Source organism: Streptomyces sp. Ag109_G2-15, assembly GCF_900215565.1.
GTDB classification, from domain to species: domain Bacteria; phylum Actinomycetota; class Actinomycetes; order Streptomycetales; family Streptomycetaceae; genus Streptomyces; species Streptomyces diastatochromogenes.
The window spans coordinates 2,581,373-2,637,702 of record NZ_OCNI01000001.1 but is presented as its reverse complement, the minus strand read 5'-3'; the positions used below and the strand labels follow the sequence as shown (position 1 = coordinate 2,637,702).

Genomic DNA, 56,330 nt, shown 5'->3' with positions numbered 1-56,330 from the left:
ACGGCTCAGTCGTCTGTGCCCGATCCGCCCCCGCCCTCCCCGTGGACGACATCGTCCTGCTCGGCAGCCCCGGCACAGCCGCGGACACCGTCGCAGCCCTGCACACCCCCGCCCGAGTCTGGGCGGCCCGCGGCAGCAAGGACTGGGTGGCCCACGTACCCCACATCCGCGCCGGCCTGCTCCTCGCCACCGTCGGCTTCGGCACCGACCCCGTCTCCCATGCCTTCGGTGCCCGGGTCTTCGACGCGGCCGACGCCGACCACAGCGGCTACTTCACCCCGGGCTCGGTCTCCCTCGCCAACCTGGCCCGCATCACCCTCGGCGAGACCTCGGAGGTGACCCGTGGCTGAGCCGACCCTGCGCGCTCCGCGCCGCGCGCTGCACGCGATCCGTCAGGGCGCCCACCGCGTGGACGCCGCCACCCCCGCCTCCCGGGACCGCGCGGTCGACGCCCTGCGCGCCTTCGCGATCCTCGGTGTGGTCCTCGGCCACTGGCTGGTCACGGCACTGGTCGCGCAGGACGGCGGCCTGCACACGGCGAGCCCGCTGCAGCGCATGCCGTGGCTGGCCCCGATCTCCTGGATCTTCCAGACCCTGGCGGTGTTCTTCCTGGTGGGCGGCCACGTGGCGACCCGCAGCCTGGCCTCGGCACAGGCCCGCGGCACGACGTACCCGCACTGGCTCCGCGCCCGCCTCACCCGCCTCCTCCGCCCGGTAGCGGCCCTACTGGCCCTCTGGACGGTGGCCGCAGTGACCCTCCTCCTCACCGGCGCCCCTCTCGCCACCATCCACACCCTCCTCAAACTCGCCCTGTCCCCCCTGTGGTTCCTCCTGGTCTTCGCGGCCCTGACGGCCGCGACCCCCCTCCTCACCCGCCTCAACCCCCTCTGGCCGCTGGCCGTCGTCCTGCACGTGGACGTCCTGCGCTTCGGCCTGCACATGGGCCCGTCCTGGCTCGGCTGGGTGAACCTGGCGGCGGGCTGGCTGGTCCCGTACACCCTGGGCGCGGCCTGGACCCGAGGCGAACTGGACACCCGCCGAGCAGCCTGGGTCCTGCTCATAGCCGGTACGACGGCGACGGCGGCCCTGATCATCTGGGCGGGCTACCCGGCCTCCATGGTCGGAGTCCCCGGCACGACCATCTCCAACCTCAACCCCCCAACCCTGGCGGCCGTGACGTTCGGACTGGCCCAGTGCGGCCTGGCGCTGCTCCTCAGAGACCGCCTGCGCCGAGCAATGACCCGCCCCCTCGCCTGGTCGGCGACAACCCTGACCAACCTCTCGGCGATGACGATCTTCCTCTGGCACCAGACGGCCCTGATGGCCACGACGGCAACCGCCCTCCTGGCCGGCCGCCTCCCCGGCCTGCACACCCATCCCGACTCCCTGACCTGGGTAGCGGCCCGCCTCGCCTACCTCCCCCTCTTCGCCCTGACCCTGACCCTCTTCTGGCTGGCCTTCCGCCACCACGAACAGGGCCCCCGCCGCCCCCGCAACCGCCCGTCCCGCCTGGTCCACCACCATTCCCCCCAAGCGAAGACCCCACACAATGCCTAAAGTTGCCCAAGTGACACCCGCGGCCGCCGACGACGCGCACGCCCCACAGGGCCCACCCGAACCCAACGACGAAAGCCGCACACCCCACCCACCCCCCGCACCCGCCGACGGCGAATCCGCCCCACAAGGGCCACCCGCACCCGACCACGAAAGCGGTACGGGTGGTGCGCGTGGGAACCCAGACCCGGCCGAAGGCCGGGTGCCCCACAACGCACCCACACCCGAAAACACACCCGAACACACACCCCGCAAAACCCGCCTCCGCACCTGGCTGGGAGAAACCCCCTCCCCCCACTCACCCCCGTTCTCCAAATACCGCTGGCTCCGCCTCCTCACCTACCTCCTCACCGCCTACACGGCCCTCGGCATCGCCCTGGCCGGAAGCGACGAACTCCACACCTCCTACGGCCTCACCACAGCCGTAGCCCTCCTCATCGGCGCCCTCCAGGCCACCGCCATCGTCCTCGCCCTCTGGCGCCCCACCCCCGCCTGGACCCTGTCCCTGGCCGCCGCCGCCCTCACCGCCCTCCTGGCCCGCCCCCACCTGGGGACGGTCTCCACCCCCGGCCCCGACTGGCCCTGGACCACGCCCACGCTGCTCGCCCACATGGCCGTGCTCCTCCTCCTGGCCCTGCGCGTCCGCATACGTCTCACCCTCGCCGCCCTGGCCGTGACGACCCTGACGACCTACGTCCTGCAAGGCGTGATCGGCGCCCAGCGCTACTCCTCGACCGGCGTCATAGCGGTAGCCCTCTTCGCCGTCACCGTCCTCGTCGGCACCGCCCTGCGCGGCCGCAGCGAGGCCCGCACCCAGCTGATCGAGCAGACGACGATCACCGCGGAGGAACGCGCCCGCCGCACCCTGCTGGAGGAGCGCAGCCGTATCGCCCGCGAGCTGCACGACGTGGTCGCCCACCACATGTCGGTGATCTCCATCCAGGCCCAGGTCGCCCCCCACCTGGTGGAGAACCCCCCGGAGGAGCTGAAGGAGAACCTCGCCGGGATCCGCAACAACGCCCTGGAGGCCCTCACCGAACTACGCCGCGTCCTAGGCGTCCTGCGCTCAGAGTCCCCCGACAACCCCGGCCACCCCGACGCGACCGAGGGCCCGCAGCCGAACCTCGCCCGCCTGGACGCCCTGATCGAGAACACCAGGGCGGCCGGCCTGGACGTCGTCACCCGCTTCCGCGGCGAGTCCCGCACCTACCCGCCGGGTGTGGAGCTGTCGGCGTACAGGATCGTCCAGGAGGCGCTGAGCAACGCCCTGCGGCACGCCCCGGGTTCAAGCGTCCGGGTGGAGGTCAGCCATCAGTCCGACGGCATATTGCTGTGCGTGACCAATTCCCGTCCCCGCCACCCGGTCCAGCCCTCCCCGGGCTCCGGCCACGGCCTGCTGGGCATGCGGGAGCGCGCGGCGATGCTCGGCGGGCACCTCAGCGCGATCCCGAACCTGCACGGCGGCTTCACTGTGACGGCGTTCCTCCCCAAGACGGGCACCCCACGTCAGCCCCGGCCCCTTCGTCCGGACTTTCCCCGCCCCGACATCCACTTCCCGCCCCTGCCCGACGACGACCCGCACCACCCCCAGCCCCCGACAGGAGAAAAGACCCCATGACGAGCGGCGCCGGCACCATCCGCGTACTCATCGCCGACGACCAGGAGATGGTCCGGCAGGGCTTCACCGTGCTGCTCAACACCAAGCCCGACATCGAGGTGATCGGACAGGCGGTGCACGGCCGCGACGCGATCGCCAAGGCCGCCGAACTGACCCCGGACGTGGTCCTGATGGACATCCGGATGCCCGAGCTCGGCGGCATCGAGGCGACCCGCCGCATCACCGCCGACCAACCGGGCACCAAGGTCCTGGTCCTCACCACCTTCGACCTGGACGAGCACGTGTACGACGCGCTGCGCGCCGGAGCCTCCGGGTTCCTGCTCAAGGACGCCTCCGCCGACCAGCTCGCCGATGCGGTGAGAGTGGTGGCGGCCGGGGACGCGCTGCTCGCCCCGGGCATCACCCGCCGTCTGATCGCCGAGTTCTCCCGTATGGACGGCCCTCCCCGGGCCCCGCTCAAACAGCGTGTGGGCGAGCTGACGGAGCGCGAGACGGAGGTGCTCGCACTGATCGCGCAGGGCCTGACGAACGCCGAGATCGCCGAGCACCTGGTCGTCGCCGAGCAGACCGTGAAGACCCACGTGGGCCGCATCCTGGTGAAGCTGGGCCTGCGCGACCGCACCCAGGCGGCGATCTTCGCCTACGAGTCCGGCCTGGTCCGCCCCGGCGCCCACTGACCCCGTCCCGCCCGGCCCCCTGGGTCCGGCACCCTGAGGACTGCCCCACCCCTGAGGACTGCCCCACCCCTGGGTACTGTCCCGCCCCCTACCTGTAGTACCTGAGAAGGATCCCCAAGGACCCCCCTCCGAGGGGACGACCGCTACCCCGCCCGGGCCCTACCGTTTTCCATGTGACCGAGACGACGCACACGCAGCCGACACCGCAGGGCGGAGCCGCGAGGCCGCGCAGCCCCGAGTTCCGGCTCGCCGCGGATGCCCTGCGCGGGCTGCGGCAGGACCTGTTCCACGACGCCTTCGCCTACCGCCCGCTGCCCCGCAGGGACGCCGACGGCCGGCTCGCCCGCCGTGGCGGCCGGCTGAAGGAGTACGCGGACTGGACACCGCACGCGGTCGTGGGCGCCCTCGGCACGCTGGCGGCGCTCCTCGCCGTGGGAGGGACGGACGACTCCGGACTGCTGCCGCTGCTGTGCGGGCTGCTGGCCCTGGGGCCGGTCCTGCTGACCCTGGCTCGTCCGGTGGGAGCGTTCTGGTTCTCCCTTGCCGCGACCACGGTCACCGCCGTCATGACCGGCGGCAACTGGGGCGACTGGCCGTGGGCGCCGGGCAGCTTCCTGTCCCACCTGGTGGTGCTCACGGTCGTCGCGCTGCGCACCCGCCCGCGCACGGCGGCCTGGATGTGGGTGCTGACCGGGGCCTACGGCTTCGTCGCCGAGAGCGCCTTCGGCTGGAGCCACTACGACACCAACGTCGGCCCGATGCTGATCCTCTCCGCGCTGATCCTGCTGGTCGTCACCGTCCGGCAGATACGCAGGGAGGCCCAGCAGGAGGTGACCGCCCAGCAGACGGTGACCGCGGTGGAGCGTTCGCGGCGCACGCTGCTGGAGGAGCGCACGACCATCGCCCGCGAGCTGCACGACGTGGTCGCCCACCACATGTCGGTGGTCGCCATCCAGGCGGAGGCCGCGCCCTACCGGGTGGAGAACCCCCCGCCGGAGCTGGAGAAGGCGTTCGCCACCATCCGGGAGAACGCGGTGGCGGCCCTGACCGAGCTGCGCCGGGTCCTGGGAGTGGTCCGCGCGGAGGACTACGAGGCGCCGGACGCCCCGCAGCCCACCCTCGCCGACCTGGACGGGCTGCTGGCCAATGTGCGGGAGGCCGGGCTCGAGGTGGAGAAGGCGGTGACCGGCGCGGTGCGCGAACTGCCGCAGGGCGTGGAGCTGTCGGCGTACCGGATCGTGCAGGAGGCGCTGAGCAACACGCTGCGGCACGCTCCGGAGGCGGGCGCGCGGGTCGAGATCGGGTATGTGCTCGGTGGCCTGGGCCTGCGCATAGTCAACGGCCCGCCGCCGGCCTCGGCCCTGCTGAAGCCCTCGCCGGGCGCCGGGCACGGCATCACGGGGATGCGGGAGCGGGTCTCGATGCTGAACGGGGAGATGACGACGGGCCCGACGGCCGACGGAGGGTACGAGGTGACGGTGTTCCTGCCGGTGCCGGCGGCCGACGCCGCGATCGAGGGTGAGGCATGACGATCCGCGTACTGATCGCGGACGACCAGATGATGGTGCGCGAGGGCTTCTCGGTCCTGCTGAACGCGATGCCGGACATCGAGGTCGTCGGCGAGGCCGTCAACGGCCGCCAGGCGGTCGAGCGGGTGCGGGAGCTGGCGCCGGACGTGGTGCTGATGGACATCCGTATGCCGGAGCTGAACGGCATCGAGGCGACGAGGGAGATCGTCGCGGCGGACGACACGGCGAAGGTGCTGGTGCTGACCACGTTCGACCTGGACGAGTACGTGTACCAGGCGCTGCGCGCGGGAGCCTCAGGCTTCCTCCTGAAGGACGCCTCGGCCCGCCAACTGGCCGACGGGGTACGGGTGGTGGCCTCCGGTGAGGCGCTGCTCGCCCCCTCGGTCACCAGGCGGCTGATCACGGAGTTCTCCCGGCTGTCGGAGGCTCCGCGCATGATGCCCTCGGCGCAGGCGGCGTACGGGGAGCTGACGGAGCGGGAGACGGAGGTGCTGGTCCTGATCGCGCAGGGCCTGTCGAACGCGGAGATCGCCGAGCGGCTGGTGGTGGCGGAGTCGACGATCAAGACCCATGTGAGCCGGATCCTGGTGAAGCTGGGGCTCAGGGACCGTACCCAGGCGGCGGTGTTCGCGTACGAGGCGCGGCTGGTGACACCTGGGTAGGCGGGCGACGGCGGCGCCGAGCAGCACTGTCTCGACGTCAGGAACGGTGAGGTCAACGCCGCGGCCCAGGTGGTCGGGGACTGCCACGGCCTGGCCTGCCCAACCCGGCGTGAGCCGCTGAGACACCCCTGGTCAGGAGGGGGATCGTCGGTCTAACGTCCGTGCATGGCAGCCTTCGATCCCTGGGACCCGTACTTCCTGGCCGACCCGTACCCCGCGTACGCCGAGCTGCGCGCCAAGGGCCGGGTGCACTACTACGAGCCCACGAATCAGTGGCTGGTCCCGCGGCACGCCGACGTCTCGGCGCTGCTGCGGGACCGGCGCCTCGGCCGCACGTACCAGCACCGGTTCACGCACGAGGACTTCGGGCGTACCGCACCCCCGGCGGCGCACGAGCCGTTCCACACGCTCAACGACCACGGGATGCTCGACCTGGAGCCGCCGGACCACACCCGGATCCGTCGGCTGGTGTCGAAGGCGTTCACACCGCGTACGGTCGAGCAGCTCAAGCCGTACGTGGCGAAGCTCGCCGGCGAGCTGGTGGACCGGCTGGTCGCGGCGGGCGGGGGCGATCTGCTCACGGACGTGGCCGAGCCGCTCCCGGTCGCCGTCATCGCCGAGATGCTGGGCATCCCGGAGTCCGACCGGGCCCCGCTGCGGCCCTGGTCGGCGGACATCTGCGGGATGTACGAGCTGAACCCGTCGGAGGAGACGGCAGCGCGGGCCGTCCGCGCATCGGTCGAGTTCTCGGACTACCTCCGCGAACTGATCGCCGAGCGCCGCAAGGAGCCGGGCGACGACCTGATCTCCGGGCTCATCGCCGCCCACGACGAGGGCGACCGGCTGACCGAGCAGGAGATGATCTCCACGGCCGTGCTGCTGCTGAACGCCGGCCACGAGGCCACCGTCAACGCCACGGTCAACGGCTGGTACGCCCTGTTCCGCAACCCGCCCCAGCTGGCGGCCCTCCGCGCCGACCACTCCCTCGTCCCCTCGGCCATCGAGGAGCTGATGCGCTACGACACCCCGCTCCAGCTCTTCGAACGCTGGGTGCTGGACGAGATCGAGATCGACGGCACGACGATCCCCAGGGGCGCGGAGGTAGCCATGCTCTTCGGCTCCGCCAACCACGACCCGGAGGTCTTCCAGAACCCCGAGAGGCTCGACCTCACCCGCAAGGACAACCCCCACATCTCGTTCAGCGCGGGCATCCACTACTGCATCGGAGCGCCGCTGGCTCGTATTGAACTGGCGGCGTCCATGACGGCATTGCTGGACAAGGCCCCCACATTGAGCCTGGCGGAGGAGCCGGAGAGGAAGCCGAACTTTGTGATCCGGGGGTTGGAGGGGCTGAGCACTGAGGTGAGGTGATCACCCGTTTGGATGATCACTGAACGATTCCGGGTGGTCGTCACCGGCGGCTCGCCAAGCTGGTGCCTGCCTGCGAAGGGAGGCACCATGACGGTTATGGCAGAGCGCGCGTCATCTCAGTTGTCGGTGGACATGTTCGAGCGGATCGCCGAATTCGCCGCTCGTGAGGACGAGACCGTCAGTTTCGAGTTCATCGATGGACGGATCGGAGTCAAGAAGGTGACGAACGGCAACCACGACGAGATCACGATGTGGTTGGTCTTCCAGTGCAAGCATGCGCGGCCTGAACTCACCCTCTATCCGGACCGCGGGCTGAAGGTCGGGGCGTATCGCAACGGTCGTGCCAAGCCTGACGGCGTGCTCGCGCCGGCGGGTCACTACACGGGAAAGGGCAACTGGGCGGACCCTGACGGCGCGCTGATGGCGGTCGAGATTACGTCGTACGACTCAGACACCCACAACCGCGATCGAGTGGAGAAGCCCCGGGCGTACGCCGAGGCGGGTATCCCCGTCTACGTGCTGATCGACCGTGAGAATCTTTCGATCCTCGTGCACAGCAACCCGGACCTGGAGGTCGGGTACCGAGACATCCACGTGGCCATGCTCGGTGACAAGGTCACCCTCCCTGACCCCGTCGGCATCGAACTCGACACCGAGGAACTGAAGCAGTACGTGGACTGAGGAGCACCCTCACGTCGGCAGGTTCCGCCTGCGCAGCCCCGCCAGCCCGCCGGCCACCAGCAGCACCGCAAGGGGAGGAAATCAGCCCGTTCACCGCGAGCCAGACCGGGATCAGCACCCGGTCGCGACGCAGTGAGAAACGCAGCAGCACTCCCGTGCCCGTGAACGTCGTCATCGCGCCGCCGCCTCGTCGTGATCCTGGTAGTGGCGCAGGAACAGCTCCTCCAGCGTCGGCGGGGTCGAGGTCAGGGAGCGTACGCCCGACTCGCTCAACTGGTGGAGGACCGCGTCCAGTTGGTCCGTGTCCACCTGGAGGCGGACCCGGTGGCCCTGCACGTCCAGGTCGTGGACGCCGGGCAGGTGCGCCAACCCGTTGGGCGGGCCCGCGAGTTCGGCGCTCACGCTCGTCCTCGTCAGGTGGCGCAGGTCGGCGAGCGAGCCGGTCTCCACGGTCCGGCCCTTGCGGATGATGCTGACCCGGTCGCAGAGTTCCTCGACCTCGCTGAGGATGTGCGAGGAGAGCAGGATCGTGCGGCCCCGCTCCCGCTCCTCCGCCACGCAGCGCCGGAAGACCTCCTCCATCAGCGGGTCCAGGCCCGACGTCGGCTCGTCCAGGATCAGCAGGTCCACGTCCGAGGCGAAGGCGGCGACCAGGGCGACCTTCTGCCGGTTGCCCTTGGAGTAGGTGCGGCCCTTCCTGGCGGGGTCCAGTTCGAGGCGGTCGATCAGGTCCGCGCGGCGCCCCGCGTTCAACCCGCCGCGCAGACGGCCGTAGAGGTCGATGACCTCGCCTCCCGACAGGTTCCGCCACAGCGTCACGTCGCCGGGGACGTAGGCGATCCGGCGGTGTGCCTCCACCGCGTCCGTCCACGGGTCGCGGCCCAGCACCTGTGCCGCGCCCGAGTCCGCGCGCAGCAGGCCGAGCAGGACACGGATGGTGGTCGACTTGCCGGCGCCGTTGGGGCCGAGGAAGCCGTGGACCTCGCCGGTCTCGACGTCGAGGTCGAGGCCGTCGAGCGCGTGGGTACGGCCGAAGGACTTGCGGAGTCCGGAGACCGTGATGGCCTTGGTCATGTTCGGGGATGCCGCGCATGCCCTCCCGGGTCTTCGGCGCGCTGCTCGCCTCCGACACCGGCGCCCTGACCTCGGCCGAGCTGGGCGACCAGCTGAGGATCAGCCCCGCGGCCGTCTCCGGTGCCGTGCGCTACCTCGCCCAGGTGCACATGGTGTCCCGCGAGCGGGAGCCGGGCTCCCGCCGGGAGCGGTACCGGGTGCACAGCGACCAGTGGTACGAGGCGCTCACCAACCGCGAGGCGATCATCAAGCGCTGGGAGAACGCCCTCAGAGACGGCGTGGCCAGCCTGGGCGCCGACACACCGGCCGGGCGCAGGCTGGCCGAGACGCTCGCCTTCTTCGAGTTCATCGAGCGGGACGTCGCGGAGATGATGGAACGCTGGCGGGCGTACCGCGAGGAGAGGTTCGGCTAACGTTCCTTCGTCTCCTCCAGCACCGTCCGCCCCAGCAGCGCGTACCGCTCCGGCGAGCGTCGCTTGAGGTACTGCGCGTAGCCGATGCCGCCCGCCGCGATCAGTGCGACCAGCCACGGCGTCGCCTTCAGGACCAGTGAGCCGGACTCCGAGCCGGCCGCCACGCCCATGTTGGACACCAGCAGCACGACCACCGCGAGCATCGCGATGCCGCCGATCAGCGGGGCGGCGGAGGTCCGGAACCAGTGCCGGCTCTCGGGGTGGTTCCTGCGGAAGTAGACCAGCACCGCGAACGAGCACACGGCCTGGACGACGAGGATCGCCATGGTGCCGAGGATGGCGAGCAGGACGTACGTGCCGTTGTACGGGTCCTTGCCCGCGGCCCAGAACGCGCCCACCAGCAGCCCGCTCACCACCGTCTGCACCAGGCCCGCGATGTGCGGGGAGCCGTGCCGGGGGTGGGTGCGGCCGACGGTGTTCTTCAGGGACGGCAGGACGCCCTCGCGGCCCAGGGCGTACATGTAGCGGGCGGCGCAGTTGTGGAAGGCCATGCCGCAGGCCAGCGAGCCGGTGATCATCAGCCACTGCATGACGTCGACCGCCCAGTGGCCGACGTAGCGCTCGGTGGGGTTGAAGAAGAGGCCCATCGGGTCCTTGGTCGCCACCTGCACGGCGCTGTTCACGCCGGTGCCCGAGATGGCCATCCAGGAGACGAAGACGTAGAAGACGCCGACGCCCAGGACGCTGATCATCGTCGCCTTGGGGATGATCTTCTTCGGGTCGCGGGACTCCTCGCCGTACATCGCCGTCGACTCGAAGCCGACCCAGGACCAGAAGGCGAAGAAGAGCCCGAGCCCGGCGGACGTGCCTTTGAAGGCGTTGACGGGGTTGACCGGCGCGAAGGTGAAGCCGTGCGGTCCGCCGCCGTGGAAGGCGACCGAGACGGCCATCGCGGCCAGCACGGTCACCTCGGTCGCCAGCAGCACCACCAGCAGCTTCTCGGCGACGCTCACCCCGAACCAGGTGCCGGTGGCGTTGATCGCCAGCATCAGGATCGCGAAGGCCCACCACGGGATGTCGAGCCCCGTCTGGTCCTTGAGGGTGGTGGTGGCGAAGGTGGAGAAGATCCCGATCAGCGCGGGCTCGAAGACGACGTACGCGAAGGTCGCGAGCAGTCCCGAGGCGAGGCCGACGGTGCGGCCGAGGCCGTAGGAGATGAAGCCGTAGAAGGCGCCGGTGGACGTGATGTGCTTCGCCATCGACGTGAAACCCACGGAAAAGATTGCCAGGACGACCATTGCCACGAGATAGCTTGCGGGCGCCCCGATGCCGTTCCCCGAGGACACCATGAAGGGCACGTTGCCGGTCATCGCGGTGATCGGCGCGGCCGTGGCGACGGCCATGAACACCACGCCGAGCAAGCCGACGGCGTTGGGTTTCAGCCGATGAACCGTGCCGTCGTCGTCCGTCTTCGCCGCCGGGGCGACGCCCTCGTCCACTGCCATCGGGTGGCCCCTTCCTGACCGTCACGCGCGGACGCAACCGCGCCTTGATGGAGCAGGATGGTGGAGGGTGAACCGGTCCCTCAAGGGGTCGGCACGGTTAAATATTTGTCACCAGACCTTTAGAGGCCTGTCGGCTCAGGCGTGGGCGGGCAGCGTCAGCGCCCAGGCCGCCTCGCGTACGGTCCACGTCCGGCGTCGTACGGGCCCCGAGACCTGCGCGTCGGCCCGGTAGCGGAAGTCCGACCCGATCACCGTCACCGTGCGGCCACGGGCCAGCAGCGGGGTCGCCTCGGCGCCCAGCGACAGCGGCCGGACCTCCACGTCGGCGATCCCGCAGGAGCCGGGCGTCACCGACACGGCCTCCACCGGCTGGTCCAGGTCGACCACCGTCGCCCCGTCGACCTCCACCCGGAGCCGGGCGGGGCCCGGGGCCGGTACGGCCGAGAGGCGGGCCGGGCGGGGGGCCAGGGTGCGCACCAGGGAGCGGTACGTCGTCCGCAGCCAGGGACGCCCCGAGGCGGCGCCCACCGGCTCGACGGCGGCCGCCGCCCGCACCGGGGCCGACGGGATGCCCAGCGTGCCCAGGACCACCCCGTCGCTGTCGTCCACGAGCAGGTCCAGGCGCCGCTCCGCCCCGTCCAGCACGGCCCGCGCGGCCGCCACCGCACCGGCGGGCACGCCGAGGGACTCCGCCAGGGCCGCACCACCGACCGGCACCACCGACAGCGCACATCCGGCCAGCTCGCGGTGGCGGTGCAGCAGGGTCACCGCGCGGACCAGCGCCCGGTCGTCGCCGACCACGACCGGGCGCCGGGACCCTCGCCGGCCGAGCGCCCGGGCGAATTCCTCGGGGCTGTCCGGCAGACACACCTTGGTGGTCGCACCCGCGCTGAGCACGTCTTTCGCGATCCGGACGGACTCCCCGTCCGTCTGCGGGGCCGCCGGATCGATGATCACCAGCAGCTGATCGGACGTCGCGAAAGTCGCCACCTCGGTCCTGCCTCGCTTCCTCGGGTAGCATCTTTGTGCAAGAGCCCCTTGCGCTATTGCGCCAGGGGCTTCGTCTATTCCGGGGCATCCGGTCCGACGGTTGTGCGACCAAAGGCGGTCGCGGTGGTACGCGGCGGTGAACCTTACGCCCCTGCCCCCGACCTTGGACATGCCCCGCCCGGAAGGGGTGTACGCGCGTGCCCGCACTTGTGCTGCTCGGTGCTCAGTGGGGTGACGAAGGCAAGGGGAAGGCCACCGACCTGCTCGGTGGCTCGGTGGACTATGTAGTGCGCTACCAGGGCGGCAACAACGCCGGCCACACGGTGGTAGTGGGCGACCAGAAGTATGCACTCCACCTTCTCCCTTCCGGAATCCTCTCTCCCGGTTGTACGCCGGTCATCGGCAACGGTGTCGTCGTCGACCCGTCGGTCCTGCTCTCCGAGCTGAGCGGTCTGAACGAGCGTGGCGTCGACACGTCCAAGCTCCTGATCAGCGGTAACGCGCACATCATCACGCCGTACAACGTGACCGTCGACAAGGTGACGGAACGCTTCCTCGGCAAGCGCAAGATCGGTACGACCGGCCGCGGCATCGGCCCGACCTACGCGGACAAGATCAACCGCGTCGGCATCCGGGTCCAGGACCTGTACGACGAGTCGATCCTTCTGCAGAAGGTCGAAGCCGCCCTCGACGTCAAGAACCAGCTCCTGACCAAGCTGTACAACCGGCGCGCGATCGCCGCCGACCAGGTCGTCGAGGAGTTGCTGGGCTACGCCGAGCAGATCAAGCCGTACGTCACCGACACCGTGCTGGTCCTCAACCAGGCGCTGGAGGACGACAAGGTCGTGCTGTTCGAGGGCGGTCAGGGCACCCTGCTCGACATCGACCACGGCACGTACCCCTTCGTCACCTCCTCGAACCCGACTGCGGGCGGTGCCTGCACCGGCGCCGGCGTGGGCCCGACGAAGATCAGCCGCGTGATCGGCATCCTCAAGGCCTACACGACCCGTGTCGGCGCCGGCCCGTTCCCGACCGAACTCTTCGACGAGGACGGCGAGGCGCTGCGCCGGATCGGCGGCGAGCGGGGTGTCACCACCGGCCGTGACCGGCGCTGCGGCTGGTTCGACGCGGTCATCGCCCGCTACGCGACCCGCGTGAACGGCCTGACCGACTTCTTCCTCACCAAGCTGGACGTGCTCACCGGCTGGGAGCAGATCCCGGTCTGCGTGGCGTACGAGATCGATGGCAAGCGCGTCGAGGAGCTGCCGTACTCGCAGTCCGACTTCCACCACGCGAAGCCGGTCTACGAGACCCTGCCGGGCTGGTCCGAGGACATCACCAAGGCGAAGTCCTTCTCCGACCTGCCGAAGAACGCCCAGAACTACGTCAAGGCGCTGGAGGAGATGTCCGGCGCCCCGATCTCCGCGATCGGCGTGGGCCCGGGCCGGGACGAGACCATCGAGATCAACTCGTTCCTGTAGGCAACCGCATGGCCTGTGGCCCCCGTCGGACGCTGTCCGGCGGGGGCCATGTTTTGGGCATTCAGGTCACATTTCGTGATTTCTCCGTGACGCACGGTACGGCTCTCTTCGCACGCGACATCCAGTCGCAGCGAAAGAGAACTACCAGTGCTTCAACAACGGTGGCAATCACCCCAAGGCAAGAAACAAGCAGACCACCGAAACCCCGCAGATCACCTCTGGCGTGTTCCCCGTGCGCAACGGTCAGACCACCGGGAGCCTGACCCTGAGCCCGCCCGGACCGGGTAGCTTCAGCTGCCCGTCGGGACAGACGCGGTTCCTGCAGAGCGTGAAGTACGAGAACACCATCGTCACCGATCAGGGCGGTGCCTCGTTGCTCGCTACACCCGAACCGATCTCGGCCACCCTCCACATCCCGGTCTGACCGGCTGCGACACCAGAACCGCCAGCCGATCCGCCCCCAGGCGTGATCGGCGGGCGGTCCTGCGTTCCGCGCGGTGCAATCGGAGTATGAGCAACCACCGGACGGTGCGGTGCCGGGGGCCGTACGGGGGTGAGGGGGCGCAGTCCGTCGGTACGGGCTGCTCCGACCCCGCCGTGTTCGAGGTCGCCCGGTACGACCTGCCGTCGCTGCCGGTGTGCCCGATCCATCTCGGGCCCTCGCTGCTGGTGGCGAGCAGGGTGCTGTGGCCGCCGGAGATCCGGCTCATCGGCCGCCCCTGACACGTGCGTCACCCGTACGGCGGGCCCGGCGTGTGGCCGGTTGCTGCGGCTGGAAGCCTAGGATCCGGCACTGGAGCAGGGGAAATGTCCGCCTTGTCGGGTTGAAGATTGATCCCCTCCATGACCGAAGGAGCCGGGATGTCGCACCGCGTCGGCAGGACCCACTGGCGACGCTTCGCGGCGGTCCTGGTGCCCGGCGTCGCGGCCTGCGCAACCCTCGGCATCGTCATGGGAGAGGGGGCACTGGCGGCGTCGTTCCTCATTTCCGGCAAGAGGTTCCAGGTCACCGCGGACACGCTGACCTCTCGCGGACTCAGCAGCTACGGCATGGTGGACGTGACCAAGCGGGGCGAGCTGGTGCCGGTCCAGGTCGTCGGATCCCGGCGCGCGACGATCAGCGGGCTGTGCCAGTCCGTACTGATCGACGTCCCGGTGCTGGGCCCGCAGACTCTGAAGATCACCGGCGGGAACGAACGCCCGGTCCAGGCGTCGAACCTGTTCCTCGACACGACGTCCCAGTCGGCCGGGGAGGCGGATTTCCGGAACTTCGACATGGGTATCGCGCAAGGCGAGATCACCAAGGGACCGGTCAATCCGGGCGACAGGGACTCGCGCTTCTTCGACCCCAGCGGCTTCGGGCAGCAGGCCACGTCGGTCACCCTGACCGACGTCCACGTGACCGCGGTCGCGCTCACCGCCGGTACGTTCAACGTCCCCGGCCTGCGCGTGCGGATCGAGCAGGGCCGCCACGAATGCTCCTGACCCCTGGGCGGGGCGAAACCGCCGAACGCCCCCGTATCCGCGCGGCAGCGGCGCACGCACGCCGCAGGTTCCGCGCCTGGCGTGGTGAACGCCCCTTCTGGGCCGGGCTCTTCACCCTGGCGGCGGGGCTGCCCATCCTGTACTGGCCGTACGTGAACCTGGACATCGGCGCCATTCCGCTGGCCATGTCGACCACCCCCGGTGCCGGGTCCCTGGTCATCGGAGTCCTGCTCATCACCCTGGGGCTCAGCCTCTGGTACCAACCCCACCTTCGCCTGTTCTCCGGGATCGCCACCCTCCTGCTCGCCCTCGCCTCCTTGCCCGTCGCGAACCTCGGTGGCCTCTTTTTCGGCGTGTTCACCGGCCTGATCGGCGGCTCCCTGGCCTGTTCCTGGATTCCGCCCGCCGCCGACGAACCGCCGGCAGCGGAGCCGAACCACGCGTCCACGGCTGTTCCGGCAGGAGACGACCGAGGCGGCAACTGACCCATCCTTGACCTGGACATGGCCTGTTCCTGGTTCCCGCCACTGGCGGGCGCGAGCACGATCTACGCGGGTAGCCCCCGCACGGTACGCCCCTCTGCTCGCGTCAACCCCAGCCTCTCGGGAGCCTGTCATGCCCGCCCAGCCGCTCAACCGCCGTACCTTCCTGCAGAAGTCGGCCGTCACCGGCGCCGCCGTCGCCGCCGCGGGTGCGGTCGGCACCGGCACCGCCGAGGCCGCGGAAGCCGGTCACCAGCCCGAAAAGACGCCCCGCACCTGGTCGTTCTCCATCCTGGGCACCACCGACCTGCACAGCCACGTCTTCGACTGGGACTACTACAAGGACGCCGCCTACACCGACAAGGCGGGCAACTCCGTGGGCGTGGCCCGGGTGGCCACCCTCATCAAGCAGCAGCGCGAGGCGAAGGGCGAGCACCGCGTGCTGCTCGTCGACGCCGGCGACATCATCCAGGGGACCTCGCTCGCCTACTACTTCGCGCGCGTCGACCCGATCACGGGCACCGACGGCAAGCGCGGCCCCAAGCACCCGATGGCCGTCGCCATGAACGCCATGCGGTACGACGCGGCCGCCCTCGGCAACCACGAGTTCAACTACGGCATCGACACGCTGCGCAAGTTCGAGAGCCAGTGTCACTTCCCGCTGCTCGGCGCCAACGCCCTGGACGCGAAGACCCTTCGGCCCGCCTTCCAGCCCTACACCGTGAAGCGGATCTGTGTGCCGGGCGCCCCGGACATCAAGGTCGGCATCCTGGGCCTCACCAACCCCGGTATCGCGCTGTGGGACAAGGACAACGTCAGCGGGAAGATGGTCTTCCCCGGCCTGGTCGAGCAGGCGAAGAAGTACGTGCCCCGGCTGCGCGCGCTCGGCTGTGACGTCGTCTTCCTGACCGACCACTCGGGCCTCGACGGCTCCTCCTCCTACGGCGACGAACTCCCCTACGTGGAGAACGCCTCCAACCTCGTCGCCCAGCAGGTGCCCGGCATCGACGCGATCCTCGTCGGCCACACCCACGTCGAGGTCCCGTCGTACACGGTGAAGAACGAGGAGACCGGCGAGGACGTCCTGCTCTCCGAGCCGTACTGCTGGGGCTACCGCCTGAGCGTCTTCGACTTCGAGCTGGAACTGCACCACGGCCAGTGGAAGGTCACGAGCAAGACGGCGCAGACCCTCAACCCCAACACGGTGGACGAGGACCCGGAGATCAAGAAGCTCCTGGAGGCCGACCACGAGCTGGTCGTGAAGTACGTCAACACGGCGGTCGGCACCTGCACCGCGGACCTCTCGGCGGCCGAGTCCTGCTGGAAGGACGTGCCGATCATGGACTTCATCCACAAGGTGCAGATGGACAGCGTGAAGGCGGGACTTTCGACGGCGGACGCGGCGCTCCCGCTCATCTCCGTCGCCGCGCCCTTCAGCCGCACGGCCGACATCCCCCAGGGCAGCGTGACCATCAAGGACATCGCCGGGCTCTACATCTACGACAACACCCTGTACGGCAAGAAGCTGACGGGTGCCCAGCTCAAGGAGTACCTGGAGTACGGGGCGAAGTACTACTACCAGGTCCCGGCCGGCACGAAGGTGGACACGGCCACGCTCACGAACGCCAACAAGTTCTGGGACTACATGTACGACACGGCGGCGGGCGTCGACTACGAGATCGACATCGCGCAGGCGGAGGGTTCGCGCATCAAGAACCTGAGCTACAACGGCGCCCCGGTCGCCGACGACCAGGTCTTCGTCGTGGCGGTCAACAACTACCGGGCGAACGGCGGTTCCGGTTACCCGCACATCGCCTCGGCGCCGATCGCCTACAGCTCCACCAACGAGATACGTCAGCTGATGATCGACTACGTGACGGCGAAGAAGACGCTCGACCCGGCGGACTTCGCGGTCACCAACTGGAAGCTGACGCAGGCCGGAACTCCGGTGTTCTGAGATGAACGTTTGATCGCTGGTCGGCGTCGTAGTGGTGTTCCGTGCTGAAGACGTTCACCGCACACCACGAAGGAGACCGATCCAGTGACCCGGATCCGAACTGCCGTCATCGGTCTGGCCGTTGGAACCCTCGCCCTCTCCGCCTGTGGTGGTGAGGGGCCGGCCGAGGGGGACCGCGGCCAGACCGCCGCCGAGTGGGTCGCCTGTTCCACGACGATGGTCATCGGCGATGTGGCCTCGGTCAGCCCGTCCACCCGGCACAAGGGGCACATCTCGGTGACGGTCGAGGCCACGGAATGGCTCAAACCGGCCCAGGGGGACCGCCGGATCACCCTCGACGTCGTCGACCCGGGCGTGACGGACGCGCAGCGGAAGGTGCAGCCCGGGCAGCATCTGCTCATCGCCGTCCCCGAGCGCGCGAGTCTGGAGCCGGGGGTCTACCAGGGCGACCAGCTGCAGCTGGAGCGGCGCCGGATCAAGAAGGCCCTGAAGGCTGCCGAGACCACCAAGTGCCCTTCCCCGTGGGCAAGTTCGGGTTCAGGTTCCTGATGTTCCGCATGTGAATGTTGCTTGCGTCGGTTGATCGCCCGATGACCTAATGGGCATGCACCTGGCAACTTTCAACGGGGGAAACATTGACGCGTGCCACTCTTCGCCATGCCGGTCGGGCAGCCGGCGTGATCGCCTTTGCCGTAGGAGCCCTGTTCGCCACGGCTCCGTCCAGCCCCGCCGACGACGCCGACGCCGAAGCGGCGCGGGCCGTCGACAACATGATCCCGACCAGCCACTACGACGTGCCGTGTCGCAAGGGCATTCTCTGCCAGACCGACAACGCCACCCTCACGTACTACATGGACTCCGGCGGCAGCAACGCGCTGGAGTCCGACGACAAGGCCACCGTCAGGGACGTGCTGAACAGCCAGTACGCGCCCACCGACCTGTCGGTCAGCTACGACTCGACGCCCTCCTGGTCCGGTGACGCCGAGACGGACATCTACTACAGCGAGGGAACCGTCTCCGGCAGTGACAACGGCTTCACCTACTGCGAGAACCCCGCCTCGGGCGTCTACAAGTGCGACCAGCAGTACGTGAAGATCGAGCCGGGCCACTGGTCCTCCGGTCTGGTCTGCCACGAGACCGGGCACGCCGTCGGCTTCGTCCACGGTGAGGACGCCTCTCCCGTCGTGGGCATGCAGGACTCCCGCCTGGGCTGCATGAAGAAGTCCGTCGGCTCGGAAGGGCTCGGCAGCAACCAGGTGCGCAACATCAACAACACGTACTGACGGGGGCCCAGGATGAAGAGAAGGACAGGTATCGCCGTCGGTACGACCGCCGCGCTCGCCGTGACCGCGTTGTCCGTGGTCGCCGCGACGTACGGCGGGTCCGCCGACCATGACCAGGCCAAGGACCAGGCCAAGGACCAGGGGGTCATCCTCGCCGAGGGGAACGACCGCTACCCGTCCAGGACCGCCCAGGACTGGGTGACGTACGCCGACCACGCCGTCGTCGTCACCGCCCTCGACGACCAGGCGGTCGAGCCGGACACCAGCGACCCCGACAACCCCGAGGGCGGCTCCGGCCCGATCATGCGGAAGGTCACGCTACGGGTCGACAAGGTCCTCTGGTCCAAGGACAAGCCCGCGCACGCGGCGCCCTCCACCTTCGAGTGGGACGCCTTCGGGTGGCACCAGACCGAGGACGGCCAGCGCGTGGAGATGTCCGGGGCGCACGAGCCCCGCATCGAGCCCGGCCACACCTATGTCATGGCCCTCCAGTGGCAGGCGCCCCGCTGCCCGGCCGGAGACGAACCGATCCCCGGCGAGTGGCGAGGCCTGGGGGGCGAGTCCACGATCCCCTACGACCACGAGGTGCTGGGGCAGGGCGAGTTCGAGGGCGAGACCCAGAGCGGGGCCTCCGCCGAGGAGTCCGCCCTCCCCTCGGCCGACCCCAACTATGCGCTCCGCGACGAGCTGGCGGGCGAGAAGGCGGACGCGCTGGCCGCCAAGCTCAGTCAGGCGACGCCGGGTACGCCCGAGTCGGCGGAGCCTGCCGCCGACCCCTGCGAGTGACCTAGGAACGCGGTCCAGGCTGTGGGGGAGACCGACAGCCTGGGCCCGTCGGGGTTCTTGGAGTCCCGGATGTGGATGGTGTGGGGGCAGGGGGCTATTTCGATGCAATCGCCGCCACTGTCGTTGCTGTAGCTCGACTTGAACCACCGCAGGGTGCTCGTCATGTCCGCTCTTCTCCTGCCAGCTTCTGGATAAGGCTTAGCGAGTCGTCCCGGCTCAGAGCCTGTGTGCGGATCTTCGCATACCGGTGCGTGAGGTGAGCGACCTTTGCGGGATCGCTGACCAGCACGCTCTCGTCTTCGATCTCCATGTAGACCACGTGGTGATGTTCCTTCGTCACCACCAGCACCATGTCGCCTCGCGTGCCCGCGTGTCCGCCTCTCAACCCGCGTTCCATGGGCATCACTTGGATGCTGACGTTGTCCCGCTCCGCGTCCTCCGCGAGCGAGCGCAGCTGGTCCTGCAGCACTTCCCAGCCGCCGATCGGCCGACGAAGCGCTGACTCGTCCAGGATCAGCTCGATCATGGGCGTGGGATCCGTACGGTCCAGCAACGCCCGGCGAGCAATACGCGCCTCGACCAGCTCCTCCACCTTGGCGTCAGGGAGCTTGGGAAACCCGCCACCGATGAGTGCGCGGGCGTATTCCGGGGTTTGAAAGCGGCCGTCGATCACGTACGTCTGGTACGACGACAACGAGACCGCCTCCCGCTCCATCAGCGCGAAGTTCTTGAACTGCGGCGGGTACTTGTCGAGAAGGATGAACTTCCGTGCCTTCTCGAAGATCCCCAGTCCGCCCCCGATTTCCTTCTCCAACGCCACCAGCATCTTGTCGCTGGCGGGCTGCGCACAAGTCTCCATCGCGCTGATTGCGGACGCCGTGTAGCCGATCCGCTTGCCCAACTCCTCCTGAGTCAGGCCGTGCTGCTCACGCAGTGCTTTCGCCAAAGCGGCAACGAGAAGTGCCGTGCCGCCTGCCTCCACCTTGTTCTCCGCCCGCGCCATGCGGTCACCCCCGGACTCAACCGAACTCAACCGGTCATCGGCACTCCGCGTCGACTCTCGACCGTTGCGAAGGGTCGACAGAGAGTTATGGAAGAAGGTAGCGCCCGCCACTGACACTGGCCCCATGAATACGCAAAGTGACCCCACCCTTGAATGGATTCCCGCCACCGGCATCCAACTCCGCAAGGCAGGGGTCCAATTCGACGCGGTGCGGCTCGACGGGGACCACGGGCGCGAGGTCGCCGACAGGCTGGCTCGGATGACCGGCGGCGATCCGGGACCGGTGGTGGAGTCCGGCAGCGGGCGGCGCTGTGTCTACTTCCTCGTCGCGGCCGGAAGTACCGCCCGCCACAGCTGGCCGGAAGACGTCACCCGGCTGACGAGCGGCCCGTACCGGATCAGCTTCATCCCGATCCCCGCCCTCGAAGGCCAGACGTGGCCCCTCACCTGGCGCTATCCGCCCACCGCCCCCGACCGCCTCGTACACACCCTGCTGCTGCGCACCGCGCTCCGGGCGGATGCCCAACCCTGACCGCTCTGCGGCAAGCCGACGATGATCCGGGGCGACCGGCTGGTATTCCTGGCCTCTGCGTATTTGATCTTTCCAAGGGGGACAGAGGCTCGTGGAAGCATGGGCTCAGGCGTTGGGCGGACTGTACGAGAGACCGGGCGACGCCCGGACCGATCAGGGGGAGCAGCCCGGGGGAACGGTAAGGGAGTTGGGTTCCGTCCGGCTGTTTGCCGTAAGAGGGCCCGCCGCAGAGGTGCGGGGGGACGGGCGAGTGGCCGGCTGGCACCTCGTGCTGGTGCAGGACGGGGAACTGGAGCTGGAGCAGGCAGGGCGGATCGCGCGGATCGAAGCGGGCGGGTTCGTGCTGCTCGACTCGGGGCGGCCGTTCCGCATACGGCTGGCCGGGGCGTCGAACACGGTGCTCGCGACGCGTCTGGCGGGTCGCCCGCAGCCGCATGACGGTCTCGTGGCACGGGAGTTGGGCCGTCGGCCCGGGCCGGCCCAGCTCGTGGCGGGGTTTCTCGCCGGTCTGGCGGCGGACACCGCCCCGTACCGGCCCGGTGACGAACTGCGGCTCGGTGCCGTGGTGTCCGACCTGGTCGCGCTCCTCCTCGACGAGGGGCTCGGTGACTCGGCACTGCTTCCGCGCATCCAGGCGTACATCGTGCAGCGCCTGGGAGAGGAAGGGCTCACGCCGGACCGGGTCGCCGCGGCGCACCACATCTCCACCCGCTATCTGCACCGGCTCTTCCAGCGTCAGGGACTCACCGTCGCGTCATGGATCAAGGGCCAGCGGCTGGAGCGGTGCCGGCGCGACCTGGCCGATCCGGGGCTGCGTCACCTGCCCGTCCATGTGGTCGCGGCGCGGTGGGGGTTCGCGCAGGCGGCCGATTTCAGCCGGGCGTTCCGTGCCGCCTACGGGACCACGCCGACGCGTTTTCGCGCGGGTGTTTCCGGGGTGTGGGGACGCCACCTGCCAAGAAACTGTGCGCGCAGTGCCAACGACGTGCGCGTACCGGCACAGCAGACTCATGGACATGACGAGGTACGGCGGATCGTGCCTGTCTCTGCACATTAGGGGGAACTCCATGCCTGAGAACGGAGCGCAGCTCGCTGCTGCGGCCGGCGCCAAGCCCGTCGAACCACGCGGCGGCGCCGGAATCTTCGACGTCGACCCGGACCAGTCCGGCGTGAGCCAGGACCCGAACGTCATCGTCAAGGGCGACATCGACGCTCTCCCCGAGAACGGGGAGGCGTGACATGGGGTCTGTAGACGGAATGCTCGCGCAGATGCGCAGCCTGCTGGGCACCGCGGAGTACCCGCCCGGCTCGAACCACAACAAGATCACCGAGTGGTACGGCATGAATGACGCCTGGTGCGACATGACGGTCAGCTACGCCGCCGCCCACTCGGACAACCTGGCCGCGATCGGCGGCAAGTTCGCGTACACCGTCGCCCACGCGCAGTCGTTCCAGTCGCGGGGCCTGTGGCACTACGGGACCGGCGGCATACGCTCGGGCGACGTCGTCTTCTTCGACTGGAGCGGCAGCCAGTCCATCGGCGCCATCGACCACGTCGGTGTCGTCGAGGCGGTGCACTCCGATGGCACCATCACCACCATCGAGGGCAACACCAGCGACCAGTGCATGCGGCGGCTGCGCAACTCCAGCACCATCGTCGGCTACGGCCGCCCCAGCTACGGCGACGCCAGCCCGCTGCCCGCCTCGGACGGCATCCTGCGCAAGGGTTCCACGGGCGACGCGGTCAAGACGCTCCAGCAGAACCTGAACACGGTCATGGGGTCCGGGCTGGACGTCGACGGCGACTTCGGGCCGGCCACCGACACGGCGGTGCGTGCCTTCCAGGCGAAGTACGGCCTCACGGTCGACGGTGAGTACGGGCCGGCCTCGGCGGCGGCGATGGAGGCCGCGCTCAAGGGCGGCACCAAGCCGCAGCCGCCCACCCCGCGTCCGCCGTCCGGCGGCCAGCTGGAGGTCGACGGAGACTTCGGGCCCGCGACCTGTTCCGCGCTGCAGCGCGCGCTCAACCAGCACGGCGCGAAGCTGTCCGTGGACGGTGGCTTCGGGCCGCAGACGAAGAAGGCGCTCCAGAGCTACCTGGGGGTGACCGCGGACGGCGTGGTCGGCCCGAACACGGTCCGAGCCCTGCAGAAGAAGGTCGGCTCTGGCGTCGACGGCCAGTGGGGTCCCGACACCACCCGGCATCTGCAGCAGGCGCTCAACGCGGGCACCTTCTGATCGTCGGCTGCTGATCGTCGGCGTCGTCAGCTGAACACGATCATCGACCCCTGTGCCAGGGACCGCGTCGCCGCCGCGTGCAGGCCGAGCCACACGTGGCGCTCGCGGGCGAAGGGGCTGGGGTCGTAGGGCGCCGGTACCGCGGGCTCCTCCAACTCGGTGGGGCCCGACGGCGGTGCCGGCGCCGTCGGCGGGTTGGCCGGGTCGATGCCGATCGTCGGGGCAACGAGTTCCAGCTCCCTGAGCAGGGCCTGGGAGGAGCCCAACGGGCCGCCTCCGGCGAGGAGTTCGTCGCTGGACAGCGGGCTCGGGAAGTCGACCGGGACGTAGGCGCCCGCGTGGTCGTAGTGCCACACCAGGTGGGACTGCTGGGCCGTCGACTCGAACATCTCCAGCAGCTGCTCGTAGTCGCCGCCCAGTTCGTCCACCGGGGTCACCGGCAGCCCGCACACCTGGAGCAGATAGGCCCGGCGCAGGAAGTGCAGCGCGTCGTAGTCGAATCCGGCCACCGGGGCGACCTCGCCGGACAGGCCCGGCATGTACTGGTACACCGGCACCGGCGGGAGACCGGCCGCGGCCAGCGCGTTGTTGTAGTGCGCGAGTTCCTCGGCGAACGGGTTGTCCGGGGTGTGGCACAACACGTCGACGAGCGGGACCAGCCACAGGTCACAGGCCAAAGGACAGCTCCTAGTGTGGGTCGATCACAGGCCGCACCCCGCGGGCAGGGCGGTCAGGGAAGGGTAATCGCTACGGGTCATGTCGAGGCCCCCTGGTGCGACTTCTACCCTCGGTACGGCTTGTTCGCACAGCACGGGACCCGGCTGATCAGGCCTGCTCGGCCAGGCGCTCGATGAGGGCGAGGGCGTGGGTGTTGGCCGCGGCCACGATGGCGCGGGCCGCTTCCGCGTCGCGGCGGGCCAGGGCGTCGACCAGGTCGGTGTGGCCGGCCCACAGGTGGTTGCGCACGTCGGGGAGGCGGCGCAGGTGCTGGACCGCGCAGACCCAGGACTGGACCCGCAGCCGGTGCAGGAAGTCGGCCAGGTAGGGGTTGCCGAACAGGCCGCTCAGTTCGCGCCAGAAGCGCAGGTCGTAGCCGATCAGCACAGTGAGGTCACCGGCGGCCGCGGCCCGCTGGGCCTCCTCGCCGCGCCGGCGGACCGCCGCCAGCGCCGCCGCCGTTCGTGGGTCCTCGACGGCGGTGAAGGCCGGGTGGTGGGTGCTGAGGGCCCGGAACATACCGTCGGTGACCAGACCGCGGGCCTCGATCATGCCCCGGTAGTCGGCCAGCGAGTACTCGGGGACGCGGAAGCCGCGGTGCTGGTCGGCCTCCAGGATGCCCTGCGCGGACAGGTCGACCAGCGCCTCGCGGACCGGGGTCGCCGAGACGCCGTACTGGTCGGCGATCTCCTTGACGGTGACCGCCCGGCCCGGCTGCAGACGCCCCGCCAGCACCTCGTCACGCAGCGCGTCCGCGATCTGCTGGCGCAGAGTGCTGCGCGTCACGGCACCGTTGCCGGGCATCGTCCGGGCCTCTCCTCACACGTATGGGTGACGTACTCGTACGTACTCGCACTCTCTTACGAGCACGTCACCTTACGCGTTCGGGCTCCCGGGGCGGCAGCTGCGGTTCCGTTACACCGTGTGCTCGTCGGCGACGCTCAGCGCCGCGTCCAGGGCCGCCAGGCCCTCCTTCAGCTCGGCCTCGGTGACGTTGCAGGGCGGGACGATGTGGGTCCGGTTCATGTTGATGAAGGGCCACAGTCCGTGCTGCTTGGCGGCGGCGCCGAACGCGGCCATGGGGGCGTTCGCCTCGCCGGCCGCGTTGTAGGGCACCAGCGGCTCCCGGGTCTCCCGGTCCTTCACCAGGTCCAGCGCCCAGAACATGCCGACGCCACGGACCTCGCCGACGCTCGGGTGCCGCTCGGCCAGCTCGGCCAGGGCGGGGCCGACGACGCTCTCGCCGAGCCGCTTGGCGTTCTCCACGACGCCCTCCTCCGCCATCACGTTGATCGTGGCGACGGCGGCGGCGCAGGCCAGCGGGTGGCCGGAGTAGGTGAGCCCGCCCGGGTACGGCCGCTTGCCGAAGGTCTCCGCGATCTTCTCCGAAATCGCCACACCGCCGAGGGGCACGTAACCCGAGTTCACGCCCTTGGCGAAGGTCATCAGGTCCGGGACGACACCGAACAGGTCCGCCGCGAACCACTCACCGGTCCGCCCGAACCCGGACATGACCTCGTCCAGGATGAAGACGATCCCGTACTTGTCGCAGATCTCCCGGACCCCGGCCAGGTAGCCCGGCGGCGGGACCATGATCCCGGCGGTGCCGGGCACGGTCTCCAGGATGATCGCCGCGACCGTACCCGGCCCCTCGAACGCGATCGTCGTCTCCAGGTGCTCCAGGGCCCGCGCGGTCTCCTGCTCCTCCGTCTCCGCGTAGAAGCGGGAGCGGTACAGGAAGGGCGCCCAGAAGTGGACGACACCGGCGCCGGCGCTGTCGGAGGCCCAGCGGCGCGGGTCACCGGTGATGTTGATCGCCTGCTGGGTGCCGCCGTGGTACGAGCGGTACGCCGAGAGCACCTTCGGTCGGCCCGTGTGCAGCCGGGCCATGCGCACCGCGTGCTCGACGGCGTCCGCGCCGCCGTTGGTGAAGAAGATCTTGTCCAGGTCGCCGGGGGTCCGCTCGGCGATCAGCCGGGCCGCCTCCGAGCGCGCCTCGACCGCGAACGCGGGCGCGAACGTCGTCATCGTCGCCGCCTGCTCCTGGATCGCGGCGACGACCTTGGGGTGCTGGTAGCCGATGTTGGTGAAGACGAGTCCGCTGGTGAAGTCCAGGTACCGCTTGCCGTCGTAGTCCCAGAAGTACGACCCCTCGGCGCCGGCGACGGCGAGCGGGTCGATGAGGTCCTGGGCGGACCAGGAGTGGAAAACGTGGGCACGGTCCGCGGCCTTCACCGCGGCGCCGGCTTCGGGGCTGAGCTGAGGGGTCATGCGGGCGAGCGTAAATGTCCGGGATGCGGACGCGACATCGGCGTCTTGTTCCGTGGGCGGGGGGTTTCCGCGACAGGTTGTCGAAGACACCGCCGTTACGGAACCGTAGACACCGGGCCGCGCGGCTCCCCGTGCGACCGCACTATTCTCGGTCCGTTGCAGACCTATGGGGGGAAGGCGGCGCGAGGATGGACAAGCTGGGACCGGGGGATCCGCAGCAGATCGGGGCGTACCGGCTGCTCGCGCGGCTCGGCGCGGGCGGTATGGGGCATGTGTATCTGGCCCGGTCGGACCGGGGCCGTACCGTCGCCGTGAAACTGGTCCGCGAGGAGCTGGCCGAGCAGGAGGAGTTCCGGGCGCGGTTCCGGCAGGAGGTGCAGGCCGCGCGGCGGGTCGGCGGGTACTGGACCGCGCCCGTGCTGGACGCGGACACCGAGGCCGCGGTGCCCTGGGTGGCCACCGGGTACGTCGCCGGGCCCAGCCTGCAGCAGGTCGTCTCACACGATCACGGGGCGCTGCCCGAGCGGTCGGTACGGATCCTCGCGGCGGGGCTCGCGCATGCGCTCACGGACATCCACGCGGCGGGGATCGTGCACCGGGATCTGAAGCCGTCCAACGTGCTCGTCACCATCGACGGGCCGCGGGTGATCGACTTCGGGATCGCGCGGGCGATGGAGACGATGGCGGGGGACGGGCTGACCCGTACCGGGTCGTTGGTGGGGTCGCCCGGGTTCATGGCGCCGGAGCAGGTGCGGGGGGATCGGATCACGCCTGCGTGTGATGTGTTCTGCCTGGGGTCCGTGCTCGCGTACGCCTCCACCGGTGTTCTGCCCTTCGGCGGGGCGAACAGTGGGGTGCATGCCCTGATGTTCCGGATCGCTCAGGAGGAGCCGGATCTGGAGGGGGTGCCGGAGGGGATCGCGGATCTGGTGCGGGACTGCTTGAAGAAGGACCCGGCTTCCCGGCCTTCGCTGGAGCGGATTCTGGAGCGGACGGGGGCGGGGGACACGGTGGCCGGGGGGCGGTCTCGGGATCCTTGGCTGCCGGGGGCGTTGGTGGCGCAGTTGGGGCGGCATGCGGTGCGGCTGCTGGACACGGAGGATCCGGCTTCTGATGCGTTGCCGGGTGCGGGTGCGGGTGCGTCCGGGGGCACCCGGCCTTCGGCCGGGTCTGGGTTCCCACCCGCACCACCCGTGCAGGAATCGTCGTCGGGTGCGGGTGGCCCTGGTGGGGCGGACGCGCCGTCGGCGGGTGCGGCTGGTTCTGGTGGGGCGGGTGCGCCGTCCGCTGGTGCGGGTGCGTCGGGCGGGGCGGCTGTGGCCCCGGGGGTGCCTGCTCCTGCTTGGGTGGTTCAGCAGGGGGGTGGGGGGTCGCCTGAGCATGCGGCTGCTGCCGATGACGGGTCCGTGCCGCCGCCCACGCCCGCGACCCCGAGCCGGCCGGGCCCGTCTGCTGGAAGTGGTGCGCCCGTCAATCATCTTCCGACCATGGTTTCCGGGCAGACCCCGCCGCCTGCCCCTCCTCCCGCCGCTCCCGGGTACGGTGCGCCCGGCCCGTACGGGTATCCGCAGCAGCCCCAGCAGCATCCTCAGCCGCCTGCTGCCGCCTATGGCTACCCGCAGCAGCCGTACAACCCCTATGGGGGTGGCGGGCTCGGCTCGACCCCGCCCTATGGGCCGCCGCCGGTCGGGGTTCCGCAGCAGCCTGAGCGTAGGAACGGGCGCTCCACCGCGCTGCTCGTCGTGATCGCGCTGGTGGTGGCGTTGGGCGCGGGTGGGTCGGTGTATGCGCTGATGAACCGGGGTGGGACCGACGACAAGGGCGGGGGGACGGTCAGTCCCGCGCCGACCGTCACCACCACCGCGCCGGGCGGCGGCAGCTCGCCGGCACCCAATCCCACGACCTCGGCGCCGTCCCCCTCCGCGCCCACGGACGGTGTGATCCCGGACGGCTACCTCGGCACCTGGGAGACCACGATCGACAACTCCAACGGGAGCAACACCCGTCAACTGACCATCCAGCAGGGGAAGGTGGGGGACACCGTCCTCACGCTCGTCGCGGACGGGCCCACCGACGGCGGTGGGACGTACCACTGCGTGTTCGAGGCGCAGCTCACCGAAGAGCCGGGCACGGACGGGCCGTTGGAGATCGGACCGTCGTCCGTCACCTCCGGTGAGCCGATCTCCTCCTGCTCGCCGGGCGAGGCGACGGAGGTCACGCTGCTGTCGGACGGGCGGCTGAAGCGGGTGAAGAAGAGCGGCGGGGAGAGCCTGACGTACACCAAGCAGTGAGGTGAACTCGGCCTCCTGCTAAGGCTGTTGAACGTTGGGCGAACTTCGGCCGACGCGTCCGGTTCGTCCCCTCCTGGGCGCGTACCGTGACCCCACCATCCGGCTCCGGGGAGTGGCGGGGGCACCCACATGGAGTGGCTGAGCGCGGAGAACGTCGTCGCCGTCGGCACGGCGGTGCTGGGCATCGTGGCGTCCGCGGGCATGGTCTGGTACGAGCGCCGGGTGCCGCGCCGCAAGCGGGTCGGCTACCGCGTGCAGATGGACAACCCCATCGGCGACGAAGTCCGCTCGGGCCGAGCCAACCGCCGGCTCGGCCTCTTCCTCTTCGACGGGGCACCGGACACGAGCGACGCGACGCTCGTCCTGCTACGCATCGAGAACGACGGTTCGCAGGGCATCGACCGCGACGACTACACCAGCCCCGAGCGGCACGGGCTGACCGCGGTGTTCACGGACCGTACCGTGCGCGGTGTCTCGGTCACCCAGCCGACCGACACCGACCACCTCCTGGACCACTTCACCGCCGAGCGCGGCTTCGGGTACGAGGGCAACACCCTGCGCATCCCGCGCGTCCCGCTGAACCGTGGCGACCACTTCAAACTGCTCGTGCTGCTGTCCGGCGGGGACGTCGGCCGGGAGATCCGGATCGTCGGCGGGATCCGGGAGGGCGAGGTCCATCCCAACCGCAGCGCCACACCCGACGACAAGCCGCCGCTGTTCAGCCGTGCGTCCCGGCTCATCACCATCATGCTCACGGTGTGCGTGGTGACCCTGGCGGCGATCGTCGTGGCCCGCGACGACACGCCACCGCCGATCGGCTGCGAGAAGGGCGCGCTGACCGTGACGGGGTCGACCGCGTTCGAGCCGGTGATGCGGGAGGTGGCGAAGCGGTACGAGGAGGACTGCGCGGGAGCGACCGTCACGGTGGATCCGCATGGATCGACGGCGGGTGTAAGGGAGTTGGCGGCGGCCGGCGCCCAGGCGAAGGGGCAGGGCTCACCGCCGTTGATCGCCCTCTCCGACGGCCCCAAAGCCGCCGACATGCCGGAGCTGCGCGAGAACCGCATCGCGCTGTCGGTCTTCGCGCTGGTCGTGAACGACGACGTGGGCCTGACGAACCTCTCGACGGCGGACGTACGACGCCTCTACCAGGGCGAGATCACCAACTGGCGACAGCTGGGCGGGCGTTCGCTGCCCGTGCACCTGGTCAGCCGGGACGCCAACTCCGGTACCCGGCAGGTCTTCCAGCGGCGCGTCCTCGGCCGGGGCGAGATGGCGAACTCCTCCGTCGACTGCGTCCACAAGGACTACCCGACGGCGCCGGTGACCCGCTGCGAACTCGACTCCACGGACCAGGTGCTGACCGAGGTGGCCCAGCTCCCCGGCGCGATCGGCTACAGCGAACTCAACCTGGCCACCCGGGCGAAGGGCCTCCACGTGCTCTCCCTGGACACCAACGCCCCCTCGGTCGACGCCATCGAGCACGGCCACAGCCCCTACCCCTACCGCGAGATCGAGTACGCCTACACCTACGGCCAGCCGCCTGCCAACTCCCTGGCGTCCAGCTTCCTGACGTACCTGTCCCGGGGGAGCGGCCAGGAGATCATCCGCACGCACGGCCATGTCCCCTGCTGGACTCCGGAGGGCATGAAGCTATGTGCGTAGCTGCAGCGCAGGGCGTCTATCGAGGCTCAGGCGGCCGCTGCCGGGGCATGTTCGGGCGCGTCCCGTTCGCCGGTGGCAGTGGAAACCTCCCCACCGGCCCGCCCCCCTCCGCCCGCACTCCCGACGCCACCGCCGCCTGGATACCCAACGGCGCCGACCCCGTCCGGAACTCCACCATCCAGTCGGCCGTCTCCGTCCGCACCAGCTCCAGGACGTCCTCGGAGAACCGCCGCAGAACCCCCAGACACCGCTCCGCGGCCTCACTGGCCGTCCCCTCGGCCGGCCCCAGCACCTCCCGCACGCTCTCCGACGCCCAGTCGAACTGCAACGCCTGCAACCGCCGCTGCACGGCCTGCGCGGTCGCCACGTCCCTTATCCACCCGGACGTGACCCCGAAGAACCGGTCGACCGCGACACACGCCACCGCGAGCATCAGCGCCAGATACCCCCAGGCCGCCACCCCGCCGACCACCCCGGTCAGATCCAGCAACGGCAGCGCGGCTCCGCACACCGCCCCCGCCGCCGCCCCGGCCCGCAGCGCCCGCGCCCCGCGCCGCTTCCACACCCGGTCCGCGAGATACCAGGACGCCGTCTGCATGGCCCCCCGCTCCACCCACCGGTACAGCTCGTCGAGCCGCTCGGCGGGCTCGCCCCAGTCCCCGAGCGGAAGCGACCGCCCGGTCAGATCGCCCGGCCGCAGCCCGGCCGCATCCTCGCCCCACCCGTCCTGAGGCGGACCCTCGGGCTGCATCTCCGGCTGACCCACCCGGCACTCCCTACTGAACACGACACCGAACACGGCACTGAACATGACCGGTCACATTGCGTGACATTGCATGCCGACGCGCGCCACCCTTCCTACCGCCCAATGGGTGGCGGGGGCGTAGCTTTCCCTGCTTTTCCGCCCGGAAGAGGGCCTTGATCAGGTATAGGCCTGCCCTTGCTGTCACTCGAAAGAGTGGCGGGGCGATGGTCGCGTAGACCACGTAGGCTCGTGCACAACGGAAGACGACGGAGCAGACGTAGAACCAGGAGCTGATCGTGATCCCCGGTGGTGGCCAGCCCAACATGCAGCAGTTGCTCCAGCAGGCCCAGAAGATGCAGCAGGACCTGCAGCGGGCGCAGGAGGAACTGGCGAACACGGAGGTCGACGGGCAGGCGGGCGGCGGCCTGGTGCAGGCCACCGTCACCGGCGCCGGCGAGCTGCGCGCGCTGAAGATCGACCCGAAGGCGGTGGACCCGGAGGACACCGAGACCCTCGCCGATCTGATCGTGGCGGCCGTACAGGCGGCCAACGAGAACGCGCAGACGCTCCAGCAGCAGAAGCTGGGCCCCCTGGCGCAGGGCCTGGGCGGCGGCAGCGGCATTCCCGGCCTGCCTTTCTAAGACGGGCCGTGGCCAACTACCGTACGTACTGAAAGACTCCAGGAAGGGCAGTCCGTTGTACGAAGGCGTGGTTCAGGACCTCATCGACGAGCTGGGGCGGCTGCCCGGCGTCGGTCCCAAGAGCGCGCAGCGGATCGCCTTCCACATCCTGCAGGCGGAGCCGACGGACGTCCGGCGGCTCGCCCAGGCCCTCCTCGAGGTGAAGGCGAAGGTCCGCTTCTGCGCGACCTGCGGCAACGTGGCACAGGAGGAGCTGTGCAACATCTGCCGCGACCCGCGCCGCGACCCGTCGGTCATCTGCGTGGTCGAGGAGCCGAAGGACGTCGTGGCGGTCGAGCGCACCCGTGAGTTCCGCGGCCGCTACCACGTCCTCGGCGGCGCGATCAGCCCGATCGAGGGCGTCGGCCCCGACGACCTGCGTATACGAGAACTTCTCGCGCGGTTGGCCGACGGGACGGTCACGGAGCTGATCCTGGCCACGGACCCGAATCTGGAAGGCGAGGCCACGGCCACGTACCTCGCCCGCATGATCAAGCCCATGGGCCTCAAGGTCACCCGCCTGGCCAGCGGCCTCCCGGTGGGTGGCGACCTGGAATACGCGGACGAGGTCACCCTCGGCCGCGCCTTCGAGGGGAGACGACTCCTAGATGTCTGACGCCACGCTGCACGCGACCGGTCACAATCCGGACGACTTCGCGGTCCAGATCGCGGACCAGGTCGAGAGCTTCCTGGTGGCCGTCTCAGAGGTGGCGAAGGGCGACGAGCCGGACTCGGCGGTGCCCTTCCTCCTCCTGGAGGTCTCCCAGCTGCTCCTGGCCGGCGGCCGCCTGGGCGCGCACGAGGACATCGTCCCCGACGAGCGCTACGAGCCCGACCTGGGCCCCGAGCCGGACGTGGACGAACTCCGCGAGAACCTCGCCCGCCTCCTCGACCCCATCGACGTCTACTCCGAGGTCTTCGACCCCTACGAGCCCCGGAAGGCCCCCGTCCCGGCCCGCATCTCCGACGACCTGGCCGACGTCGTCACCGACCTCCGCCACGGCATGGCCCACTACCGCGCGGGCCGCACCACGGAGGCCCTGTGGTGGTGGCAGTTCTCCTACTTCTCCAACTGGGGCGGCACCGCCTCCGCCAGCCTCCGCGCCCTCCAGTCCCTGGTCGCCCACGTCCGCCTCAACCAGCCCCTGGAAGAACTCGACGGCCTCGACACCGACCAGGCCACCCTGGGTGACGAGACCCTGGAGTTCGAGGCGGGCAAGGTCATGGCGGAGGAGATCGGCGGGCCGCTGGGGATGCGGCCGGCGAAGTAGCGTGCCTGGGGGTGCTCACAGCCCCCACAGGCCCTTCGTCAGCGTCGTCGCCCCACCCGCGAGCGCGAGCAGCAGCACCAGCAGCCGGGCCCGCGGCTCGGGGACCCGCCCGGCGAGCACCCGGCCGATCAGCGCCCCCGCCGTCATCGCGGCGACGGCCGAGACCCACTGAGCCGTCGCCAGCCGGGGTGTCCCGTTCGCGGCGACGGAGAAGGCGTTGACCAGGACGCCGTAGAACTGCGCGTTGGGCACGAACTCCCGTATGGTCCAGCCGGCGTTGACCGCGTAGAGGGAGACGGGCGGCCCGCCGACGCCCGCCGCGGAGTTCATGAAGCCGCCCACCGCACCGGCCGCGACCGCACCTCGCACGCCTCGCAGCATCGGCACCCGCGCGCCCCGCATGACCAGCAGGACCGCACACGTGACCAGGCCGCCCATGAGCAACAGCAATGCGGGCTCCGGCAGTTGGCGGGTCAGCCAGACCCCCGCCGGAACCGTGCACGCCGCGGCGACGCACAACGGCACCATCGCCCGCGGCCGCACCTGCCGCCATCCTCCGGCGAGGCCCACCACACTGATGGCACCGGCGGAACAGTTGGCGAGTGTGACCCCGTCGCCCGCCCCGAGCAGCAGCACGAGCCCGGGCACGGCGACCAGCGCGAACCCCATCCCGGTGACCCACTGCACGGTCGAGCCGAGCAGCACGATCGCGGCGAGCAACAGATCACTTGTCACAGCCCGGCAGTCTTCAGCCGCCGACCGGCGTGATCAAGGGCTGGCCCGGAGCTTGAGCCTCGGGCTTCGAGCCCTTCTCCCGGGGTCTGGAAGGGGTGGAAAACCAACCCAACCAACCAAGCCTGTAGGTGAGTTGAGTGGGCGCTACCTCTAAAGAGTGACGTTCCGTGATCGGCTTGCGTCGGAATGTAATGGCGCTCTAGGTTCGCGGCACATAGATCGGCCCCGGTCGGTGCTGCAACACCGGCTCCGGCGCGCTCGTGCGGACGCAGTACTGGTGCCCAAGGGCAGCCTCAAGGGGCAGGGGGAGTGGTCGGAGGCCGAAGGTGTGCTCATGGCGGTGGAGATCACTTCGTACGACTCCGACACCAACCAGCGCGACCGGGTCGAGAAGCCTGACGGCTATGCGGCAGCCGGTATCCCCGTCTACCTCCTCATCGACCGTGACGACTGCTCCGTGGTGGTCTTCAATCAGCCGAAGGACGGCCGCTACCGTCACGAGGAGAAGCTGCCCTTCGGTGCCTCCGTCCAGCTTCCGGACCCGGTGAACATCACCTTGGACACCGAGCCGCTGAAGGAGTATGCCGACTGATGCCCGGCCCCGAAGAGATCAACGCCGAAATCTGGCACTCCTACGGGACTCACCACCTTCGGCGCGGCACACCCCTGCCCGAGCTGGACCGGATCGCCTGGGGCCCCGGAGGGGCCGGGCCGGGGGACGAGGTTCTCGGGGATCTGGCGGGTCGGCGCGTGCTGGACCTCGGCTGCGGTCCGGGCCGACATGCCGCGCATCTCGTCCGTGCCCACAGGGCCATGCTGGACGCGGTCGACGCCTCGGCCAGCCAGCTCGAGCGGGCCCGTGCCCGCTACCCGGATCTGCCTGGACTCCGGCTGGTCCACGCGGACGGCGTCGAGCACCTGCGCACGGCGGCGCCGTACGACGTCATCTACTCTCTCAGCACCCTCCACTTCCTCGACCCCCACCGGCTACTGCCCGCGCTGGCCGCGGCCCTCAAGCCGGGGGGCCGGCTGTGCTTCACCGTGCTGCACACCAACTCTCAAGGAGACGGCCCTGATTCGGCCGTCACTCCCCGGCCCGAGATCCTGCGGCTGGCCGGTGGCGGAGAGCTGACCGGGCAGATGTGGGTGCTCACCCCGGAACTCTGGGAGGACCTGCTCGTGCAGTACGGGCTGCGGGTGGAGGACGTCGCCGTCCTCGACGCTCCCGAGGAGGGCAACCATGCGTCCTACCGGCTCTTCCAGGCCCGTCGGCCCGCCCGCATCACCGCCCGCCCCCGCACCGCCAAGCCGCCGGTGGCCCACGCGGCGGCCGGGGTCGGCGCCGTACTGCTCGGACCCCGTGGGCTGCTGCTGGGCCGGCATCGGCGGGGGACGACCGAGTTGCCCGGCGGGACCGTGGAGCCCGGTGAGTCGCTGGAGGAGACGGTGGTCCGCGAACTCGCGGAGGAGACCGGGCTGTTGGCCGATCCGTCCGATGTCCGGCTCCTGGGAACGCTGGTCGACCAGGTCGACGGGGTGGTCCGGATCACCTTCGGCGCGCTGGTCACCGCCTGGCGCGGTGAACCGGCCGACCAGCCGGACGAGAGCGTCGGCGACTGGCGTTGGTGGCCCCTGGACGCGCTGCCACCGAACCTCTTCGAATGCAGTGCCCAGATCCTCACCGCCTGGCGTCCCGACCTCCCGATCGACCATCCGCCGGCCCACTTCACCCCGTTCGCCGAGTAGCGGTGTAGCCGCCTACACCCCCGTTCCGGGAGTGCGCTCCCTCGTTTCGAGATCCGTGAGCCGGGATCGTTGATCTCGTCAGGTCAGCGAGACGTGAAACGAGGGAAATCGAATGAAGTCGCTGCTCAATTCCAAGCCCGTTCTGTGGTTTCTGTTTCTTTTCAATGCCGTCGTCGCCGTTGCCGCGCCTTTCGTGGCCGACGGGGCGCAGGGGGTGGCGACCGCGGTCGGGATGGGCGTCGTGTCGGCCGGGGCGGGGGTCGGTCTCGTGAAGGGGAGAAAGGCCGTCGGCTGAGAGATTGGCGAAGTGCTGGACGTCCCCTGTACGTCCACTGGACGGGCCCTAACCGGTGCGAAGCGAGGCTGGAAGCACCTCGAACAAGGCGACCTCGCACTGGAGTTAGCGATGAACAGCAAGAGCCGTAACACCCGTATACGTGCCGCCGTCGTCACCGGCGCCGCCCTGGTCACCGCCGCTTCCGTCACCGCCGGTGTCAGCGCGGCCGGGCCGCGGCCCGAGGCGAAGCCCAGCAAGGCCCAGGTCGCCTCGCTCTTCGACCGGTGGAACGCCGCCCTGCAGACCGGCGACCCGGAGAAGGTGGCCAAGCTGTACGCCGCCGACGCCGTCCTGCTGCCCACTGTTTCCAACAAGATCCGTACCGACCACGCCCAGATCGTCGACTACTTCGAGCACTTCCTGGCGAACAAGCCGGTGGGCAAGAAGGTCCGGACGATCGTGAACGTGCTCGACCGGAACTCCGCCCTCGACACCGGGATCTATCGGTTCACCCTGACCGACCCCAAGACCGGCAAGAAGCGGGTCGTGGAGGCCCGTTACACCTACGAGTACGAGAAGCGCGGCGGGCAGTGGTTCATCGTCAACCACCACTCTTCGGCGATGCCCGAAGGGTGATCGACACGCACAGGCCGCCGCCCGGGGCGTCCCGCAGGGTCACCGCGCCGCCGTCGTCCGTCACGAGTTGTCGTACGACGGCCAGGCCCAGGCCCGAACCCGAGCGGCCGGTCAGGCCCTGGCCGCGCCAGAAGCGGTCGAAGGCGCGGGACTTCTCGGCGTCGGTCATGCCGGGGCCCTCGTCCAGGATGGAGAGGGTCACCTCGTCGGGGCCGGACTCCACCCGCACCGTGATCGTGCCGCCGTCGGGTGAGACCTCCAGGGCGTTCGAGAGCACGTTGTCCAGTACCTGGTCCAGATGACCCGGGCTGGCCAGCACAGTCGGCCGGCCGTCGGCACTCCCCCTGAGAGCGATGTGGACTCCGCGCTCGTCGGCGGCCGGTCTCCACACCGAGAGGCGTTCGCGCACGATGTCCCCGAGGGGGAGCGGTTCGGCCGCCGTGACCTTCGCCTCCGCGCGGGCCAGCACCAGCAGGCCGTTGACCAGGCGGCTCATCCGGACCACCTCGGCCGTCGCCTGCTCCACGTCCTCCCGGACGAACTCGTCGTCCACGCCGTCCGCGATGTTGTCCAGGGACAGGCGGAGTGCCGTGAGGGGGGTGCGGAGTTGGTGGGAGGCGTCGGCCACGAAGATGCGCTGGGACGCCACCAGCGTGTCCAGGCGTTCGGCGCCCTGGTTGAGGGTGCGGGCCAGGGTCTGTGTCTCCGGCGGGCCGGTGACCGGGGAGCGGGCCGTGAGGTCGCCGTCGCTGAACCTGCTCGCCATGTCGTTGAGCTGGCGCAGGGGGCGGGTGAGGCGGCGGGCCACGATCGCGCCGATCAGGGCCGCCACGGCCAGGACGGCGACCGCCAGCGTCGCCCTAAAGCCCCAGATGATCCACAGCCTGTGGGTGAGGCTGCCGGTGGAGTAGACGATGCGTACGGCGCCCACCACCCGGTCGCCGTCCTTCGCCGGGACCGTGACCACCAGCCGGGGGCCCCAGATGAAGTTCGAGCCCCAGTCGGTGGTCGACCTGCCGTCGACCAGCGCATGCGTCAGGGCCGTGTCCTGCCGGGGGCGGGGGAGCGGGGTGGTGCAGGCCGCCGTCGACGTGGCCTGGACCTCGTCCTGCATCTCCTCGGCGTACGCCCGGCCCAGCTCGGCCAGCGCCCGGCAGGAGGCCGGGTCGCCGTTGGCCAGCAGCAGCGCCATGGTGGTCGCCTCGCGCCGCACGGACTGCTCGGTGTCGCCCCGCAGCTGTGCGGTGAGCGTGAACGCCACCGGCACGGTGAACAGGCCGATCGCGACCGCCACCAGCAGGATGTAGCTCCAGACGAGCTGGCGGATCATGCCGTGCCGCCGGAGTCCTCATGCACGAGCAGGCGGAAGCCGACCCCGCGTACCGCCTCGATCGTGATCGCCCCGGCGAGTTTCCGGCGCAGGGCGGCCACATGCACGTCCAGGGTCTTGGTCGGGCCGAACCAGTTCGCGTCCCAGACCGCCTCCATGATCTGCTCGCGCGACATCAGCGCGCCCGGCTCCTCGGTGAGGAAGGCGAGCAGGTCGTACTCCTTGGGAGCCAGGGCGACCGCCACACCGTCCAGGTGGACGCGGGCCGCCTTGCGGTCGACCGTGAGGCGGGGGCCGTAGCGGTCGGGTCCGGCCGCCGCCTCCGTACGGGGCTGGACGCGGCGCATCACCGCCCGTATGCGGGCGATGACCTCGCGGACCCCGAAGGGCTTGGAGACGTAGTCGTCGGCGCCCAGCTCCAGGCCGACCACCCGGTCCGTCTCGTCGCTGCGCGCGCTGATCACGATGATCGGCACGTCCCCGCGGGCCCGCAGCGCCTTGCACACGTCCAGGCCGTCGGTGTCGGGGAGCCCGAGATCGAGGAGTACGACGTCGTAGGGGGCCGAGTGGGCCAGTGCGGCCGCGCCCGTGGTCACCCACTCCACCTCGAAGCCGTACCGCTTCAGGCCGCGCCGCAGCGACTCGGCGACCGGTTCGTCGTCTTCCACCAGAAGTACGCGCACGCCCCGCACCCTAATGCTTGAAACTTAATCCACAGGAGCCGCTGTGAGCCGGGGCACGTTTCGCGTGCCGTGCCGTGTGCTGGGCAGGTTCCGGTCGCGAGCGCGTCGACCTCCCGCCGCCCGATGTCTCACCATGCGGGAGCAGGGGGGTGGATTTCGGACGCTCGTTAGACTGAGCCGACACAAACGAACCGAGCGAGGAGCGCACGTGGGCCTTGTCGTGCAGAAGTACGGAGGTTCCTCCGTAGCCGATGCCGAAGGCATCAAGCGCGTCGCCAAGCGGATCGTGGAAGCGAAGAAGAACGGCAACCAGGTGGTTGTCGTCGTTTCCGCGATGGGCGACACGACGGACGAGCTGATCGATCTCGCCGAGCAGGTTTCGCCGATGCCTGCCGGCCGGGAGTTCGACATGCTGCTGACCGCCGGAGAGCGGATCTCCATGGCCCTGCTGGCCATGGCGATCAAAAACCTGGGCCACGAGGCGCAGTCGTTCACCGGCAGCCAGGCAGGCGTCATCACCGACTCGGTCCACAACAAAGCCCGGATCATCGACGTCACCCCGGGCCGGATCCGCGAGTCCCTGGACAAGGGCAACATCGCGATCGTCGCCGGGTTCCAGGGCGTCAGCCAGGACAAGAAGGACATCACCACGCTGGGGCGCGGTGGGTCCGACACCACGGCCGTGGCGCTCGCCGCAGCGCTCGACGCCGAGGTCTGCGAGATCTACACCGACGTCGACGGCGTGTTCACCGCCGACCCGCGCGTGGTGAAGAAGGCGAAGAAGATCGACTGGATCTCCTTCGAGGACATGCTGGAGCTCGCGGCCTCCGGCTCCAAGGTGCTGCTCCACCGCTGTGTGGAGTACGCCCGCCGCTACAACATCCCGATCCACGTCCGGTCCAGCTTCAGCGGACTGCAGGGCACGTGGGTCAGCAGTGAGCCGATTGGGGACATCAAGGTGGAGCAGGCCATCATCTCCGGTGTCGCGCACGACACCTCCGAGGCCAAGATCACGGTCGTCGGCGTGCCGGACAAGCCGGGTGAGGCCGCCGCGATCTTCCGGACCATCGCCGATGCCGAGATCAACATCGACATGGTCGTGCAGAACGTGTCGGCGGCCTCCACGGGGCTGACCGACATCTCCTTCACGCTGCCGAAGACCGAGGGCCGCAAGGCCATCGACGCGCTGGAGCGCAACCGCGCGGGCATCGGCTTCGACTCGCTGCGCTACGACGACCAGATCGGCAAGATCTCCCTCGTCGGCGCCGGCATGAAGACCAACCCGGGTGTCACCGCCTCCTTCTTCGAGGCGCTGAGCAACGCGGGCGTGAACATCGAGCTGATCTCGACCTCCGAGATCCGCATCTCGGTCGTCACCCGTGCCGACGACGTGCCGGAGGCCGTGCGCGCCGTGCACACCGCCTTCGGGCTCGACTCCGACACCGACGAGGCCGTCGTCTACGGAGGCACCGGCCGATGACGGGCAAGCCGACGCTCGCGGTCGTGGGAGCGACCGGAGCCGTCGGCGCGGTCATGCTCCAGATCCTGTCCCAGCGCGCGGACGTCTGGGGCGAGATCCGTCTGATCGCCTCCCGGCGCTCGGCCGGCCGCAAGCTGGCCGTGCGCGGGGAGGAGGTCGAGGTCGTGGCCCTGACGGAGGACGCCTTCGACGGCGTCGACATCGCCATGTTCGACGTGCCCGACGAGGTCTCCGCCGAGTGGGCGCCGATCGCCGCCGCGCGCGGTGCGGTCGTCGTCGACAACTCGGGCGCCTTCCGGATGGACCCGGACGTGCCCCTCGTCGTACCCGAGGTCAATCCGCACGCGGTGCGGCGCCGGCCGCGCGGGATCGTCGCCAACCCCAACTGCACGACCCTGTCGATGATCGTCGCCCTGGGCGCGCTGCACGCCGAGTTCGGGCTGCGCGAGCTGGTGGTGTCGTCGTACCAGGCGGTGAGCGGGGCGGGCCGGGCCGGCGTCGAGACGCTGCGGGCCCAGCTGTCCCTGGTCGCGGGGACCGAGCTGGGGACCAAGCCCGGTGACGTACGGCGGGCCGTCGGGGACGACACCGGGCCCTTCCCGGAGCCGGTCGTGCTGAACGTCGTCCCGTGGGCCGGGTCGCTGCGGGAGGACGGCTGGTCGTCGGAGGAGATGAAGGTGCGGGACGAGTCCCGCAAGATCCTCGGACTGCCGAAGCTGCCGGTCGCCGTGACCTGTGTCCGGGTGCCGGTGATCACCACGCACTCGCTCACCGTCCACGCCCGCTTCCAGGGCGAGGTGACCGTCGACGGCGCCCGCGAGATCCTCGCCACCGCGCCCGGGGTCGTGCTCTGCGACGACCCCGCCGCCGGTGAGTTCCCCACCCCCGCCGACGTGGTGGGCACCGACCCGACCTGGGTCGGGCGGGTACGGCGGGCCCTGGACGACCCGACCGCGCTCGAACTCTTCGTCTGCGGCGACAACCTGCGCAAGGGCGCCGCGCTCAACACCGCGCAGATCGCCGAGCTGGTCGCCGCGGAATTCAGGGGCGAGGTATCCACCCGCGGATAAAACGTTTGTAGGATCCAAGTAAGAAATGTGGCCGGGAGCATGGTCCAAACCACTTGAACCGCGCTCCACGGCGACAGAGGATTTTCCTCCCCGTTCCTCGCAACCGCGCGAGGGGCGGGGAGCGTCTTTGCGGTCACCTTTGCGGGGCGTGGGACGTGAGGATCCTGGCGTGGGGACGCCGTGATCGGGGCGTGGGGACGCCCGTTCAAATGGGACATAAGGGAAGAGCGGGGCGCATGACGGCAGTTCAGGCACCGTCGGTTGTCGCACATGTGACGCCCGGCACGTACAACCCTGGCGGGGGGAGACGTGTCCAACAGGCGTGGCAGAGGTACTCGAACTCAGTGCGGCCCGCGGCACCGCGGCGCTCCGGCCGCCCCGCGCGGCGCTCCGGCCGCGCATTCCCGGCGGCATGCCGGTGATCGCGCCCATGCCCGCAGCGCGGCCCGCCCGCATACCCAGTCAGCGCGACGGCTCCGACGACACCGCGGTCACCGCCACGGCGGACACCGAGGTCGCCGGCACGACCGTCGACCACCTCACCGAGACCTACCGGGCGCACTACCGCTCGCTGCTCGGCCTCGCCGCGCTCCTCCTCGACGACACCGCCTCCTGCGAGGACGTCGTCCAGGAAGCCTTCATCCGCGTCCACTCGGCCCGCAAGCGCGTCCGCGACCCCGAGAAGACCCTCGCCTACCTGCGCCAGACGGTCGTCAACCTCTCCCGCTCCACCCTGCGCCGGCGCATCCTCGGCCTGAAGCTCCTCTCCAAGCCGATGCCGGACATGGCGAGCGCGGAGGAGGGCGCGTACGACTCGCTGGAGCGGCGCGACCTCATCAAGGCGATGAAGGGCCTGCAGCGCCGCCAGCGCGAGGTCCTCGTCCTGCGCTACTTCGCGGACATGACCGAGGCCCAGGTCGCCGAGACGCTCGGCATCTCGCTGGGCTCGGTGAAGGCGTACGGCTCGCGGGGCATCGCCGCGCTGCGGGTGGCCATGGAGGCATCGGCATGAGCGAGCACGCCGAAGGGGGCGATACCCATGACGGCCATTCCCACGAAGGCCACTCCCATGGACGCCATGAGCCCTATGCCTGGCACGAACCGACGAAGCAGCACGAGCAAGACCACACGCAATCGCACGCTGGGAACGGAACTGTGAACCACGGCCCCGACGAAAAGGGCCCCAAGGGGCTCGGCCCGGGCGGGCTCGACTCGGACGAGCTGGACCTGCGCCGACTGCTGCACACCGCGGTCGACGACCTCGAACCGCGCACCGGCACGCTGGACCACCTGCGCCGCGCGGTGCCCGCCCGGCGCGCCCGCAAGCGCCAGGCCGCCGTCGGCATGGCGGCCGCCGCCCTGTTCATCGGCACCGCGGTCCCCGCGCTCATCCACGTCTCGAACTCCGGCGGCACCGACCCCAACACCGCCATGGCCGGGCAGACCTCCCAGGCCCAGGGCGGCGCCACCCAGGGGAAGAACCCCGACGGCGGCTCCAGCAGCGTCGGCGGCTCACACGGCAAGACCCCCGGGCCCGGCAAGGACACCAGCAAGGGCACCGAGCCGGGCAAGACCGGCGGCAACGGCACCGGTTCGACCGGCGGCGCCGACCCGTCCTCGACCCTGGCCGCGGGCGCCCCGGTGTGCACGGCGGCCCAGCTCGGCTCCGCCACCCAGACCGTCGACGCCCCCGACACCACGGGTGTCGTCTACGGCACCTTCCGCGTCACCAATATCTCCACCGCCAGCTGTACCGTCGGCGGCCCGGGCACGGTCGGCGTCGCGGCACAGGGCGCCGCGGACCCCGCCAAGGTCCTCAGCGCCCGGCATGTGGCCGGGGACGCGGCGGCCACCCTGCCCGACCCCTCGCTGGAGGTCGCGGCGCTGGTCCTGCAGCCGGGTGCGGCCTACGAGGAGAGGTTCGCCTTCGTGCCCTCCGAGACCTGCCCCACCACCGGTGGCTCCACCACCACGGGCGGCACGGACGGCGGCAGCGACCCCTCGCCCGACCCGACGCCCACCCAGGACGCCGGCGCCACGGGCGGCACGGACACCGGCGCCACGTCCTCCGGCACCACCACCCAGCTCGTCACCGAGGACGGCGGAACGGCCGACGGCAGTGTCCTCGTCACCCACACCGGGCAGGGGGGCTCCCCCTCGATCCAGGCGACCGTGCCCAACGCGTGCGCGGGGACGGTGTACTACACCGGGGTGCTGGCGGGGCAGTAGGCCTCGGAGGGTGCGCGGGGCCAGTAGGTCTCAGACGGTGCTCGGAGCGGACGCGCTCTCCTGCTCCTGCTCCTGCTCCGGCACCAGGCCGAGCGCCGCGTCCCGATGGAACTCCACCTCGCGGCGCAGCAGCCGGAACCACATGAAGACCACGAAGCCCGCGAAGACGAACCACTCCCCGGTGTAGCCGAGGTTCTGGAACGCCTTCAGGTCGAGACCGGTACCGGGCGGCGCGCTCGCGGGCACGGCCTTCATCCCCGCGTCGGCCCGGTCGAGGGTGACCCAGGCGTCGTACAGCCTGTCCGGCACCAGGTTCACCAGCGAGGCCGCGCTGATCGCCGCGGTCTGCCCGGCGGGCAGCCCGCCCTGGGCGCTGACCCCGTTGTCCCCCGGGGTCTCGGAGGCCTGCAGCGCGCCGGTGACGGTGACCTCGCCGGCGGGCGGGGCGGGCGCCTTGGCGGGGTCCGCCTTGCCGGGCAGCCAGCCGCGCACCACGGGCAGCGCCTTGCCGGAGTCGGTGCGCAGCAGCGTCAGCACGTAGAAGCCCTGCTTGCCGTCCAGCTCCCGGCCCGGTACGAGCAGCTGCTTGCCGTACCGGCCGCTCGCGGTGACCCGCCGTCCCGAGGTGCTCTTGTCGACGGGCAGCATCCGGGCCAGCGGACGGGCCGACTCGTGCTGGTCGGAGGCGGCCTGCTCGGTCGCGGCGCGGTGGTCCTGCACTCGCCCCTCGAACCGGCTCAGCTGCCACGACCCCATGAAGACGCAGAACGGGATGGCGAGCAGCACGAAGACGTTGATGCCCCACCAGCGGGGTGTCAGCAGAAACCGGTACACGCCTTCAACGGTACGGGGCCGCGGTGGAGGGCCGGGGCCGGGGGTCCGGCCACGGCCCGCATTCCGCGGCGCCCTCACCTCACCTCAGGGGCAACCGGCACCGGCGGCGGGGTTGGTGCAGGTGTTGTGGCCTGCGCCGCCGTCGTTGGAGTTGGTCCCGGTTCCTCCGTCGAGGCGGTCGTTGCCGTTGTTGCCCTGAAGGGTGTCGTCGCCGTTGCCGCCGTTGATGGTGTCGTTGCCGTCGTTGCCGATCAGAGTGTCGTTGTTGTCGTCACCGTTGATGGTGTCGTTGCCGGTGCCGCCTTCGATGCGGTCGTTGCCGGCGTTGCCACTGAGCTTGTCGTTGCCCGCGGCGCCGCAGATCAGGTCGTTGCCGCCGGCGCCGTCGACGGTGTCGTTCCCGGCCAGGGCGAAGATCACGTCGTTGCCGTTCGTGCCGGTGATGTTGTCGTTGCCGTTCGTACCGGTGATCGTGGGTGTGGCGGTCGCGCAGCTGGCCGGTGGTGGCGGCGCGGTGGCCAGCAGGACCGACACGTTGTCGCCGAACAGGTTCGCGGTGGCGAGGTCGGGGCGGCCGTCGCCGTTGAAGTCACCCGTCGCCACCGCATGCGGGCCGTCACCGGTGCCGTAGTTCTGGGCCGTGGCGAAGGTGCCGTTGCCGTTGTTCAGCAGCACCGACAGGTTGTCCACGTTCTGGTTCGTGACGGCGAGGTCGCGGTTGCCGTCGCCGTTGAAGTCGCCCACCGCCACCGATTGGGGTGCATCGCCGACGCCGTAGTCCACCGCTGTGGCGAAGGTGCCGGTGCCGTTGTTCAGCAGCACCGACGCATTGTCGCTGGCGACGTTCGCGGTGGCGAGGTCGGGCGCGTTGTCGCCGTTGAAGTCGCCCACCGCCACCGAGATCGGGGCGTCGCCGACGCTGTAGTTCACCGCTGTGGCGAAGGTGCCGGTGCCGTTGTTCAGCAGCACCGACACGTTGTCGCTGCTCTCGTTCGCGGTGGCGAGGTCGGGCGCGTTGTCGCCGTTGAAGTCGCCCACCGCCACCGAGATCGGGGCGTCGCCGGTGCCGTAGCTCACCGGCGTGGCGAAGGTGCCGGTGCCGTTGCCGAGCAGCACCGACACGTTGTCGGTGGAGAAGTTTGTGACGGCGAGGTCGCGGTTTCCGTCGCCGTTGAAGTCGCCCACCGCCATCCCTTGGGGCGCGTCGCCGGCGGCGGAGTTCACCGGCGTGGCGAAGGTGCCGTTGCCGTTGTTCAGCAGCACCGACACGTTGTCGTCGTTGAAGTTCGTGGTGGCGAGGTCGGGCACGTTGTCGCCGTTGAAGTCGCCCACAACCACCGTCGCCGGGCCGTCGCCGACGCTGTAGTTGACCGCTGTGGCGAAGGTGCCGCTCCCGTTGTTCAGCAGCACCGACACGTTGTCGCCGATGACGTTCGCGACAGCGAGGTCGGGGCGCCCGTCGCCGTTGAAGTCGCCCACCGCAACCGAGAACGGCCCGTCGCCGGCGCCGTAGTTCACGGCCGGGTCGAAGAGGCCCTGGGCGTGAGCCGAGGGAGCCATGACCATGGCGGCGGACAGCACCACTCCGGTCATGCCCGACAGCACCCGCGCCCGCCGACGGGCCGTCGGCCAGGCAGCCCGCATCAGGGACACCAGTTTCCCCGCCGCTCCAGAACACCGCGGCACAGACATCATGCGACACCCTTTCAGTGACATTTCTTTGCATATAGGAAAGCGATGTCACACCCTGTCACCGCCCCACCCGGCCCCACCTTCATGCGCACCGCGCCCGTCCCGGCTACCACCCGGAAGGCCTCAGAGCCCTCTTCGGTGGACCCGCGGCCTGCGGTCGGCCGGAGTTATCCACAGGCTGGGTACACCCGGCAGCGCATGGTGGGTGGGGCCAGGCAGTATGGGCGCATGACTGGGGCACAGAGTGAGAGCAGGACGCCGGACACACCGGACATGCCGGACTGGGAGAAGCGCTTCCGGGCGCCGCGGGTCTCGCTGCCCGACTGGGCCGAGGACGCGCCGGACCGCTCCCTGTTCGTGTCGAACGCGACGGGCACGTACGAGCTGTACGCCTGGGACCGGGCGACGGGCGAGCAGCGACAGGTGACCGACCGGCCGAACGGCACGACGGACGGCGTGCTCTCCCCGGACGGCGCGTGGATCTGGTGGTTCGACGACAAGGACGGCGACGAGTTCGGCATCTGGCGCCGCCAGCCCTTCGGGGGCGGGGCCGACGAGACCGCCGTGCCCGGCCTGGAGCCCTCCTACCCGGCCGGCCTGGGCCTGGCCCGCGACGGCCGTACGGCGGTGGTCGGCCGTTCGACGGACGAGGACGGCACGACCATCCACCTCGCGCGCGAGGGCGCGGTGCCGGTCGAGATCTACCGGCACCGCGAGTCGGCGGGCGTCGGCGACCTCTCCCACGACGGCTCGCTGATCGCGATCGAGCACACCGAGCACGGCGACGCCATGCACGCGGCCCTGCGGGTGCTGCGCCCGGACGGCACGACGGTCGCCGAGCTGGACGACACCAAGGGCGGCACCGAGGAGCTGGGCCTGGAGGTCCTCGGCTTCGCACCGGTGGACGGCGACACCCGCCTCCTCATCGGCCACCAGCGCCGGGGCCGCTGGGAACCGCTGGTGTGGGACGTGGCGACGGGCGTGGAGAGCGACCTCTCCCTCGACCTGCCCGGCGACGTCGCCGCCGAGTGGTACCCGGACGGCAGCGCCCTGCTCATCGCCCACAGCTTCGAGGCCCGCAGCGAGCTGTTCCGCTTTGAGCCGGCCTCCCGCGAGCTGACCCGCATCCCCACCCCGCCCGGCACGGTGTCCGGGGCGACCGCCCGCCCCGACGGCAGCGTGGAGTACCTGTGGTCGTCCGCCGCCGAGCCGCCCGCGGTCCGCTCCACCACCGGTGAGGTGGTCCTGGACCCGCCCGGCATGAAGTGCCCGCCGTCCGTGGCGGTCGAGGACGCGTGGGTGGACGGCCCCGGCGGCCGCATCCACGCCCTGATCCAGAAGCCCGCCGGTGCCACCGGCCCCCTGCCCACGGTCTTCGACCTGCACGGCGGCCCCACCTGGCACGACAGCGACTCCTTCGCCGCGGGCCCGGCCGCCTGGGTGGACCGGGGCTACGCGGTGATCCGCATCAACTACCGCGGCTCCACGGGGTACGGCCGCGCCTGGACGGACGCCCTGAAGCACCGGGTCGGCCTGATCGAGCTGGAGGACGTGGCCGCCGTCCGCGAGTGGGCGGTCGGCTCCGGCCTCGCCGACCCCGAGCGCCTGGTCCTCACCGGCGGCTCCTGGGGCGGCTACCTCACCCTCCTCGGCGTCGGCACCCAGCCGGAGGCATGGGCGGTGGGCATCGCGGTCGTGCCGGTGGCGGACTACGTCACCGCCTACCACGACGAGATGGAGGCCCTGAAGGCCATGGACCGCACCCTGCTGGGCGGCACCCCGGAGGAGGTCCCCGAACGCTTCGAGGCGTCCTCCCCGCTCACCTACGTCGACCAGGTCAAGGCCCCGGTCTACATCTCCGCGGGCGTCAACGACCCCCGCTGCCCCATCCGACAGATCGACAACTACGTCAAGCGCCTGGAGGCCCGCGGCGCGATCCACGAGGTGTACCGCTACGACGCCGGGCACGGCTCACTGGTGGTGGAGGAGCGGATCAAGCAGCTGAGGCTGGAGATGGAGTTCGCGGGGAGGCATCTGGCGGGGGCGTGAGCCGGAAAGGCACGTGGCCGGCAGGGGCGTGAGCCGGTGGGCGTCGCGCGGGTGCGGGACGCCCACCAGGGGGTGCGGGCGGTCAGTTCACGCAGCCGGGTACGGCTCCCACCGGGCGGCAGTTGTTGGGTGTGTTGCCGGAGACGTTGCTGAAGACGACGGAGACCGTGCTGCCGGTGCCTTCGAAGATGCCGCCGCCCTGGAGCGTGCCGTTCGCGGTGTTGCCGGTCACCTGGCTGGCCGACAGGGTCGCGACGGCCGGCGCTTCGGTACGGAGGCCGCCGCCCTCGGCGCCGGCCGTGTTGCCCTGGATCCGGGAGTAGTTGACGGTCAGCGTGCCACCGGCGTGGCTGATGCCACCACCGCCGCCAGTCGCCGTGTTCCCGCTGACCAGCGCGTTGTTCAGGGTGGCCGAGGCGCCGGTCCGCAGGCGGATGCCGCCGCCGAACCCGGCCTTGTTGTCCCGGACACTGCCGTTGTTCACCGTGAGGGTGCTGCCGCCACCGGTGACCAGGACGCCGCCGCCCGAGTCGCCGGGCACGCTCCCGAAACGGACGTTGAGGGAGTTCAGGGTCAGCTTGCCACCCGACTCGACCGTGAAGAGCCGGAAGTCGGGCGTGCCCGTCGCCGTGGAGCGGGCGATGGTGGTGCTGTACCCGTTGATGCTGTAGGAGCCCGTGACGGCGGGCAAGCCGTTGCTCGCCCCCACGCTGGTCGCGACGGTGTACGTGCAGAAGGGCGCCAGCGTGATGTCCTCGTTGGTCGTGTTGGACTGGGTGATCGCGTTCCGGAGAGCGGTGACGTTTCCGCAGGACACGAAGGTCACCGCGTGCGCCGGGGCGAGCGGCAGCACGGCCAGGCTCAGGCCCAGAGCTGCCGCGGCACCCAGGGTCGTCGAACGGTACATGCGCTTCCTCGTCATTGAGGACTCCTCCTCGGTCGGGTGGGCCGCCCGCGAAGTCCGCGCGAAGCGCGTTCGGTCGAAGCGGCCCTACCAGCCAACGGCGGAGTCAAGGCGCCGCGCCAAGCGGACTGGGCCAACCAGGCCCCGGATCCACCCGTCCGGCCGCTCCGAGGGCCTGTGCCGACCCGCGGCCACCGCAGGACCCTTGGTCAGCCCAGCTCGGCCAGCCCTCGTCGGGTGGCGGCGACCACGACCCGGTCCCCCTTGCGCAGCACGTAGTCGCCGGGAACCTCGGCGCGGCCCTCCAGCGCCAGCACCCGGAACGCGCCCGCCCGGAACGCCTCCGCCACGCTCCGCCCCTCCAGCTCCGGATGCCCGGCCACCTCGACCGCGGCGAACAGCAACACCCGCCGCTCCACCGGGATCGCCCCCAGCACCTGCCGCCCCAGCATGGCTCCCGCGAACGCGGGGGCGGCAAGGTGCGACACGCTCCGGCTCCGCGTGGAGGCCTGCGGATGGGCGGCCCGCAGTGTCCGGTACACCGCGGTCGCGAAGTCGTCGTCGTACAGCCGTAGCACCACCCGCAGATCCGGCCGCACGGACCGCGCGTACAGCACCGCCTCCAGATTCGTCGTGTCCGCGCTGGTCACCGAGAGCAGCGCATGCGCACGGTGGATCTTCGCGGACTCCAGGACCCCCTCCTGCGTGACATCCCCCAGCACCACCGGCACCCGCAGCCGCCGCGCGGTCGCAAGCCCCCGCGCCTCCGGGTCGGACTCCACGCACACCACGGGAATGTGCAGCTCCCGCAGCCGGGTCAGCACCCGCGTACCGATCTTCCCGAGCCCCAGCAGCACCACATGCCCGCCGAGCCCGCGCGGCGGCTTCCGCAGCCCGGACGCGGTCCGGAAGGTGCCCAGCGCCTCCAGCACCGCCGCCAGCAGCACCGGCAGCAGCAGCAACCCGACAAGACCGGACAGGAGTTGGAGGATCTGCCGCCCCAGCGGCGCCCCGATCGCCGGATCGTCGATCGCGAACAGGTCCAGCAGCGTCAGATAGAAGGCGCTCAGCGGATGGATCCCGGTGACCACCGACAGCGCGACGGCGAGCGCGACCACACACCCCACGAGCCCGGCCAGCGACCACCGCAGCCGCCGTGAGAAGAGGGAGGCGAGCGGCGGTACGACCCCCACCCCGCGCCGGGCCGTGGCCGCCTCGGGCCCACCGAAGGAGGACACCTGCTCCAGCACCACCGCGGCCCGCCCGGCAGCCCGCCGTACCTCCTCGTCGTCCGGCAGCAGCACGGGTTCCTGCTCCCGGGCGCCGTCGGACCCGTCCGCCCCGGCAGGATCCGCGCCGGGCGCCGAGAGCAGCGCCAGGGTGCACAGCCCCGGATCGGCGATCCGCCCGTCCCCGGACGGCACCCGCTCCACGGCCCGCAGCAGCAGACTGTCGGTCTGTACGACCTTGGTGGTGCCGGCGACGGCGGCCGCGGCCAGCGCGGGCGCGGCGGTGTCGGCGTCGGACAGCACGGTCGTGGACGCCTCCGCGGCCTCGTCCGCCCCCACGCCGGCCGCCAACGCGGCGGTCTGGTCGAGGAGTTCCTCGATGTGCTGGCCCAACCTGCGGTTGTACAGCCGCAGGACCAGCCTCAGGCGCGGGTTGAGCCGGCGGGCGGTCAGCGCGGCCCGGATGTTGATCTCGTCGTCGTCATGGACCAGCGCCAGCGCGGCGGCCCGCTCCACACCGGCCTCGGCGAGCACGGCCTCCGTCAGCTCGACGGCCTCCAACACCCGCTCGCCGTCTGCCCGATGGGCACTGCCGGCGCTCGCGGTCGTGCCGTTGCCGCCGTTGCCTCCATTGCCACCGCCCAGTCCGACGGCGGCGCTGACCACCCGGTCGAGCAGCGCGGCGGAGGCGGCCCGGGCCCGCCCCACGACCGGGGGCCGTGCCGAGCGCTCGTTCGGCGGCACCACGAGGGTGACCTGTTCGCCGTGGACTCCGCGCAACTCGGCGGCCAGCCGGTGCGCGAGCCCGTCGTCACCGCACACCACCATGTGCGCCGCCGGGACACCGGACCCACCTTGATACGGAACGCTCGCCACGAGGGAAAAGACTGCCTCAAGGAGACGGGTGGTTCCAGCAACCATGTGAACACCCGTGCCCACGATCGCGTATTGATGGGGAGGGACAGGCAGAGCACAGCCGGAGGTACGCGCCCGTGGCCATCACCGAAGACGCCCCGCCCGGCGCCGCCGAGCGGGACCCGGCGCGCCCGTCCGGCGAACGCCCGGGCCGGGAGGGCCAGGAGGGCGACCGGCGTCTCAGCTCCCCGCTGATCCTCACCATGACCCTGCTGCTGGCGGTGCTCGCCCAGTCCCCGATCCGCGGGGCCCTCGGCACCCCGCTGATGCAGAGCTGGATGACGGTGTTCGTGGCCGTGACGGTCCAGGCGCTGCCCTTCCTGGTCCTCGGGGTCCTGCTCTCGGCGGCGCTCGCGGTCTTCGTGCCCCCCTCCTTCTTCGCCCGCGCCCTCCCGAGCCGGCCCGCGCTGGCCGTACCGGTGGCCGGGCTGGCGGGCGCGGTACTGCCGGGCTGCGAGTGCGCCTCCGTGCCCGTGGCGGGCGCGCTGGTGCGCAGGGGCGTGACCCCGGCCGCCGCCCTGGCCTTCCTCCTCTCGGCCCCCGCGATCAACCCGATCGTCCTGACCGCCACGGCCGTCGCCTTCCCGCGCAACCCGGAGATGGTCCTGGCCCGGTTCCTGGCCAGCCTCCTGGTGGCCTGCGCGATGGGCTGGCTGTGGCAGCGGCTGGGCCGCACGGACTGGCTGCGCCCGCCGGCCCACGGCGCGCACGAGGGCGCGACCAAGGGCGAGGCGTTCTGGAACTCGGTCCGGCACGACACCGTGCACGCGGGCGGCTTCCTGGTCCTGGGCGCGATGGCCGCGGCCACGCTGAAGGCGGCGACCCCGGCGACCTGGCTGCGCACGGCGGCCGACAACCCCGCCTTCTCCGTCCTCGCCCTCGCCGTGCTGGCCGTACTCCTGTCCATCTGCTCGGAGGCGGACGCGTTCGTCGCGGCCTCCCTCACCCAGTTCTCCCTGACGGCCAAGCTGGTGTTCCTGGTGGTGGGCCCGATGATCGACCTCAAGCTCTTCGCGATGCAGGCGGGCACCTTCGGCCGCACCTTCGCACTGCGCTTCGCCCCCGCCACGTTCGCGCTGGCCGTCGTGGGCGCCGTCGTGACCGGGACGGTGCTGCTGTGAACCGCCAGGCCCAAGCGGCAGTGATGTTCCTGCTGGGCGCCGCCCTCCTGCACGCCGGCGCCACCGACCTCTACCTGCGCTACGTCAAGGCGGGCCTGCAGCCGCTGCTGCTGGCCTCGGGCGCGGTCCTGATCGCGGCGGCCCTGGCGACGGCGTGGTACGAGCGCAAGCGCGCCAAGGCGGCCAGGGCCGTCGGCGCCGGGCACGCCCACTCCGGCCATGCCCACCCGGAGCCCCGGATCTCCTGGCTCCTCGTGCTCCCCCTGCTCTCCCTCATCCTCATCGCCCCGCCGGCTCTGGGGTCGTACAGCGCCCTGCGCACCGGCACCGCACTGCAACAGCCGTACGGCTACGGCAGGTTGCCCGCCGGTGACCCGGTCCCGCTCAGCGTGGTCGACTACGCGTCCCGCGCGGCCTACGACCACGGCCGCTCCCTGCACGGCCGCCCGGTCCGCGTCACCGGCTTCCTGGCCCTGGACCACTCCGGCGCGCCCTACCTCGTCCGCATGGCCCTCAACTGCTGTGCGGCGGACGCCCAGCCGGTGAAGATCGCCCTCACCGGCAAGCTGCCGCCGGTCCTGCAACCGGACGCCTGGCTGGAGGTCACGGGCAGCTACACGCCCAAGCTGACCCACGACCCCGTCAACAACGGCCCGATCCCGTACCTGAAGGTCACCTCGGCGAGGCCGGTACCGACCCCGCACGATCCGTACGACGAGACCTGGAACAACTGACGAGCCGGGCGGTCAGCCCAGGCAGAGCACGACCAGACAGAGCTGCGACGGCGAGGTCGCCGCCGGGGACGGGCTGGTCTGGGGCGTGCCCGTGTCCGTTGCGGTGTTGGTCGAGGGGGCGGGTGCGGGGGTGGACGGCGCCTGGGCCTCGGTGCCGGTGCCGGCGCTGTCGGAGACCGGGGCGGCTGTCTGCTGGTGCGTGGCCGGGGTCTGCGCGGGGACCGGAGCGGCCGCGGCGTCCGGGTGGGTGTGCGGCACGGTGGTGCGGGCTGCGGCGATGGTCTGGCGGTGGGGGGCGGCGGCCGCGGGCTGCTGGGTGTGGGCCGGGGTCGTGGTGCGCGGGGACCGGTGGTGGGTGGGCGGTGTCGACACCGGAGTGGTCTCGGGGTCGGTCCGTCCGTCGGTGGCGCCCATGGGCCGGTTGTCCGGGGCCGAGGCCGCCTGGGCCCGGTCGGGGGACTGGCGGTCCATCGAGGCCAGGGTGAGCCCGCCGCCGACCAGCGCGACGGCGGACGCGACCGCGGCCCGGCGCTTGTTCTTCTTCCAACGGGCCAGCTGACGGCGCCGCGCCGCCCGTCCCTGTGAAGCGGCGGGCGCGTCCGGGACGTCGTCGGACGGTGCCTCGTCCAGGTGGGCCGGGGCCGGGTCGTCCAGGAGACCGTCGTCGTACCGGTGTGCGGGGGCGGCGGCCACGGGCGGGGCGGGAGCGATGTCCGGGGCGTACGCGCCGCACCCCGGACACACCAGGGCGCCGTTCAGATGCCGACGGCACGAGGAGCAGTAGTCCATGTGGGGTCTTCCTGATTCGACGCGTTCGCACGGGGGATCGAGCGGTCACGCTAACGAGGCTTTCGGAAGACTGTGTGCGGCCCATGTGGCACTCCTGCACACATTCTCAGTGGATTCATGGGTGACTCGTGTCCCTCGCGGAACAGCGGGCACACGCGGACGGCCGATCACGGGGAGCCGTACGGCCGTCGCGCGCGGAGACTGGTCCGGACCGTCCTGCTGTCCGTGGTGAGGTCCCGATGGCGTATGGCCTGGCACGTCGTGAGCTGGAACCGCGGGTCCCGCTGCGCCCGGGCGAGGGGGAGAAGCACCACCTCACCAGCCTGGAAGGGCTGGCCGCGCTGTCGCTGGACGCGCTCAGCTCGGTCGCGTACGGCCCCGAGGCCATCGTGCTGGTGCTGGTCGCGGCCGGGACCGGGGCGCTGGCGGCCACCCTGCCGATCACGCTGGCGATCACCTTCCTGCTCGCGGCGCTCGTGGTGTCCTACGCCCAGGTCATCGCCGTACACCCGGACGGCGGAGGCGCCTACGCGGTGGCCAAGAAGGACCTGGGCGCGCCCTCCAGCCTGCTCGCAGCGGCCAGTCTGGTCGTCGACTACGTCCTCACGGTCTGCGTCAGTCTCACCGCGGGCGCGGACGCCCTGGCCTCCGCGTTCCCCGACCTGGCCCGGGACAAGCTGCTGGTGTGTCTGGTGGGCCTCGCACTGCTGACGGCCGTGAACCTGCGCGGTGTGACGGAGAGCGCCCGGGTGCTGATGCTGCCGACCGTGCTGTTCATCGTGGCCATCCTGGGTGTCGTCGTCGGCGACCTCCTCCGCTCCCATCCGGCGGCCGTGGTGGGAACCGCGCAGCCCGTCCAGGCGCACGAGACCCTGGGTCTGCTGCTCATCCTCAAGGCGTTCTCGTCCGGCTGCTCGGCGCTGACGGGCGTGGAGGCCATCGCCAACGCCGTGCCGACCTTCCGCACCCCGCGGGTCAGGCGCGCCCAGCGCACCGAGTTCATGCTGGGCGGGCTGCTGGGCCTGATGCTGATCGGCCTCGCCGTGCTGATCCGCCGCGACCACGTCGCCCCGCGCGGCGGCGTCACCGTCCTGGCCCAGCTCACCGCGGGCGCCTACGGCGACGGCTGGGCGTACTACGCCACCAACCTGCTCGTCACCCTGGTCCTGCTGCTCGCGGCGAACACCAGTTTCGGCGGGCTGCCGGTGCTGATGAGCCTGCTGGCCCGCGACCACCGGCTGCCCCACCTGTTCGGGCTGCGCGCCGAACGGCCCGTCTACCGCTACGGCGTGGTGGCGCTGGCCCTGCTGGCCGCGGCGCTGCTCATCGCGTCCGACGCCGACACCCACCGGCTCATCCCGCTGTTCGCGATCGGGGTGTTCATCGGCTTCACCCTCAGCCAGCTCGGTCTCGTCCGGCACTGGGCCACCGAGCGACCCCCGGGCTGGAAACGCCGTGCGCTCATCAACGGCACCGGGGCGGTGCTCACGACCCTGGCCGGGCTGATCCTCCTCTTCACCAAGTTCCTGGAGGGCGCCTGGGTGGTCGTGATCGCCGTACCGCTGCTGATGCTGCTGTTCTCCCGCATCCAGCGCTACTACACGGAAGTCGGCGAGGAACTCGGCCTCGGCCGCGTCCCCGACCCGCCCGCCCCGCGCCCCGGCAGCCTGGTGATCGTCCCGCTCGGCGACGTCAGCAGGCTGGCCCAGCACGCCATCGGTGCCGCCCTGGCGCTGGGCGACGAGGTGGTCGCCGTAGCCGTCCACAGCGACCCGGACAAGGCCCGTGCCCTGCAGGAGGCGTGGGCGCGCTGGAACCCGGGGGTACGCCTCGACGTCATCGACAGCCCGCACCGCTCCCTGGTCCAGCCGATGGTCGAGTACGTGCGGCACGCGGCCCAGGACGGCCGGCAGATCGCGGTGCTGATCCCCGAGGTCGAGCCCCGGCACCGCCGTTACGAGATCCTGCAGAACCAGCGGGGACTGCTGCTGGCGACCGTACTGCGGGCCCGCACGGACGTGGTGGTGTGCATGCTGCCCTACCGGCTGCGGATGTGAGACGGGGCGGACGGTGGTGGCCGGGCGGTACGGCCGACCAGCAGGTCCGGAGTTCCGCTGATCCCGCGGGGCCCCTCACGAGTCCGACAGCCGGGCCTCCTCCAGGTCCAGGGAGCGCTGGAGGCGGCGGCGGGTGGTGTCGCTGATGCGGTGGCCGTCGTAGAGGCGCTGGAGTTCCTCCGTCTCCACGGTGATCAGGTCACGGCGCAGCTGGCGGTAGACCAGGTCGGCGGACTCGGTGGCCGCGGCGGTGCCGTCGCTCTCGGCCAGGCGGTCGCGGGCGTCCTCCAGGCGGGCGTTGAGGGCGCGGCGCAGGCGGTCGAGGACGACGTCCGGTACGGCCTCCAGCTCGGCCAGTTCCTCCAGCCGGGCGAGTCCGGCGTGGGCGAGGCGGGAGCGGGCCTCGATCTCCTCGCGTTCGGTGTGGGCGGGCTCCAGGGCGATGCCGGAGCGGCGGACGACCGGGGCGAGGGTGAAGCCCTGGACGACGAGGGTGACCACCACGACCGAGGTGGTCAGGACGAGGACCAGGGGGCGGTCCGTGAGAGGGGAGCCGCTCTTCGTCATCTCGGGGATGGACAGGGCCGCGGCCAGCGGCATCACGCCCCGGGTGCCCGCCCAGGTCAGCACCACCGGCACCCGCCAGTTCAGGCGGCCGACCCCGCCCTCGCGCTGGACCACCGCCGACAGCGGCGCGAGCCACAGCAGGCGTACGGCGACGAGCGTGACGGCGACCGCGAGGGCGTACAGCGGCCAGGCCCGGTCGCCGTCGGCCAGCGCCCGCACCTGCGCGGGCAGCGCCAGCCCGATGAGAGAGAAGACCACGCTCTCCAGGAGGAACACGACCGTGCCGTACACG

57 protein-coding genes (2 of these 57 running past the window's edge) are annotated in these 56,330 nt (G+C 70.8%); 39 read left to right on the top strand and 18 right to left on the bottom strand.

Annotated elements, in window-relative coordinates; translation table 11 throughout:
- The 8 genes from CRP49_RS11585 to CRP49_RS11550 all read left to right on the top strand — a co-directional run.
- A protein-coding gene (locus CRP49_RS11585) for an alpha/beta hydrolase family protein (protein WP_257033367.1) crosses the window boundary here: on the top strand, positions 1–350 show its final stretch. Its footprint begins 652 nt before the window's first position; 350 of the gene's 1,002 nt are visible here — the last part of the coding sequence; the start codon falls outside the window, past its left edge; the stop codon is at positions 348–350.
- Complete coding sequence (locus CRP49_RS11580; protein WP_257033366.1) at positions 343–1,557, top strand: acyltransferase; 1,215 nt, start codon at positions 343–345, stop codon at positions 1,555–1,557. The genes CRP49_RS11585 and CRP49_RS11580 overlap by 8 nt, the downstream gene beginning before the upstream one ends.
- A gap of 199 nt (positions 1,558–1,756) precedes the next feature.
- Positions 1,757–3,172, top strand: a complete 1,416-nt coding sequence (locus CRP49_RS11575) for a sensor histidine kinase (RefSeq protein WP_257033365.1) — start codon at positions 1,757–1,759, stop codon at positions 3,170–3,172.
- Complete coding sequence (locus tag CRP49_RS11570) at positions 3,169–3,849, top strand: response regulator transcription factor (RefSeq protein WP_097253300.1); 681 nt, start codon at positions 3,169–3,171, stop codon at positions 3,847–3,849. Before CRP49_RS11575 ends, CRP49_RS11570 begins: the two co-directional genes overlap by 4 nt.
- A 173-nt stretch (positions 3,850–4,022) precedes the next feature.
- Entirely contained in the window at positions 4,023–5,378 is a 1,356-nt protein-coding gene (locus CRP49_RS11565) for a sensor histidine kinase (RefSeq protein ID WP_097253299.1), read from the top strand.
- Positions 5,375–6,040: a response regulator transcription factor gene (locus CRP49_RS11560; protein WP_097253298.1), complete on the top strand. Its 666-nt coding sequence runs from the start codon at positions 5,375–5,377 to the stop codon at positions 6,038–6,040. Before CRP49_RS11565 ends, CRP49_RS11560 begins: the two co-directional genes overlap by 4 nt.
- Before the next feature lie 165 nt (positions 6,041–6,205).
- On the top strand, positions 6,206–7,411 hold the full coding sequence (locus tag CRP49_RS11555) for a cytochrome P450 (protein WP_097253297.1): 1,206 nt from the start codon (positions 6,206–6,208) through the stop codon (positions 7,409–7,411).
- Positions 7,412–7,498: 87 nt separating this feature from the next.
- Positions 7,499–8,092, top strand: coding sequence for a Uma2 family endonuclease (locus CRP49_RS11550; protein ID WP_097253296.1), 594 nt, complete (start codon positions 7,499–7,501; stop codon positions 8,090–8,092).
- Between the two features lie 171 nt (positions 8,093–8,263).
- Here CRP49_RS11550 and CRP49_RS11545 read toward each other — a convergent pair whose 3' ends face one another.
- Positions 8,264–9,166, bottom strand: a complete 903-nt coding sequence (locus CRP49_RS11545) for an ABC transporter ATP-binding protein (protein WP_097253295.1) — start codon at positions 9,164–9,166, stop codon at positions 8,264–8,266.
- Positions 9,167–9,174: 8 nt separating this feature from the next.
- Here CRP49_RS11545 and CRP49_RS11540 point away from each other — a divergent pair, with 8 nt between their 5' ends.
- Entirely contained in the window at positions 9,175–9,579 is a 405-nt protein-coding gene (locus CRP49_RS11540) for a GbsR/MarR family transcriptional regulator (protein ID WP_097253294.1), read from the top strand.
- Here the strand turns inward: CRP49_RS11540 and CRP49_RS11535 are convergent.
- Both CRP49_RS11535 and CRP49_RS11530 read right to left on the bottom strand, forming a co-directional pair.
- A complete protein-coding gene (locus CRP49_RS11535; RefSeq protein ID WP_097253293.1) occupies positions 9,576–11,084 on the bottom strand; it encodes an APC family permease in 1,509 nt (502 codons plus the stop codon). The two genes, CRP49_RS11540 and CRP49_RS11535, sit on opposite strands and share 4 nt — an antisense overlap.
- 135 nt (positions 11,085–11,219) lie before the next feature.
- Positions 11,220–12,074, bottom strand: coding sequence for a diacylglycerol kinase (locus CRP49_RS11530; protein ID WP_097253292.1), 855 nt, complete (start codon positions 12,072–12,074; stop codon positions 11,220–11,222).
- 197 nt (positions 12,075–12,271) lie between these two features.
- Between CRP49_RS11530 and CRP49_RS11525 the strand changes: the two genes are divergently transcribed.
- The 9 genes from CRP49_RS11525 to CRP49_RS11485 all read left to right on the top strand — a co-directional run bounded on the left by CRP49_RS11525 (position 12,272) and on the right by CRP49_RS11485 (position 19,548).
- Entirely contained in the window at positions 12,272–13,555 is a 1,284-nt protein-coding gene (locus CRP49_RS11525) for an adenylosuccinate synthase (protein WP_097253291.1), read from the top strand.
- Between the two features lie 232 nt (positions 13,556–13,787).
- Positions 13,788–13,979, top strand: a complete 192-nt coding sequence (locus CRP49_RS11520; RefSeq protein ID WP_143669980.1) for a hypothetical protein — start codon at positions 13,788–13,790, stop codon at positions 13,977–13,979.
- A gap of 86 nt (positions 13,980–14,065) precedes the next feature.
- Positions 14,066–14,278, top strand: coding sequence for a hypothetical protein (locus tag CRP49_RS11515; protein WP_097253289.1), 213 nt, complete (start codon positions 14,066–14,068; stop codon positions 14,276–14,278).
- Between the two features lie 138 nt (positions 14,279–14,416).
- A complete protein-coding gene (locus CRP49_RS11510; RefSeq protein ID WP_097253288.1) occupies positions 14,417–15,040 on the top strand; it encodes a DUF6230 family protein in 624 nt (207 codons plus the stop codon).
- Complete coding sequence (locus CRP49_RS11505; protein ID WP_097253287.1) at positions 15,031–15,525, top strand: DUF6114 domain-containing protein; 495 nt, start codon at positions 15,031–15,033, stop codon at positions 15,523–15,525. Before CRP49_RS11510 ends, CRP49_RS11505 begins: the two co-directional genes overlap by 10 nt.
- A 130-nt stretch (positions 15,526–15,655) precedes the next feature.
- Complete coding sequence (locus CRP49_RS11500; RefSeq protein WP_097253286.1) at positions 15,656–17,479, top strand: bifunctional UDP-sugar hydrolase/5'-nucleotidase; 1,824 nt, start codon at positions 15,656–15,658, stop codon at positions 17,477–17,479.
- Between the two features lie 84 nt (positions 17,480–17,563).
- Positions 17,564–18,028: a hypothetical protein gene (locus CRP49_RS11495; protein WP_097253285.1), complete on the top strand. Its 465-nt coding sequence runs from the start codon at positions 17,564–17,566 to the stop codon at positions 18,026–18,028.
- A gap of 128 nt (positions 18,029–18,156) precedes the next feature.
- Positions 18,157–18,762: a hypothetical protein gene (locus CRP49_RS11490; protein ID WP_097253284.1), complete on the top strand. Its 606-nt coding sequence runs from the start codon at positions 18,157–18,159 to the stop codon at positions 18,760–18,762.
- Positions 18,763–18,774: 12 nt separating this feature from the next.
- Complete coding sequence (locus CRP49_RS11485; RefSeq protein WP_097253283.1) at positions 18,775–19,548, top strand: hypothetical protein; 774 nt, start codon at positions 18,775–18,777, stop codon at positions 19,546–19,548.
- On the opposite strand, the gene CRP49_RS11480 is transcribed toward CRP49_RS11485, so the two are convergent.
- Both CRP49_RS11480 and CRP49_RS11475 read right to left on the bottom strand, forming a co-directional pair.
- Positions 19,491–19,712, bottom strand: a complete 222-nt coding sequence (locus CRP49_RS11480; protein ID WP_097253282.1) for a DUF397 domain-containing protein — start codon at positions 19,710–19,712, stop codon at positions 19,491–19,493. The genes CRP49_RS11485 and CRP49_RS11480 overlap by 58 nt on opposite strands.
- Entirely contained in the window at positions 19,709–20,551 is an 843-nt protein-coding gene (locus CRP49_RS11475) for a helix-turn-helix transcriptional regulator (protein ID WP_097253281.1), read from the bottom strand. Before CRP49_RS11475 ends, CRP49_RS11480 begins: the two co-directional genes overlap by 4 nt.
- Before the next feature lie 124 nt (positions 20,552–20,675).
- On the opposite strand from CRP49_RS11475, the gene CRP49_RS11470 reads away from it, so the two are divergent.
- From CRP49_RS11470 to CRP49_RS11460, 4 genes are all read left to right on the top strand, one after another.
- A complete protein-coding gene (locus tag CRP49_RS11470) occupies positions 20,676–21,083 on the top strand; it encodes a hypothetical protein (RefSeq protein WP_097253280.1) in 408 nt (135 codons plus the stop codon).
- A 91-nt stretch (positions 21,084–21,174) separates the two neighbouring features.
- Positions 21,175–22,140, top strand: a complete 966-nt coding sequence (locus CRP49_RS11465) for a helix-turn-helix domain-containing protein (RefSeq protein WP_097253279.1) — start codon at positions 21,175–21,177, stop codon at positions 22,138–22,140.
- A gap of 10 nt (positions 22,141–22,150) precedes the next feature.
- Positions 22,151–22,321, top strand: a complete 171-nt coding sequence (locus CRP49_RS46790) for a hypothetical protein (protein WP_179851585.1) — start codon at positions 22,151–22,153, stop codon at positions 22,319–22,321.
- Between the two features lies 1 nt (position 22,322).
- Positions 22,323–23,321 carry a peptidoglycan-binding protein gene (locus tag CRP49_RS11460; protein ID WP_097253278.1) on the top strand — a complete coding sequence of 333 codons (999 nt, stop codon included), beginning with the start codon at positions 22,323–22,325 and terminating at the stop codon, positions 23,319–23,321.
- Positions 23,322–23,347: 26 nt separating this feature from the next.
- Here CRP49_RS11460 and CRP49_RS11455 read toward each other — a convergent pair whose 3' ends face one another.
- From CRP49_RS11455 to CRP49_RS11445, 3 genes are all read right to left on the bottom strand, one after another.
- The gene (locus CRP49_RS11455) at positions 23,348–23,998 is read right to left on the bottom strand and encodes a hypothetical protein (protein ID WP_097253277.1); all 651 of its coding nucleotides are present in this window, start codon (positions 23,996–23,998) and stop codon (positions 23,348–23,350) included.
- Between the two features lie 148 nt (positions 23,999–24,146).
- On the bottom strand, positions 24,147–24,842 hold the full coding sequence (locus tag CRP49_RS11450; protein WP_097253276.1) for a GntR family transcriptional regulator: 696 nt from the start codon (positions 24,840–24,842) through the stop codon (positions 24,147–24,149).
- Positions 24,843–24,953: 111 nt separating this feature from the next.
- On the bottom strand, positions 24,954–26,309 hold the full coding sequence (locus CRP49_RS11445) for an aspartate aminotransferase family protein (protein WP_097253275.1): 1,356 nt from the start codon (positions 26,307–26,309) through the stop codon (positions 24,954–24,956).
- A gap of 188 nt (positions 26,310–26,497) precedes the next feature.
- Between CRP49_RS11445 and CRP49_RS11440 the strand changes: the two genes are divergently transcribed.
- The gene (locus CRP49_RS11440; protein ID WP_097253274.1) at positions 26,498–28,600 is read left to right on the top strand and encodes a serine/threonine-protein kinase; all 2,103 of its coding nucleotides are present in this window, start codon (positions 26,498–26,500) and stop codon (positions 28,598–28,600) included.
- A gap of 129 nt (positions 28,601–28,729) precedes the next feature.
- Complete coding sequence (locus CRP49_RS11435) at positions 28,730–30,265, top strand: substrate-binding domain-containing protein (protein ID WP_097253273.1); 1,536 nt, start codon at positions 28,730–28,732, stop codon at positions 30,263–30,265.
- Between the two features lie 16 nt (positions 30,266–30,281).
- Here the strand turns inward: CRP49_RS11435 and CRP49_RS11430 are convergent, their stop codons facing one another.
- A complete protein-coding gene (locus tag CRP49_RS11430; RefSeq protein ID WP_097257309.1) occupies positions 30,282–31,031 on the bottom strand; it encodes an SLATT domain-containing protein in 750 nt (249 codons plus the stop codon).
- A gap of 275 nt (positions 31,032–31,306) precedes the next feature.
- Between CRP49_RS11430 and CRP49_RS11425 the strand changes: the two genes are divergently transcribed.
- From CRP49_RS11425 to CRP49_RS11415, 3 genes are read left to right on the top strand one after another with little or no spacing between them, the layout of a single operon-like run.
- On the top strand, positions 31,307–31,651 hold the full coding sequence (locus tag CRP49_RS11425) for a YbaB/EbfC family nucleoid-associated protein (protein ID WP_094215804.1): 345 nt from the start codon (positions 31,307–31,309) through the stop codon (positions 31,649–31,651).
- Between the two features lie 55 nt (positions 31,652–31,706).
- Positions 31,707–32,306 (top strand): recombination mediator RecR, encoded by a 600-nt coding sequence (gene recR / locus CRP49_RS11420; RefSeq protein WP_033524560.1) that lies wholly within the window; start codon positions 31,707–31,709, stop codon positions 32,304–32,306.
- Entirely contained in the window at positions 32,299–32,961 is a 663-nt protein-coding gene (locus CRP49_RS11415) for a DUF5063 domain-containing protein (protein WP_097253272.1), read from the top strand. Before recR ends, CRP49_RS11415 begins: the two co-directional genes overlap by 8 nt.
- A 15-nt stretch (positions 32,962–32,976) precedes the next feature.
- Here CRP49_RS11415 and CRP49_RS11410 read toward each other — a convergent pair whose 3' ends face one another.
- On the bottom strand, positions 32,977–33,696 hold the full coding sequence (locus tag CRP49_RS11410; RefSeq protein WP_097253271.1) for a sulfite exporter TauE/SafE family protein: 720 nt from the start codon (positions 33,694–33,696) through the stop codon (positions 32,977–32,979).
- A gap of 157 nt (positions 33,697–33,853) precedes the next feature.
- Here CRP49_RS11410 and CRP49_RS11405 point away from each other — a divergent pair, with 157 nt between their 5' ends.
- The 4 genes from CRP49_RS11405 (at position 33,854) to CRP49_RS11390 (ending at position 36,355) form a co-directional block, all read left to right on the top strand.
- Entirely contained in the window at positions 33,854–34,288 is a 435-nt protein-coding gene (locus CRP49_RS11405) for a Uma2 family endonuclease (RefSeq protein ID WP_306459733.1), read from the top strand.
- Complete coding sequence (locus CRP49_RS11400) at positions 34,288–35,442, top strand: bifunctional class I SAM-dependent methyltransferase/NUDIX hydrolase (RefSeq protein WP_097253270.1); 1,155 nt, start codon at positions 34,288–34,290, stop codon at positions 35,440–35,442. The genes CRP49_RS11405 and CRP49_RS11400 overlap by 1 nt, the downstream gene beginning before the upstream one ends.
- 112 nt (positions 35,443–35,554) lie before the next feature.
- A complete protein-coding gene (locus CRP49_RS11395) occupies positions 35,555–35,737 on the top strand; it encodes a hypothetical protein (protein WP_097253269.1) in 183 nt (60 codons plus the stop codon).
- A 111-nt stretch (positions 35,738–35,848) separates the two neighbouring features.
- Positions 35,849–36,355 (top strand): SgcJ/EcaC family oxidoreductase, encoded by a 507-nt coding sequence (locus CRP49_RS11390; RefSeq protein ID WP_097253268.1) that lies wholly within the window; start codon positions 35,849–35,851, stop codon positions 36,353–36,355.
- Here the strand turns inward: CRP49_RS11390 and CRP49_RS11385 are convergent.
- Both CRP49_RS11385 and CRP49_RS11380 read right to left on the bottom strand, forming a co-directional pair.
- On the bottom strand, positions 36,321–37,685 hold the full coding sequence (locus tag CRP49_RS11385; RefSeq protein WP_097253267.1) for a HAMP domain-containing sensor histidine kinase: 1,365 nt from the start codon (positions 37,683–37,685) through the stop codon (positions 36,321–36,323). The two genes, CRP49_RS11390 and CRP49_RS11385, sit on opposite strands and share 35 nt — an antisense overlap.
- A complete protein-coding gene (locus tag CRP49_RS11380; RefSeq protein ID WP_097257308.1) occupies positions 37,682–38,368 on the bottom strand; it encodes a response regulator transcription factor in 687 nt (228 codons plus the stop codon). The genes CRP49_RS11385 and CRP49_RS11380 overlap by 4 nt, the downstream gene beginning before the upstream one ends.
- 208 nt (positions 38,369–38,576) lie before the next feature.
- Here CRP49_RS11380 and CRP49_RS11370 point away from each other — a divergent pair, with 208 nt between their 5' ends.
- From CRP49_RS11370 to CRP49_RS11355, 4 genes are all read left to right on the top strand, one after another.
- The gene (locus tag CRP49_RS11370; RefSeq protein ID WP_097253265.1) at positions 38,577–39,848 is read left to right on the top strand and encodes an aspartate kinase; all 1,272 of its coding nucleotides are present in this window, start codon (positions 38,577–38,579) and stop codon (positions 39,846–39,848) included.
- On the top strand, positions 39,845–40,918 hold the full coding sequence (locus CRP49_RS11365; RefSeq protein ID WP_097253264.1) for an aspartate-semialdehyde dehydrogenase: 1,074 nt from the start codon (positions 39,845–39,847) through the stop codon (positions 40,916–40,918). The genes CRP49_RS11370 and CRP49_RS11365 overlap by 4 nt, the downstream gene beginning before the upstream one ends.
- 322 nt (positions 40,919–41,240) lie before the next feature.
- On the top strand, positions 41,241–41,930 hold the full coding sequence (locus CRP49_RS11360; RefSeq protein ID WP_097253263.1) for a SigE family RNA polymerase sigma factor: 690 nt from the start codon (positions 41,241–41,243) through the stop codon (positions 41,928–41,930).
- A gap of 143 nt (positions 41,931–42,073) precedes the next feature.
- Entirely contained in the window at positions 42,074–43,147 is a 1,074-nt protein-coding gene (locus CRP49_RS11355; protein WP_097253262.1) for a hypothetical protein, read from the top strand.
- Positions 43,148–43,177: 30 nt separating this feature from the next.
- Here CRP49_RS11355 and CRP49_RS11350 read toward each other — a convergent pair whose 3' ends face one another.
- Together CRP49_RS11350 and CRP49_RS11345 are read right to left on the bottom strand one after the other, a co-directional pair.
- Complete coding sequence (locus tag CRP49_RS11350) at positions 43,178–43,981, bottom strand: SURF1 family protein (protein ID WP_097253261.1); 804 nt, start codon at positions 43,979–43,981, stop codon at positions 43,178–43,180.
- Positions 43,982–44,065: 84 nt separating this feature from the next.
- The gene (locus tag CRP49_RS11345; RefSeq protein WP_179851584.1) at positions 44,066–45,625 is read right to left on the bottom strand and encodes an FG-GAP-like repeat-containing protein; all 1,560 of its coding nucleotides are present in this window, start codon (positions 45,623–45,625) and stop codon (positions 44,066–44,068) included.
- Between the two features lie 276 nt (positions 45,626–45,901).
- Here CRP49_RS11345 and CRP49_RS11340 point away from each other — a divergent pair, with 276 nt between their 5' ends.
- The gene (locus tag CRP49_RS11340; RefSeq protein ID WP_097253259.1) at positions 45,902–47,722 is read left to right on the top strand and encodes a prolyl oligopeptidase family serine peptidase; all 1,821 of its coding nucleotides are present in this window, start codon (positions 45,902–45,904) and stop codon (positions 47,720–47,722) included.
- 82 nt (positions 47,723–47,804) lie between these two features.
- On the opposite strand, the gene CRP49_RS11335 is transcribed toward CRP49_RS11340, so the two are convergent.
- Complete coding sequence (locus tag CRP49_RS11335; protein WP_101418162.1) at positions 47,805–48,644, bottom strand: hypothetical protein; 840 nt, start codon at positions 48,642–48,644, stop codon at positions 47,805–47,807.
- A 191-nt stretch (positions 48,645–48,835) separates the two neighbouring features.
- On the bottom strand, positions 48,836–50,683 hold the full coding sequence (locus CRP49_RS11330; protein ID WP_097253257.1) for an NAD-binding protein: 1,848 nt from the start codon (positions 50,681–50,683) through the stop codon (positions 48,836–48,838).
- Between the two features lie 164 nt (positions 50,684–50,847).
- Here CRP49_RS11330 and CRP49_RS11325 point away from each other — a divergent pair, with 164 nt between their 5' ends.
- Both CRP49_RS11325 and CRP49_RS11320 read left to right on the top strand, forming a co-directional pair.
- Complete coding sequence (locus CRP49_RS11325) at positions 50,848–51,891, top strand: permease (RefSeq protein WP_097253256.1); 1,044 nt, start codon at positions 50,848–50,850, stop codon at positions 51,889–51,891.
- A complete protein-coding gene (locus tag CRP49_RS11320) occupies positions 51,888–52,625 on the top strand; it encodes a TIGR03943 family protein (protein ID WP_097253255.1) in 738 nt (245 codons plus the stop codon). Before CRP49_RS11325 ends, CRP49_RS11320 begins: the two co-directional genes overlap by 4 nt.
- Positions 52,626–52,637: 12 nt before the next feature.
- On the opposite strand, the gene CRP49_RS49090 is transcribed toward CRP49_RS11320, so the two are convergent.
- Entirely contained in the window at positions 52,638–53,414 is a 777-nt protein-coding gene (locus CRP49_RS49090; protein ID WP_097253254.1) for a hypothetical protein, read from the bottom strand.
- Between the two features lie 239 nt (positions 53,415–53,653).
- Here CRP49_RS49090 and CRP49_RS11310 point away from each other — a divergent pair, with 239 nt between their 5' ends.
- Positions 53,654–55,471 (top strand): APC family permease, encoded by a 1,818-nt coding sequence (locus CRP49_RS11310; RefSeq protein WP_097253253.1) that lies wholly within the window; start codon positions 53,654–53,656, stop codon positions 55,469–55,471.
- A gap of 75 nt (positions 55,472–55,546) precedes the next feature.
- On the opposite strand, the gene CRP49_RS11305 is transcribed toward CRP49_RS11310, so the two are convergent.
- Positions 55,547–56,330, bottom strand: partial view of a Na+/H+ antiporter gene (locus CRP49_RS11305; RefSeq protein ID WP_097257307.1) — the final stretch only. Its footprint extends 791 nt past the window's final position; 784 of the gene's 1,575 nt are visible here — the last part of the coding sequence; its start codon lies off the right edge, out of view; its stop codon occupies positions 55,547–55,549.

Excerpts from the sequence above, each read along its gene's own strand:
- CRP49_RS11570 (WP_097253300.1), top strand. The coding sequence starts at position 3,169 with ATGACGAGCGGCGCCGGCACCATCCGCGTACTCATCGCCGACGACCAG.
- CRP49_RS11560 (WP_097253298.1), top strand. The coding sequence starts at position 5,375 with ATGACGATCCGCGTACTGATCGCGGACGACCAGATGATGGTGCGCGAG.
- CRP49_RS11555 (WP_097253297.1), top strand. The coding sequence starts at position 6,206 with ATGGCAGCCTTCGATCCCTGGGACCCGTACTTCCTGGCCGACCCGTAC.
- CRP49_RS11550 (WP_097253296.1), top strand. The coding sequence starts at position 7,499 with ATGACGGTTATGGCAGAGCGCGCGTCATCTCAGTTGTCGGTGGACATG.
- CRP49_RS11545 (WP_097253295.1), bottom strand. The coding sequence starts at position 9,166 with ATGACCAAGGCCATCACGGTCTCCGGACTCCGCAAGTCCTTCGGCCGT.
- CRP49_RS11540 (WP_097253294.1), top strand. The coding sequence starts at position 9,175 with ATGCCGCGCATGCCCTCCCGGGTCTTCGGCGCGCTGCTCGCCTCCGAC.
- CRP49_RS11535 (WP_097253293.1), bottom strand. The coding sequence starts at position 11,084 with ATGGCAGTGGACGAGGGCGTCGCCCCGGCGGCGAAGACGGACGACGAC.
- CRP49_RS11515 (WP_097253289.1), top strand. The coding sequence starts at position 14,066 with ATGAGCAACCACCGGACGGTGCGGTGCCGGGGGCCGTACGGGGGTGAG.
- CRP49_RS11510 (WP_097253288.1), top strand. The coding sequence starts at position 14,417 with ATGTCGCACCGCGTCGGCAGGACCCACTGGCGACGCTTCGCGGCGGTC.
- CRP49_RS11505 (WP_097253287.1), top strand. The coding sequence starts at position 15,031 with ATGCTCCTGACCCCTGGGCGGGGCGAAACCGCCGAACGCCCCCGTATC.
- CRP49_RS11500 (WP_097253286.1), top strand. The coding sequence starts at position 15,656 with ATGCCCGCCCAGCCGCTCAACCGCCGTACCTTCCTGCAGAAGTCGGCC.
- CRP49_RS11485 (WP_097253283.1), top strand. The coding sequence starts at position 18,775 with ATGAAGAGAAGGACAGGTATCGCCGTCGGTACGACCGCCGCGCTCGCC.
- CRP49_RS11480 (WP_097253282.1), bottom strand. The coding sequence starts at position 19,712 with ATGACGAGCACCCTGCGGTGGTTCAAGTCGAGCTACAGCAACGACAGT.
- CRP49_RS11475 (WP_097253281.1), bottom strand. The coding sequence starts at position 20,551 with ATGGCGCGGGCGGAGAACAAGGTGGAGGCAGGCGGCACGGCACTTCTC.
- CRP49_RS11470 (WP_097253280.1), top strand. The coding sequence starts at position 20,676 with ATGAATACGCAAAGTGACCCCACCCTTGAATGGATTCCCGCCACCGGC.
- CRP49_RS46790 (WP_179851585.1), top strand. The coding sequence starts at position 22,151 with ATGCCTGAGAACGGAGCGCAGCTCGCTGCTGCGGCCGGCGCCAAGCCC.
- CRP49_RS11460 (WP_097253278.1), top strand. The coding sequence starts at position 22,323 with ATGGGGTCTGTAGACGGAATGCTCGCGCAGATGCGCAGCCTGCTGGGC.
- CRP49_RS11450 (WP_097253276.1), bottom strand. The coding sequence starts at position 24,842 with ATGCCCGGCAACGGTGCCGTGACGCGCAGCACTCTGCGCCAGCAGATC.
- CRP49_RS11445 (WP_097253275.1), bottom strand. The coding sequence starts at position 26,309 with ATGACCCCTCAGCTCAGCCCCGAAGCCGGCGCCGCGGTGAAGGCCGCG.
- CRP49_RS11440 (WP_097253274.1), top strand. The coding sequence starts at position 26,498 with ATGGACAAGCTGGGACCGGGGGATCCGCAGCAGATCGGGGCGTACCGG.
- CRP49_RS11435 (WP_097253273.1), top strand. The coding sequence starts at position 28,730 with ATGGAGTGGCTGAGCGCGGAGAACGTCGTCGCCGTCGGCACGGCGGTG.
- CRP49_RS11415 (WP_097253272.1), top strand. The coding sequence starts at position 32,299 with ATGTCTGACGCCACGCTGCACGCGACCGGTCACAATCCGGACGACTTC.
- CRP49_RS11400 (WP_097253270.1), top strand. The coding sequence starts at position 34,288 with ATGCCCGGCCCCGAAGAGATCAACGCCGAAATCTGGCACTCCTACGGG.
- CRP49_RS11395 (WP_097253269.1), top strand. The coding sequence starts at position 35,555 with ATGAAGTCGCTGCTCAATTCCAAGCCCGTTCTGTGGTTTCTGTTTCTT.
- CRP49_RS11390 (WP_097253268.1), top strand. The coding sequence starts at position 35,849 with ATGAACAGCAAGAGCCGTAACACCCGTATACGTGCCGCCGTCGTCACC.
- CRP49_RS11385 (WP_097253267.1), bottom strand. The coding sequence starts at position 37,685 with ATGATCCGCCAGCTCGTCTGGAGCTACATCCTGCTGGTGGCGGTCGCG.
- CRP49_RS11365 (WP_097253264.1), top strand. The coding sequence starts at position 39,845 with ATGACGGGCAAGCCGACGCTCGCGGTCGTGGGAGCGACCGGAGCCGTC.
- CRP49_RS11345 (WP_179851584.1), bottom strand. The coding sequence starts at position 45,625 with ATGCGGGCTGCCTGGCCGACGGCCCGTCGGCGGGCGCGGGTGCTGTCG.
- CRP49_RS11340 (WP_097253259.1), top strand. The coding sequence starts at position 45,902 with ATGACTGGGGCACAGAGTGAGAGCAGGACGCCGGACACACCGGACATG.
- CRP49_RS11335 (WP_101418162.1), bottom strand. The coding sequence starts at position 48,644 with ATGACGAGGAAGCGCATGTACCGTTCGACGACCCTGGGTGCCGCGGCA.
- CRP49_RS11330 (WP_097253257.1), bottom strand. The coding sequence starts at position 50,683 with ATGGTGGTGTGCGGTGACGACGGGCTCGCGCACCGGCTGGCCGCCGAG.
- CRP49_RS49090 (WP_097253254.1), bottom strand. The coding sequence starts at position 53,414 with ATGGACTACTGCTCCTCGTGCCGTCGGCATCTGAACGGCGCCCTGGTG.
- CRP49_RS11310 (WP_097253253.1), top strand. The coding sequence starts at position 53,654 with ATGGCGTATGGCCTGGCACGTCGTGAGCTGGAACCGCGGGTCCCGCTG.